Raw genomic sequence first — 51062 nt, 5'->3', positions numbered from 1 at the left:
AGTCCCAGTGTGGCTGACCATCCTCTCAGACCAGCTACCGATCATCGCCTTGGTGCGCCGTTACCACACCAACTAGCTAATCGGCCGCACGTCCCTCCAAAAGCGCCTTGCGGCTTTCGTCATCCGCTTTCAAGCGGTGACCGTATGCGGTATTAGCCAACCTTTCGGCTGGTTATTCCCCACTTCTGGACAGGTCACGTACGTGTTACTCACCCGTTCGCCACTAGGCTTCGGGCCGAAGCCCTGACCTCGTACGACTTGCATGCATAAGGCACGCCGCCAGCGTTTATCCTGAGCCAGGATCAAACTCTCCGACAATTCCTCAACACTCGCTTGCGCGAGCCCAAGTTCTTACGGAGAACCCTCACACGCGTTCTTCTTACCGCTATCCAATTGTTAAGGTGCCCGCGCCGCCCTGCGACACGGCGAGAGAGTCTATCGAGCACTTCGGCGCAGTGTCAAACGCATTGCGCGTCGCACAACGATCCCGTTCGCTCTCGTGTTGACTTGGAAAGGCGCTACGACTGATTCGCTGCGCACCGCACACGACGTGCAGTGGGGGCGTTTCGCGTCGCCCGTCCGGCGTAGGAAAGACCCGTCTTAATCGACGGGCCACCGGACATCGGGTCTCTCTCGTTACCCAGTCACTCGTTCGTCAGTCCGATACTATCGACAATCCCCCTGCGAAGTCAAGTTTCAAGCAGCCACAAACATTCGCCGCGCCGCTCCCGCAGCCATCGCATCGGCCACCAGCAGCTAACTAGCGATGTATAGCGACTTCGCGCCGAAACGTCAATCCGCACGCACCCCCAGCACTGTGTACCACAACCCCTCGCCGCACGCCGACGCCCCCCCGAACGGCGTCCACAATACGTCGCCGCCGACCGCGATCACCGGCGCCGCATCGCGCTCGCGTCGCGGCACCTTCCGGTCGATGTAGTAGTCCTGCAACTTCTTGTGCCCGCGCATACCACGCGGCTGCATGCGATCGCCCGGCCGCCGCCCCCGCACCACCGCGCCCGCCGGCAGGCGTAACGCCTCCTCGCCGTCGGCAGCTGTCACATCGATCCGCCACCCGCCCACTGTCCCTGCGAACGGCAACGCGTACTCCGCGCCGGCGTCGATGCACGCCGCCTTCAGCGCACCGACCGACAGCACGACGATGTCCGCATCGACCGTCGCGACGACGCCCCGCGGCAGCTCGAACACCGACCCCGTCGATGCGTCGTGCGCGCGTGCCAGGATCCCGTAATGACGGCGCCCGAAGTCACGCGCGTCGCCCAGCAGCCGGACAAGCGCGCGCCGATACACGTGCGGCGCCAGCCCCGATGGAACGGCGCGCATCGCCGCGCGCGACAACTGCACGCAGCCCTCGCCGTCATCCATCACGAGCGCGTCGACCACGGAGCCAATCGCCTCAACGCCGGCCCGCGCATCGTCTGACCACCGCAGGATCCCATGACGCCCGCCCGGCGCCACGGCATCGATCGCCGGCAGCAACTCGTTGCGCACGCGGTTCCGCAGAAACGCCCGGTCCGCATTCGACGCATCGTCGACGTACACGAAGCCGCGCGCGTCGCAATATGCACGCGTATCCCCGCGTGTCAGCGCAAGCAGCGGGCGCACGAGCCGCGGTCCTCCCTGCGCCGCAAACGGCCAGAGCGACGACGCCGCCATCCCCGCAAGCCCGTACAGCCCTGCGCCGCGCAACGCGTGCATCAGCACCGTCTCCACCTGGTCGTCCGACGTGTGCCCCGTCGCCACGCCCTCCGCTCCGTGCCTTCGCGCGACATCCGCCAGGAACGCGTAGCGCGCCTCACGCGCCGCTGCCTCCGACCGCGCCGGCGCCAGCCACGCTCCCGTCTCCATCCGCACGCCGTAGCGGTCGCACAGCGCCTCGACCGCCCGACGCTCCTCGCGCGACGCATCTTCGCCGCGCAGCCGATGGTCGAAATATGCCGCCACGACGCGGTCGCGCGGCACGATCTGCGTTTCGCACACCAACGCGAGCAGCGCGCACGAATCGCCGCCGCCCGAAATCGCGACCACAAGCGTCGCGTCCTCGAAGCCCAACGCCCGTTCGCGCCAATACGCGATGAACCGCTGCTCGATCAGTGCAATGTTCACGGTCACATGATAGGGTCGCGGCTACAATCGCCGCATCCGCACGATGAGCACCATCGGGAACTCAGCCTCGAGCCTGTCCCGCCCCGCGTTCGCACTACCGCTTGGCGATCGCTCCTCCATCGCATCGATGACGAAGCCGGCGTCCACGGCAGCCGTCACGTATGCCGAGATCGGGCGCTCAAAGTACGGCTGCTCGCGCGGCTGGCCAACGATCGCCTGTCCGCTACTTACGATCGATGTCAGATAGCCCGACACCTTCATGACCACCGCGCCTTGTTGCCCCTCGTCGATCGCCTCCATCGCGCGCGATTGATTGAACGCGGGATGCATGATCGACCAGACGAAGCGTCCACCCGGCCGTAGCAACGTGTGTACCGCGCGCATCAGCGGTTCGATGACCGGCATGTCCATCAATGCCATCGCGCACAGGGCGCCATCGAACGATCCGGCGTTACCCAGCGACACGATCGCCGAAGCGTCGGTTGCATCAACGACGTGATACGCAATCGAGCCGGGCGCCGGAGCGCCACGCTCCGCCGCGCGCTCTACGAGCGACGCGACGAAGTCGAATGCAACGACCGATGCCCCGAGCGCCGACAGCCGCCGTGCGTACAACCCGTTGCCGCACGCCGCGTCGAGTATGCGCTCGCCGGCTTGCGGCGCCAGCAGCCGCTCCGTAACCGGCCACAGCGCCGTCTCGACGAGCCGGTTCCCGTCGCCCATGCGATCGTCCCAGAACGCAGCGTTCGCGTCCCACGCGCCGCGCGATGCCTCGTTCTGCGCACGCACATCGTCACTCATGAAAAACGCTCGGCACAACCGGTGACCCAACAACGCTTAGGACTGACAACTGAAAACTGACAACTACGGCGACGCAGTCGCCGTCGGCACGAACAACGCCTTCCACCAGTCCTCGTCGTGTACCGCACCGGCAACCGCCGTCGCCGCGGGCGTCGCCGACGGCAACGCATCCGTGCCCGAGACGATCACCAGCGTCTCGCCCGGCCGCACTAGCCCCAGCGTCCGGCGCGCCACCTCCTCGACGTACTCGTCGGACTCCAGGTAGTCGCGCACCGCAGTCAGTTGCTCCTGCTCGGCGCCGAGATCGACGATCTCCTGGCGCAGCTCACGCTCGTCGCTGCGCAACTGGTAGTAGTGGACAACGTAGTTGCCCGTCGTGAACACCAGGTAGACAATCACAATGATCGCGGCGCCGATGACCGCGGGAAGGAGTTGCAGACGCGAGAACCCTGGCACGCTAGATGCGCCCTCCAGATGAATCCCGCCGCCCGCAGCCACCATACACGCGCGCAGATCACGTGTCTAGTTATGATCCGTAACTCAAGCGATGTTATGTCGCACCAATTCGACGCGGCCGCACCGCAGGTGGAGGACAGGCGCCCTCGCCTGTCCCGTCGATTACGCCACCGTCATCATCCCGACGCACGCCGATCACCCATCGCGACAACAAGGCCGCAACACAAGAACGCGGGCTGAAAGCCCGCGCTCTACAAACAACCTCTGTGCCTCTGTGGTTCCATCACCCCCGACTGACAGACTGATCGACTGACAGACCGCCCGCCCTAGCTCGTCCGCTCCGTCCGCGGCCGGAACGTCCGCTCCTCCGCCGGCACATCCTTGAAGAAGTCCTTGTTGATCTGCGTGTACTGCTTCCAGTCCGCCGGCACGTCCTCTTCAAAGAAGATCGCCGTCACCGGGCACACCGTCTCACAGGCCGCGCAGTCGATGCACGTGTCCGGGTCGATGTAGTACTGCTGGTCCTCGTCGCGCGTGTAGATGCAGTCGACGGGGCAGACGTCTACGCAGGACGCGTCCTTCGTGCCGATACACGGCTCGGTGATGACGTACGTCATGGCAACCCTCCGCCGCGATCCCACGGGATCGACGCGCCTACTCCGATGGCCTCCGCACGCCGGGCTTCCTCACCACGACCGCGCCCTCGCCTGCCACCCGCGCCTGGCATGCCAGCCGCGTCGGCGTCCGCAATACGCTCTCGCCGCGCTCGTACACCAGCGACCGCTGCTCCGCCCGGCCCATCGCCGTCAGCGACTCCAATCCTTCGGTGACTTCGCAGGCGCACGTCGTGCACCGCCCCTCGCCTCCGCACGTCGTCGGCCAGTAATAGCCGGCCCGCTGCGCCGCCCCCATCACCGTCTCGTCGCGATCAGCCTCGATCTCGATGTCCAGCGGGAGGATGCGGATGCGCGTCATCGCGTTGCCTCCCGCGGCACAAGGTCCGCGCGCTGCGCAGTCATGGTAATGCCGTCCGCAACGCGCTCCCGACGAATGACAACCGCAAATCGCCTTAGCTTAGCACAACCTAAATTGTGAAAAACGCGCTGCCCCGGGAACAATCCTCGTACCTCCAACGTCCCTCGACAAGATCGCATGTGATAACATCCGCCCCGGCAGGGTGCCGCGAAAGGAGCCGCCCATGAAACCTGCGTTCGTCCCCGGTATCTCCGACGAGATGACCATCACGACGACCCCCGAGATGGGCATCACGCACCTGGGACCGGACGTCCCGTCGATGTACTCGACGCCTTCGATGGTCCAGCTCATCGAAGGCACCTGCGTGCGGCTGATCAGCCGCTACGTCGAACCGGGGGAGCAGTCCGTGGGCTTCCGGGTCGATGTGAAGCACCTTGCGCCCACGGTCGTCGGCAAGCAGGTCACCTCGAAGGTGCAGCTCCGCGAAGTCAACGGGCGGCGCTGCATCTTTGATTTCGAGGTGCACAACGAGGACGGTGTGAAAATCGGCGAAGGCGTCCACGAGCGCGCCGTCATCGATGTCGGTCGCTTCGCGGCCGCTCAAAACCAGCAGTAGAGCGTATGCGTCTATGTTTGGGACATTGCGCTCTCCCGCGGTTAACCTTTGACCGCATTCGTGCGTTTCACGTCTGAACGGCATTCATCCACCCCATGCGGGCCGGTCGGCCCGCGATACATCACCAGGAGGGAACACTCAGCGACATGAAGAAGCTTGCAGTACTCGTGTTCGTGCTCGCCGGACTCTCGGCGTTCGCGGCCACCTGTGTCATTCGCAACGTCGGCGAGACCGAGATCGATGGCGACCTCGTCTACGGCGCGGAGATGCGCAACGAAACCACGCTCAACATGCTCAACCACCGCTTCCTCGTCGGCTTCATCGATGACGACGGCGAGGTCATCAACACCAAGAACGCCACCCAGTGCTCGCGCACCATGCAGGCGAACGCGTCCAACTACTACTCCGCCGACAGCGGCGTCGACCCGGATGACGTCGATGTCGTCCTCAGCCGCATGATCATCGATAGCGGCCTCAAGCTCGGCATCGCGCTCGCCAGCGACCTCGAGATCTCGAACGTCGTCGCGGTCCGCGACGGCGACGACGTCCGCGTCACGGGCACCGTCAAGAACGACGGTAACGACGACTACGAAGATGTCATCGTCTGCATCGTCATCTTCAACGACCAGGACGACGTCGTCATCGTCGTGCTGGAGGACGAGTTCGACCTCGACTCCGATGATTCGCAAAGCTTCAGCGTCACGGTCGGCGTGACCGACGACGACGACGACAGCGACCGCGTCCTCGTCGTCGCCGACGCCGTCAACGCCGATGAGAACGACCAGTTCACGAAGCCCGTATCCCAGGCCGAAGACGTCGACGCGTGCACGGCGAACACCGCCACGCCCACCGGCACTTCGACCGCCACGGCGACGGCGACGAACACCTCGACGCCGGTAACCGCGACCGCGACGAAGACGCCGAACCCGGCGGCCTGCTAAGCGGCCAGCACAATCCGTACGCGCAACGAGGGGCGGCCACACAGGCCGCCCTTCGTGTTGTATCCGCCTCTGTACTCGCTGCACCATTGCCGGCGCCGCTCGCTACAGGCGATAGCGCAGCAATGCCCCCACGCCCTCCATCTCCGCCAGCGGAGCGGCGTCTTGAACCACCTCGACCTCCGCCGCCGTGGTGGCCGCGAGCCGCACCATCTCCTTGCGCTCCGTAGGGCCCAACGTCTGCTCGTCGATCACCAGCGTGTCCACCTGCCCGTTCTCGAGCGCGCGCCCTGTCGCTGCTACGCCCGCAATACCCAGCCCGCCGCGCCGCACCTCCCCCACGAGCCGCTCGACGGCCGACATCCCCGACTCGCGCTCCGCCTGTTCCATGATCGGCGCCACTTCCGCCGCGATCTCGTTCACGTTCGCCCGGATGTCCGCCTGGAACACGCCCGTCACCTTCTCCGCGAGCCGCTTCGGCATCGCACGGTTCAGGTGCGACATCACGACTTCGTCTCCCGCGAGCACGACATGATGCGCGTCCTCGCGCGCCACCAGGTCGTCGATCGCCTGCACGATCTCTTCCGTGAAGTCTTTGCGGTGCTTGTCGATGTGCCGCTGATACCGTGCCTGCGACCAGCCGCCCGTGGCGCGCTTCCGATAGTGCACCGGATCATCGTCCGGTCCGCCCGCTTCGACGAGCGCGCCGTACTCGTACGCGTAGAGCCGCGCCGTATTCGTGTCGATCACGCCGACGACCGCGCGCTCGAACTCATCTTCCAACTTCGCCAACTGGTACAGGTCCGCCCGCGACGCCACCGTCACCTGGATCTCGAACGGCGTCCCCACCTCGACGGCCTCCCACACGCCCAGCCCGTTGCACGCGAAGATCGCCACCCCCTCCGTCGATGCCTGCATCTCCTCTTCGACGAACCTGTTGATGCTCGCCGCGTCCGCGTCGAACGAGTCGAGATCCTCACCCCGCGGCAAGAAGGTGCGGCGGATCTCCCGCAGCCGATCTTCCAACACCAGCAGGCCCTCTCGTAGTTGCGGCTTCTGTCCAGTCGCCTCCGGCCGCACGTCCAGGTAGATGCTCAGAAATGGCAGCGCGCCCGCGTCCACCTCCGCAAGCTTGTGGATCAGATCGTTCATCTACGCTTCGTCCTCATCCGGCGGCCGCGCGCCCTCGTCGGCCGGCGTTTCGTCGTCATACTCGCGCGCCTTGCGCTGCAACTTCGCTTCCTTCTCCGCGAGCTTCTGCTTCTGCTCTTCGAGCTGTCGCGGGTCATGCTGCGACTCACGTGCCCGGTCGATCGGGAGCTTCCCGCCCATGCCAACCTCCGCTATCTTCTCGACCTACGGTATCGAGACCGTGCTCACGCGACTGCAACAAGGCCGAATCGAAGGCTTGCAAATACGACGAATCGTTTGAGGGGCGGCAATCACACGAGCGGTCGATGAAGCGGATTCTTGTCCAATATCGCGGCGTTGACTTTAGATTTCAGCAACTCCCTAACGTCGCGCTCGGCTTCCAATACATGAACTAGCTCGTCCAGCTCACACAGCACGACAACGCGGTTATGAAGTGCTTCGCGACAGGTCGTAATCGCCGGATCCGTGAATCCCGAAGCTGAAATAATCAATCCGCGCGCATCGCTGCGACTGAAAACCCTCACCAGTTGCTCAGAAACATCAGCCTTGTCGACGCGATGGTTCAGCCACTTCATTTCCACCAAGTAAATCTCACCGTCGATTTCAACCACGCCATCGATTTGCTCGATTACGCCTTCGGCGTTCCACCCGCGCAGCGTGAAAGCCTCTCGCACGAGGACTCCGCTGTGTTTGAAGAGACGATTTAGGACGCCTTCAAGGTCCTTTCCGCGCTTGTGCGCATCATCTATCCGGAAGAGTGCGGCCAAATCTCGGGATGTTTCGCGGAGAGCCACAAGCCGAGCCTCGGCTTGCTCCTGTCGAATGCGCTGTTCGGCCCGACGCGCCCTTTGTTCCTGCTCCCGTTCTATATTGATTCGAGTGAATGAGTCGTGCACATTGACAACCCGTCTGACGCTGCTGACAAGTCCCATCGCTTCCAATCGGTCGGTCTCCCAGCAGGTCGAGAAGTCTTCCCATTGAGTCACGCGCTTCAAGATTTCCCGGCGCTGCCTCAGAAACACATCTCCCTTCGCGTTGAGTCGTGTGAGGATCATTCGGGCTATCTCAGCCTTCGAGATGCTGTCCTTATCCGTAGCGACTTGGGCGGCGAGATCGACGGTCAGAGAAGTCGGAGTTCCAGCTCCGCTGAAGAAGACCAAGACGTCGGACTTGGAACGGCAGAGACGCCGAATAGCGTCAACCAGGAGGTTGAGTAGGTCGGGCGGGTAGTGGAATGCAGGGTCAGCTTCGGGTGTTGTCGGGTTGTTCGTCATTTCAGTTGGTGCCAATTGTACGATCAAATGATGGGGCAGGCGCAGTCGTTCGGCGTTTGGCACTGCCTCGTGCCAAGCGAGGATTTCCCCTATAACACCCCTGTCCGGGAAGCCACGACGAACGAAAGAGGACGCCATGGTCGCCACCGCAGATATCATCGACGAAATCCGCGAGATCATCGAAGAGCGCAACCTGCTCAAGCACCCCTTCTACCAGGCCTGGCAGCAAGGCGATCTCACGCTCGACCACCTGCGCGGCTACGCCTCCCAGTACTGGCACCACGTGCTCGCCTTCCCGCAATACGTGAGCGCCGCCCACGCCATCTGTCCGAATCAGCCCGACCGCCAGGAGCTGCTCGAAAACCTCATCGAAGAAGAGCGCGGCGATGAGAACCACCCAGAACTCTGGCTTCGCTTCGGCGAAGGCGTCGGCGCCGATCGCGATGCCATCAAGACGTCGGCGCCGCTCGCCGAAACCACGAGCCTCGTCGGCACGTTTCGCGATGCCACGATGAACCGCTCCTTCGCCGAGGCCTGCGCGGCGCTCTACGTGTACGAGTCGCAGGTCCCCGAAGTCGCGAAGACGAAGATCGCTGGCCTCAAGCAGTTCTACGGCATCGAAGATGAGCGCAGCCTGCAATTCTTCGAGGTACACATCGGCGCCGACGAGATCCACGCAGAAGTCGGCGCCGGCATGGTGCGGCGGCACACGGACGATGCTGCGGAGCGCGAAGCGGTGCTGGGCACGGCGCGCGAGTGCGCCGGCGCGCTGTGGCGCTTCCTCGATGGCGTCCACCGTGAGTACGTCGCCGCCTGATGGCCCTTGACCTCACGTTCATCGGCACCGGCAACGCCTTCGCACCGACGCGCTACTGGAGTTCGTTCCTCGCGAACGACCGCTACCTGTTCGACGCCCCGCCGACGCTCCTTCCCCATCTCAAGAAGCTGGGCAAGGACGCCGGCGCGATCGAGGTCATCTTCATCAGTCACTTTCACGGCGACCACTACTTTGGCCTGCCGTTTTTGCTCCTCGAGTACGCCGAACTCGCGCCAAGGTCCACGGACCTGACGATCGTCGGGCCGCCCGGCATCGCCAAGCGCATGCAGACCGTTACGGACCTCGCGTTCTCCAACGTCTTCCGCAAGGACCGCGGCTATCACCTCGACTTCATCGAGGCAAATCACGGCAAGGGCAAAACCATCGCATCCTGCTCGTTCGAAGCGTTCGAAGTCGAGCACGTCCCCAACCTGCGCGCCTTCGGCTATCGCGTGACCACGCCCGACGGCATCATCGCCTACTCCGGCGATACCGTGATGTGCCCGCCGCTCGTGCCCCTCGCCGATGGTGCCGACGTCTTCGTCGTCGAGTGCTCATGCTGGGGTGAGAACTGCGGCCCCCACCTCAACCCCAAGAACATCCTCGAACTGCGAGAACGCATCAGCCTCGATACGAAATTCATCCTCACGCACATCGGCGGCGGCGAAACCCCGCAAGCGCTCCTCGACGCCGGCATCCTCGTCGCCGACGACCTCAAGACCATCACCGTCTGACCGAACTCGACACAGGAACATTGGGAAATCGACCGCCCGCATTCCGCGAACAACATTTTCGCGAGATCGTCGTGGAACTCGACAGCCACGACTTCGCCAACAAGACGCCAACACGGGAACGTAGGGACGTAGCTTTAGCTGCGTCCGTGCGCGTCAATGCACACAATCAAGGATCAAGCTGGGCTTCAGCCCGCGCGGCTCAGCGCCAAAGCCGCTTCGCCACGCCGAGATCCGCTCCGCCTTTACGTCGCGGCAGCGTCGCTACAGTGCTCCAACCGCTTCCCGCTTCCCGCTTCCCGCATCCCGCTTCCCGCTTCCCGCATCCCGCATCCCGCTTCCCGCCTCCCACCTCACGGCGCCACCGGCGCCGCCCGCACCGGCTTGTCGATGCAATAGAACAACGCCACGCCCTTCGACGTGAACAGCGAAAACCGGTTGTCGAAAATGAACACGTACTCCCCGCGATTCCGCGCCGGAAAGTTGAAGTCGTACGTCGCTGCCCGCGGCGATGCCAGGATCTCCTCGTTCTGCGGGTTGCGCACCCGCAGGAAAATATCGACGCGCCCCAATCCGCCGTTCGCCTCGAACGTGCCGCGCAGCAATTCACCCGTCTCAAGCATGACTGTCCGCTCCGTCTTCGACCGCGGCCCGACGTTGAACGAAACGTTCGTGCACTCCTCGGGCTTCCCGTTCGAGACTGCGCCCGCATGCGCCGGCGTGCCGATCGAACCCGGCTGGTAGTGGTTCATCGCCCACCAGCTCGCCGCCAGCCCGCCCGCAAACGCGAACATCACGAATGTCGAAATCAGGAACGTGCGCAAAGGCCGACCCCCTCCATGGAAGATCGGCCGTCATACGTGCTTCCCTTAGGGGATGCAGCGCGAACACCCCCGAAAAACGTATCCGCGGAGCTTCAGCTCCGCCCACTCCACCTTCAATCTGTCCCCATCTGCTCCATCTGCGGACAAACCGGCCCCGAGACATTCACCCGAAACCGCGGACCCGCAGCTTACGACAACACCCCGAAAAATGTAGCTGCGGAGCATCACCTCCGCCCACCCATCCTAAATCCGTCCCCATCTGCTCCATCTGCGGATAAGACCCTCGACGAGTAGGCCCAGCATCCAGCATCCAGCATCCCTACCGCCGCCGCGCCGGGACCCGCAGACTCCGCGCCGGCTCCGTCGCCTCGCGCGGCAGCGGCTCCATCTCGAGCGTCTCCAGGCTATCGACGTAGAGCGCGAACGCTACCCGCGTCAGGAGCTTCCACGCCTCCTCCGTCAAAATGCTGCGGTGCAGTTCCATGTGCCGGCGCAGCCGCCGGTACATCCCGGCGTGCATGTTCCGCACCGCCACGGCGCTCGTATCGATCGAGCCTCTGATTCCCAGCATCTCGGCGTCTTCTCGGACTGCATCAGGGGCGACGGCCGGCGTCCGCGAGGGCACATCGCGAGCGCCTTCTCGCCGCCGCATCTGCATAGTCGGTTCTCGCTGCGGTTTCTGACGGCGCATCACGTCAAGTCTCCGATCCCGCCCTCGGCGCCTGGCCTCGTCTGTCAACGCGGCCCAGAACCGCTCCGATGCCGCAGACGGCACCCCGCCTCCTCCGACGATCAGAGCATGGCAGACGGCATGTAAAGGATCCGTCACGGGCGCGCGGAAAGATCAGGTGAGATCAGTTTCGGTCACAGGGTTAGGTCGCGCCTGGAATGCCGAAGGCTCAGCCCAGCGCGAACTCGCGGATCGCCCACGCGACGCCGTCATCCAGGTTGCTCGGACCTACCACATCGACCTGCGCCTTGACGTCATTCGGCGCGTTGCCCATCGCCATGCTCACGCCCGCCACGCGCATCATCTCCAGGTCTGGCGCCGCATCACCGATGGCCATCGCCTCGCCGATCGGCACGCCGACGTGCTCGCAGACGAGATGCAGCGCGCGTCCCTTGTCCGCCGCCGCGTGGACGATGTTCACGTACGGCGGAAACGTCTCGCTGTATCCCGACGCTACGTTCAGCACACCGTCGAAGCGATCGCCAAGTTGCGCGCGCATGCCATCGACGGCATCCTGCCCGAACGCGAGAAAGCCCTCCGCCCCATCGCCCACGTGGTCGGACAGCCGATCGGTGAGCTGCATGCCGCCGGGCAGCCGCTTCGGGTCGACGTCGGCGCGCTTCGTGATCATGTACGTCACGTCGTCGACCGTCACCATCGCTTCGAAGCGTTGCGCATCCGCGATCGCTGCGATCTCCACTGCCGCATCGGCCGGAATATCAAGCTGCAGCAGCCGCGCATCATCGATAGGACTGCGGATCATGGCGCCGTTGTGGCAGATGATCGGCGACGTGACGCCGAGCAGGTCGGCCGTGCGCTTCGCCAGCAGGTACCAGCGTGACGTCGCAAACACCACGTGTACGCCCGCCGCGACGGCCTCCCGCACAGCATCGGCGTTGCCGTCGCTCACCGTATTGCCACGGGTCAGCAGCGTCCCGTCGAGGTCGAGCGCGACGAGCCGCACGCGCCTCCGCTCCGTCACGGTGCGAAGCCCAGTCCCAACTCTCGCAGGCTGACTGACTTGCCACCGGCCATGATCATGTGGTCGAAGACGTCAATGTCCATCAGCTTGCCCGCCTCGACCAGCATCTTCGTCATTGAGATATCCGCGGCCGAAGGCGTCGGGTCGCCCGACGGGTGATTGTGTACCACGATCACCGCCGATGCGTTCGCCCGGATCGGCTCCCGCAGCAACTCGGCGATGCGGATGTGCGCGGTGTGTACGCTCCCCCGATAGACGTCCTTCGTCGCGATCACGTGGTTGCGCGTGTCGAGCACGAGCACCCTGACGACTTCCTGATCGAACAGCGACATCTCCGTGCACAGCAGATCTTCAACGTCCTTCGCCGACTTGATGATCGTGCGCTCGTTCTGCTCTCGGCTCGCACGAACGCCGAGTTCGAGCGACGCCTTGATCTGAGACGCCTTCGCCTCTCCGAGCCCATGCTCCGCGCACAACTCCGCGAACGATGCCCGCACCAGTCCGTACACGCCGCCATAGCGCGCCAGCAGCCGCGACGCCTGCGCGAGCGCGCTCTCCCGGGCGTTTCCCGTGCGCAGCAAGATCGCGAGCAACTCCGCCTCCGAGAGCGCATGCGCCCCGAAGTCGCGCAGACGCTCGCGCGGCCGGTCCGTCGCCGGCAGGTCGCGGATCAGCGTGTATGGCGCGCTTCCGTTCGCATCCTCAGCCATAGCTCACAACGCTATCAGCACCCGCGCACTCAGGAAAGCCGCCAATCACCCCCCACCCGCATCGCAGGTGGAGAACAGCCGCCCCCGGCTGTTCCGTCCTCACGCACTCACGCCGCACCACCCACACCGCACGCGGAGAACAGCCGCCCCCGGCTATTCCGTCCTCACGCACTCACGCCGCACCACCCACACCGCAGGCGGAGAACAGCCGCCCCCGGCTGTTCCGTCACGACATCGAACGCTCGGCCTGGCGCGCCGTCCCCTGCCGTCATTCAGAGCAAGCGAAGCGCCGCGAAGAATCTCCTCGCGGCGACACTCTCCAACATCAAGCACGCCCCACCCGCACCGCAGGTGGAGAACAGCCGCCCCCGGCTGTTCCGTCCTCACGCACTCACGCCGCCCCACCCGCACCGCAGGTGGAGAACAGCCGCCCCCGGCTGTTCCGTCGCGACATCGAACGGACTGGCGCGCCGCCCCCTGCCGTCATTCAGAGCAAGCGAAGCGCCGAGAAGAATCTCCTCGCGGCGACACTTTCCAACCTCAAGCACGGCCCCACCCGCACCGCAGGCGGAGAACAGCCGCCCCGGCTATTCCATCACGACATCGAACGCTCGGACTGGCGGGACGTTCCCACACCCCGTCATTCAGAGCAAGCGAAGCGCCGCGAAGAATCTCTCCCGGCGACACTCTCCAACATCAGCACGACGCCGCGCCGCACGCGTAGCACGACAGCCCGGCTGCTCCATGCCAATGCGAGCCGCCAACCACCGCCACGCTATCCTCCACCCCATGCAATCCATCGTCGTCGCCCTCGACGAACCTCATCGCGAGCGGATCGAAGAGGCCGCAGGCGAGATCAAAGCCGTCAGCGGCCGCAAAGATCTCGCCGCCGCCACGCATCCCCACTTCACACTGCACGTCGCCGACCGCTACGAAGACGCCATCGACGCAGCGCTCGCCCGCATCGCCGGCTCGACGCAATCGTTCCCATTCGAAACCGGGCGCGTCGGCGTGTTTCGCGGGCCGAGGGTCGTCATCGCGCTCGAAGTGACGCGCACGGAGGCGCTCCTGAAGTTTCAAGAACACGTCGCCGAAGCCGTCGCACCGCTCGCCGCCGATGCCAGGCCCGCCTACGCGCCGGATACCTGGGCGCCGCACATCCGCATCATCTCGGGCGTCATCGAAGAACAGCACATCGACGCCATCATGGCCGTCCTCGCGCGCCGCGACTTCACCTGGCGCCCGCTCCTGTCGAACGTCTGCCTCGTTCCCGCCCCGCGTGCGCCAACATGGACGCGCTACGATCTGCGACCTTAAACCACCTAGCCCACTGCCAACTGCCTGCCCGTCACAACTCCCCCGACACCACCTGCCCCGCAAGCAACGTCGCCACCACCTCAACGTCCGCGATCTGCTCCACAGGCACGCTCGTTATGTCGCGCGACAGCACCACCAGGTCCGCATATTTCCCCACCTCGACCGAACCCACGATGTCGTCCATGAACAACTGATACGCCGCATCGATGGTCTGCGCCCGGATCGCCTCCTCGACGCTCACGCACTCCTCCGGTGCCAGCGATCGACCGCTACGGCTCCTGCGCGTCACGGCAACCTGCATGTTGCGCAGCGGCTCGATTCGCGTCACGCCGCCGTCGTTGTGAAACGACGTGCGCACCCCCGCCCGAAACGCCGACCCGGCCCGCGCCCAGTGCGCCCCGTGCTTTTCGCCGAACAGTCCGTCGACGAGCACGTCACCCCAGTACCACAGGTGGTCGATGAAGATGCTGCACGCGACGCCCAGCCGCGCGGCGCGCTCGAACTGCGCCGGTGTCATCGCGCCGCAATGCTCGAGCCGCATGCGGTGGTCTCGCCGCGGCGACCGCTCGAGCATCTCCTCCCACGCGTCGAGCACCGCCTCGATCGCCACGTCGCCCTGCGCGTGACAGGCGATCTGCCACCCGGCGCCAAAATAGGCCTCGGAGATGCGCGCGATCTCGTCACGTTGATAGTTCATGGCGCCGTGGTGCCCCGGCGCAAGCCCGAGCATGCGCGTCTGCGGCGTATCGAGGTACGGAAACGACGTCGCGATGTTGCCGATCCACGGCGAGCCGTCCGCCCACAGCTTGATGCCGATCTGGCGCACCAGGTCGTCACCCGCACCCGGCGTGCTGTCGCTCGCCATCTGCGGCGTCGATGCCTCGTACAGGCGGAGTCGCGCCGTGATTGCGCCATGATCGCGCGCGCGTTGCAGTCCATGGCGGCTCGCCGGGTTAAACGCCATGTCGCTGCACGCAATTACGCCAGCGCGATTGAGCTGCGCGCACTCCGCGGCGAGCGCCCCCGAAAGCCCGCCGCGCAGCCGCACGCCCGGCGTCATGACGCGCACGACCGCCGCCGTTTCGTACGCCACGCCCGTAAGCTCGCCGTCCACATCGCGCTCGAACGACGCGCCCTCTGGATCGGGCGTGTCCCGCGAGACGCCGGCGACCTGCGCAGCCTTCGTGTTGAAGTACGCCGAGTGCCCGGAATTGTGCAGGATGACGAGCGGCGTCTCAGGGGCCAACTCGTCGAGCCACGCCCGCGTCGGCCGCGGCAAACCCTCCTGCAACAGCGCATCCCACCCGTTGAAGTACGCCCCGTCTGCGCCGCGCTCCCCGATCGTGCGCTGGATCGTCTCGATGACTGAAGCCGCATCGGAAATGGTCACGGGCCGGATGTCGACGACGCGGCCGAGCATGATCGCTTCGGTCGTCGGATGCCCGTGCGCCTCGATGAACCCCGGCATCACGCATCCATCACCCACGTCAACAACGCGCGTCCCCGCGCCGCACAACCCCTCCACCTCGCTCCACGCCCCGACCGCCGCAATCCGCCCGTCCCTGACCGCAACGGCCTCAGCCCGCGGTCGCCGCGGATCAACCGTGATGACCCGCCCACGTATGATCAGGTCCGCAGCCGTCTCCTTCACCACACCAGGTCCAATCCCGCCTCCCGCATCCCGCATCCCGCTTCCAAACAGACCGCCGCCGTCTCCTTCACCACACCAGGTCCAATCTTGCCTCCCGCATCCCGCGTCCCGCTTCCAAACAGAGAGGCCGCCCGTCTCCGAGCGGCCCCTGACTTACAACTGTGAACTGACGACTGACTACTTCTCCAACACCTGGATCGTGCACGCCGACCCCAGCCCGATCACGTGCGCCAGTCCGACCTTCGCGCCTTCGACCTGCCGGTTGCCCGCCTCGCCGCGCAGGTGCCACACCACCTCGCACACGTTTGCGACGCCCGTCGCGCCCAGCGGGTGCCCCTTCGACAGCAAGCCGCCGCTCGCGTTCACCGGGATCTTGCCCCCGACCGTCGTCGCGCCTTCATCGATCATCCGCCCGGCTTCGCCTTCGCCGCAGATGCCGAGGTTCTCGTAGTGCAGGATCTCGGCCGTCGCGAAGCAGTCGTGCAGTTCGATCAGGTCCAGGTCCTCCGGCGTGATGCCCGCCTTCTCGTACGCTTCTTTCGCGGCGTTGCGCGTCAGCGTGTTGATGTCAGGCATCGTCAGGTCGCGCTGCGTCCACGGGTCGCTCGTCAACACCGATGCCGCAATGCGGATCGGCTTCGTCGTGAACTGCCGTGCCTTATCCATCGAACAGACGATCGCCGCCGCCGCGCCGTCGCCCGTTGGGCAACACATGTACAGCGTGTTCGGCCACGAGACGACGCGCGCGTTCAACACGTCCTCGAGCCCGACTTCCGTCTGGTACTGCGAGTACGGGTTGTGCATCGAGTGCTTGTGGTTCTTGACCGACACCTTCGCGAACTGCTCCTGCGTCGTGCCGTACTTGCGCATGTGCTCGACGCCCGCCATGCCGAAGACGGCCGGCATCAGCCCGGAGCCCAGCACTCCTTCCGTGCTGTACGCCGGGTCGCCGCCCCCGCCGCCTCCGCCGAGCAGCCCCATCTTGCCCATCTGCTCGGAGCCGACCGCCAGCGCCATGTCATACGCGCCTGATGCCACGGACATGTACGCTTCGCGGAACGCCGTCGATCCCGTCGCGCACGCGTTCGCGACGTTGATGATCGGAATACCCGTCTGGCCAATAACCTGCAAAATGCGCTGGCCAATCATCGCATTCGACTGGTACAGGTTCCCGCTCGTCATCAGTTCGATGTCTTTCATCGTCGCGCCGGCGTCCTTCAGCGCGAGCAAGATCGCCTGCGCCGCCAGCTCGGGGACCGTCTTCTCCGGGTAGCGCCCGAACTTGATCATTCCGACGCCGATAACTGCTACGTCACGCATGTCTTGTCTCCTCTTCGCCGCGGCGGAACCTCCGGCCGGGCACTGGTCCCTCGCAGCCGATCAGGCCGGGCGAAAGCTGAACGCGACGACGTCGTTGCCCTCGCGGTCCGTGCGGATCGTCTCCGTCGTCATCTGCACCGGCATGCCGAACTTCAGGTTCTGCGGGTCCGGCTCGACGCCCGCGATGTTGCAGCGCACGCTCACGCCTTCCGGCAGGTCGACGATCGCGGCCACGTATGGCGTCGGCACGCCGGGCGCCGACTGGTGCACGATCGAAAAGACGTGCAACTCGCCCTTGTCGCTGAGCTTGATGTCCTCCATCGGCTCCGTCGAGAAGCACTTGCTGCACGCCATGCGGCCGCCAAGATACGTCGCGCCGCAGTCCTTGCAGCGCGAACCTTGCAGGTACGGCTTGCCACCGTCAGCCGGGATTCTCAGGAAGGGGACGATCGGTTTCTGTGTCTTCTCTTGCGGCTTCTCCGCGGTCGGTGCTTCTGCCAAGTTATGCCTCCTCAGTCACCGCAGTTCAGACAGGGGTCTGATTATCCGCCCGCCCGTCTCGCAGCGTCAAGGCGATGCCTATCGTTCGATGCGCCACGCCGGCCGTGAGCGATATCACACAACCCATATTCCTGGAATGGAGGTCCCTAACTTCAGCGGGGCTCTACCCATCTATACGCAACGGACCCACCCCGAGAGCGCCTGTTATGACTCATAACTGTGCTTCGGATCGTGACTGTGAGCGGTTCCCAGCGTACTATGGCCCGGCCACGCGGGTCTTGCTGCTAGGAGGGGCTATGGCTGTCAACGTCAACCTTGATGCACTGATCCCTAGGGCGGACTTCGACATTCTCGGTGTTGAGAACGCATCTCAGTCGCAGCCGCCGTCAACCATGACGATCCGCGATCTTGAGCGCGGCACTGGATTCTTCTTTGCCACGCTGCGGAAGCCAGATTTTCAGCGCGAAACAGCAAGTTGGTCGCCTCAGAAAGTAACCGACTTCATCAAAACGTTCGTCACTGGCGATCTGATCCCTGCGATCATCCTTTGGCGCGCGCCTGGGCACACTTTCGTGATCGATGGCTCTCACCGACTAAGTGCACTCATCGCATGGGTCAATGAGGACTACGGTGACGGCGAGATCTCTAGAGATTTCTTCACGCACTTGATTGTCCCGACGCAAGAGAAGGTGGCGGAGCGGACGAGGCGCATGATCAAGGCCGAAGTCGGGTCCTATAAGGATCACCAGTTCGCGTTGCACAACCCGCAAAAGTCCAAGCCTGCGGTAGCCGAGCGGGCCAAGCTCCTCGGACAGATCTCCGTAGCTTTGCAATGGGTGAGCGGTAATTCCGCGAAGGCCGAAGCCTCTTTCTTCAAGATTAATCAGGAGGCCGTGCCGATCGACAAGACGGAACTTCGTCTACTCAAAGCGCGCAACCATCCCAATGCTCTGGCGGCTCGTGCGATTATTCGCGCGGGAACCGGCCACAAGTATTGGTCGGGCTTCGATGGCGGAAAGCAGCAAGAGATCGAATCTCTCGCGCGCGAGATTCACGAAAACCTTTTTACGCCCCTGCTCAGTACGCCTATCAAGACTCTTGATCTGCCGGTGGCCGGACAGAGTTACTCGTCACAGACATTGCCGCTTGTCTTCGAGTTGGTGAATGTGGCGAACGACCACAACAACGGGAACGTGTTGGGCGACGATCTCAGCGGCGTTGAGACAATCAAATTCATGAAGGGAGTGCGGAAGATCTCTGATCGGATTGCGGGAGCTCATCCCTCATCGTTGGGGTTGCATCCCGTCGTGTACTTCTACAGCGTCGAAGGTCGATTTCAACCGACATCATTCCTGGCAGTCATTAGCTTAGTAAAGTCGTTCGACAAGGAAAACCTGTTTCACACCTTCACCACGCACCGAAGGGATTTTGAGGAATTCCTGTTGAAGCACAAAGGTTGGACCATTCAGGTCGTCGGGAAGTGGGGCAGTGGGCTCAAAGGCTTCGACAAACTAAAGGATCTGTACCGACTGATCCTCGATGGAGTCATTGCGGGGAAGTCGGAAAGCAAGATCCGTGCATCTGTCCTGACCAATCCGGTGTTCGATTTCCTCGCGGCGAAACCGATCACGAAAACAGAGGTTGGTCGCGACTTTTCGAAGGAAACGAAGTCCCAGGCGTTCATCCGCAAGGCCATCGATAGTCCGGTGCGTTGCAACATTTGTGGGGCGCGGCTCCACCTCAAATCGATCAGCATCGACCACGACCTACGAAAGGACGATGGCGGAATAGGCGAGTTGGACAACGCTCAGCCGACACATCCATTTTGCAATACCGGCTACAAAGAGAAGATGGCGGCCCTGGCAGCCACACAGTCGGGCGCGTGATATGTGGAGACTGTGAGGACCCGTTCCTGAGCAAGCGAAGCGCCGGGACGGATCTCCTCACGGCGACACTCCCGCAGCTCCAACGCTCGCCGGCAGCGAATCTCCCCGTCCACCCCATCCCCATCTGCGCCATCTGCGTCCATCTGCGGATAACCCCCACGACCGACGACTGACGACCGACGACCAACCTCCCCTGCTATCATCCGTACCGCGATGTTGCTGCGCCTGTTTCCGCTCCAATCCGTGCTCTTCCCCGGCATGCGCATGCCGCTCCACATCTTCGAAGACCGCTACAAGACCATGATCCGCGACTGCATCGAAGACGACGCGCCGTTCGGCGTCTTGCTGATCCGCGTCGGCGCCGAAGTCGGTGGCGCGGCCGTCCCGTACGGCATCGGTACGACCGCACGCATCAACCAGGTGGAGTACCTCGACGACGGCCGCATGAACATCTTCGCGATGGGTGAGCGGCGCTTTCGCATCGTGCGACTCGACACATCGCGCGACTACCTCTCCGGCGAGGTCGAGTACGTCGAAGCCGCACCTGTGACCGAGGACGCGCGCGCGCTGTTGCCGCCGGCACACGACCTGTTCAACGAGTACTTCCGCACCTACCTCGCGCTCGCCGACCAGTGGACGCGCGGCGTCGCCTTGCCCGACGACCCCGGCGAAGCCGCCGACTATATCGCCGCCCGCACCGATGCCTCGGCCCAACTCAAGCAGCAGTGGCTCGAGGAACTGTCGCCGGAGACGCGCCTCCGCAGTCAGCTCGAAGCGATCACCGAAGCGCTGCCGGACATGAAACTCCGCCTCGAAGTCCGCCTCCGTCAGAAGACATCCGGCTTCGGCGTGCTCAACTAGGCAACCGAGGGCAACGTGCGAATGACACGCGTCTGGCCGACCCCTGACGACTACGACTCTGCAGCCGGGGACGCTCTCGCTGCGCTTAGCTCTAGCGGCGTCGAGGCGCGCTGCGTCGGCTCTTACGCGGCCCGCACGCACCAGCCGCCATACTCGGATCTGGACATCCTCGCTATCGCCACGCAAGGTGAAGGCGCGAAGGTTCGTGATGTCGTCGTCGAGGTCGCACGCGGCTTGCGCGAGACCGTCTGCGTCACCGTCGACCCGTTCGATCGTCAGGCGATCGTGTATTCGATCCTCGACAACGGACTCCAGATCGACTGGTTTGTCGCTGAGCGTGACGTCCGTGGGACAGAACGTCCCGTGTGGCGCGGCGATCAGCAGACTCCACACGACGCTCCCTGCCGCGCGTGGAGCCCTCTGCTGTATGCCATTGGCGTCTTGAAGCGAGATCGCACACCTGCTGGAACAGTGGAGGTGGCGCGAGAATTAGGCGAGCATCTTGTGTGGCTGAGCCTTCACGGCATCGATGTCTCGTCGTTGCCGGCGCTCGTTCCCGCCGCCGATGACGACCTACTAATCTGGATTCACGCGATCGCAGGCGTGCTTCCCGCCCACTCCCGACTGGCAGCCATCGTGGCGCGTCGCCTCGAAGAATCTCCGGCCGACACTCGGTAACCCCGTCGCGATCTACACCACACGCTCGAGTGCGTTCACGACATAGGCGCGCGAGCGCCGCAGATCGCCGAAGAGCACCGCAACCTGGTACGTCACCACAAATGCGCCGGTGTAGAATAGCCCGGGATACCGGTCCAGCGCCCAGAACGCTGGACGGCTGAACAGCTCCCGCATGCGCGGCAACATCGCCACCCACGCTATCCCAGCACCCAGCATCACGCCCGCCATGATGTCTGTCGGCCAGTGCAACCCCACGTACAGCCGCGCCATGAAGATGAAGACGCAACTGTATACGGCGACGGCGATCCCTAGCGGCCGCGAGATGAAAAACATGCTCAACGCCAACGCAGAAAAGAGCACCGCGTGGTCGCTGGGGAAGGCACTTAACCCGGAGAAGAAGGCGGGGTCTGCCGAGTACGGCAGCTCGAACGAGAACTCCTAAGCATTGAACGGACGCTCGCGGTAAGGCAGGGCGTGCGCCAGCAAGCGCCCAAAGAGGATCGCCACCACGGCCGCGCCGATCGCCGTGATGACCATCGACCGCGTTTCACGGTTCGCAGCCTTGTCGCGGAACCACGCCCACCAGAGCGCCGCCATCACCACCCCGCCCTTGACCAGCTCGACGTTCGTGAGCAGCACGACACCCTCGTCGAACGTGCGCGACTCACGGGCGAACTGGTTCAGCCACTCGATGATGCTGGTATCGAAGCCATTCACGCAGGCCACCCTCTCTGCGCCACGAGGCCAGGATTCACAGACCTAGCGCGCCGGTCAGCCGGCCTTCGTTTCGGGACCCCGGAGGCGCCGAGAGGCTGCTCCTACGCCGCCCAGCTCAACAGCCGTTCCGCCCCAGAATCAGTACATATGTTTCACGTGAAACAATCGTGGCTAGGCGGTCGCGCCGACCCGGATCTGCACCGCCGCCGGCCGCCCATCCGCGGCCAGCAACCGCATGACCGCGCCGCCGTCGTAGTACGCCGGGATGTGCAACACGCCCTCAGCGACGCGCGCGGAGATCTTGCAGCGAATCTCGAGTTCGCCCTGGTCCGTCGAGAGTGTGATCGCATCCTCATCGCCGATACCCAGCGCCGCCGCATCGGCCGGGTGAATCTCGACGAACTCTTCGCGGTGCAGTTTGTCGGCGTCCGCGGAGTGGATCGCCGCGCCCTCGAGGCTCGTGTACAGCGTGCGTGTCACCATCAGCACGTGACCGCCCGCCGTGGCCACCGTCGTATCGGCGACGGCCTGCCGTTCGGCCTTCGACGCGGCGCCGGATGCGCGTGCTTTGCTCCAGCGGTTGAAACCGGAGCGAAAGGCTTCGTAACCGGACACGCGCTCGGCGATCTCGTCGGTGACGGCGTCGGGATGCGCGTACGACCACGCGCCCGCGTCGCCGATCGCGCCCGCCAGGTCAGTCAGTGCCAGCAGCGCCGGCCGCGCATCCCCCAGCGCGTCGAGCGCCGCGTGCATGCGGCTCACGCGGTGGTCGCCGCTGGTGAAGGAGCCCGTCTTCGCGTACGCCGGCACGTCGGCGAACAGCACGTGTGCCATCTTCGCGGTGTCCGTCAGCGCGCTCTCGATCACGACCAGCAGGTCCAGCGACGACAGCGCCTGCTCGACGCGCGCGCGGTCTGGCGCGAACATCAACGGATTGTCGCCGACGATGATCATCGCCTTGAGCGTCCCGTCAATTGCAGCATCCATCATCTGCCGGAAGCTCATGCCCGCCTTCGACGCGGGCACGCGCCCCGGCGCCCTCTCCGGGTCGACGCCCATATCGCGCGCGCCGTAGACATTCGCCTCGGTCGGCAGCACGAACAACGACGCGGCCGCCTTCTCGCCGCGCAGCGCGATCGCCAGGTTTGCCGCGGCCTTCGCGCCCTCGCCCGCAGCGATCGCGTCGGCCGGCGACGGCGCGTACACGATCGATACGACCTTCGCGGGATCCTTGGCGGCCGTAAGCACGTCCGCGGCGCGCGCTTCATCGCCCGTGACGATGCTCAGCGGCGCCGCTGCGCCCGACGCACGCTTCGCGAGCGCATCGACGAGCGCCGGCTCGCCGCCGGGCGTTGACTGCAACCACGTGCCGCCGTACGGGTCGGCGAAGTCAGCCATCTCCCCCCAGATCGAAGACACCAGCAGCAACCGGCCGTCGCGCGGCGCCGCAGGATTGCCCACGATGCCGTCCTTCAGTCGCAGCGCCGCCACGTTGTGGCTCGACTCAAGATCATCGGCGATCAGGATGACGACGTCACTCTGCGAGAACTGCAGCATGTCGGAAGGCAACGCTTCCGTGCCGAACGCCGCTTCGATCGCGTTCGCGGCGGCGCGGTTCGGCGCCGCCGCCGCGAAGTCGACGTGCGGCGTGCCGATGACCTCGCGCGCCAGCTTCTGCGCCAGGTAATTCTCTTCGTTCGTGTTGAATGGTGACCCGAGCACGCCGACAGACTCTGCACCGTGCTTCGCGATCAGGTCCTTGAGCTGCGATGCCGCGTACTCGACGAGTTCGCCCCAGTGCGCCGGGAACTGCGGCGTACCGGCCGGGCCTCGCCGCACGAAGTGCTGCTGCAAGCGTTGCTTGTCGGGTATCGCGTCGTAATGGAAGCGGCCGCGCACGCAGATCTGGTCCGCGCTCACCGGGTTCACCGGATCGGGCTTGACGATCACCGCTCGTCCCGCGCGCGTGCCGATGCTGATCGTGCAGCCGACGGAGCACGAATTGCACGTCGTCGTCGTCCAATCTTCCGTCCGCGCGATCCACTTGTTGGGCTTCTCCATGAGCGTCGCCGTCGGACAGACATCGATGCAGGCGCCGCAGAAGTCGCAGTTGGACTCGTGTACGGCGCCGCCCGCACCGAACGCGATGCGCGTCGGAAAGCCGCGCCCGGCGAGCGTGATCGCGCTGGTGTGGCGGATCTCGTCGCAGGCGCGGACGCAGCGCGTGCAGAGAATGCACATCTGCGGGTCGAACTCCAGGAACGGATTCGCGCGGTCGGGATCGGGCACGGGGAACTGGTAGTACGTGCGCGGCTCGGCCGCCCACGGCTCGACGTTTTCGAAGCCCATATCGAGCAGTTCGTTCGTCGTCTGCAGTTCGCAGCGGTAATTCTTCGAACACGTGACGCAGCGGTGCGTCACGACGTCGTCACGCAGGCAGATGTCGCCGGGCATGCATTTCACGCGCCGGTGACACGTCAGACAGCGATCCGAGTGATTCGCATTGATGATCGCGAGCACTTCCTGGCGCGCGTGCTTGACGTCGGCCTGCTCCGTCTCCACGACCATGCCGTCGGCGACCCGCGTCGTACACGAAAGCTGCAGCCCGCGCGCGCCTTCGATCGCGACCAGGCACGTGCGACAACCCGCGTACGGCGGCAGGCCATCGATGTAGCAGAGGTTGGAGACCCAGACGCCCGCTTCCTTGATCACTTCGACGAGCGGCGCGCCATCCGCGGCTTCGATCTCGACGCCGTTGAGCCGGAGCTTAGCCACGCGTATTCGCCTCGACGACGCGTTCGCCCTTCGAGACAGGTCGCCGCGCCTCCAGCTCGATCAGCTCGATGACATCGTGCGGCGCGCGCTGACCGTGCGGGTACAGGTAGTCGTTGCGGCGCAGGTGCTCATGCGCCAGCTTCGTCAGGTCGTGCTTGTCCTTGAACATGCTGTCGAACTCGTAGACCGCATCTTCGAAGACGCCGCCGGACTGGATCGCCTGGTACGGACATGCTTCGACGCAGAGCCCGCAGTACATGCAAAGCCGGAAGTCGATCTCGTAGCGCAGCTTGTTGAGCGTGCCATCGGCATTGGGCTCCGTCTCGACGAGGATGCAGCCGTCGGGACAGGCCTGCGCGCACGTACTGCAGCCCGTGCAGCGCTCGTCGAACCAGAGCAGGTTCGTGCGCGCGCGCGGCGACATCGGCCTCGTCACCTCGGGAAATTCAATCGTGGCAACGGGCATGACCATGCGCTTGAGGGTCGCCGTCATGCCCTTCAGAATGCCGATTCCGTACATGCTTGCTCTCGTGACTGAAGGGAGCGCCGTCGGATCGATTGTAACAGTTTTCACTTTCGGGACAACAAGCGATGGCCAGTCGTCGGTCGTCGGTCGTCGGTGAGAGTCCGGTCGAGAGAACGGTGTGTGGATAGTCGCTGGCCGGGAACCTTGTTGCCGCGGGTTGGGCGCCAACGATTGGCCCCGACGACTGAAAACCGAACGACTGACGACCGGAAGAAGTGGTGGGCGATACTGGACTCGAACCAGTGACCTCCACGATGTCAACGTGGCGCTCTAACCAGCTGAGCTAACCGCCCACAGAGGTGCTACGCATCGTAGCGAGCGCTCCCGCCGCAAGTCAACGAACGAGGCGTTGCGCGAAGCACAGTGAGCGCGAAGAAGGGCTCCATGCGGAGCCCTTCCTGTGTCCTCAACACTCGGCGACGCTAGTCGCCGATCGTCCCCGACGGCGCGTCGCCGGCTTCCTTCGCAGCGACCTGCTGCTCGTAGAGGTCGTTGTTCAGGTAGGCGAATGCGCCCTGCGGGTTGTCGAACTCCGGCGCCACCCAGACGTGCATCATCCAGCGCAGGTCCGCAGTGAAGTTGCCGCCCTTGGCGTCGCAACTCTCGCGCGTCTCGCCTTCGCTCGCGCCCGACGTGCCGACGAGGCACAGTCCGACGTGCGCGTGCCAGAGATCGAGATCGCCTGCAAAGCCGGCGGGCTCCGCCTCGCGCGTGTTGCCGCCGACACCCGGCAGCAGCAAGAACCACACGCCGACGAGTTTCGGCGGGCCGTCATCGACCTTGCTGAAGAGCAGCCCGGTCGGCTTATCGGGCTCGAACGTGCCCTTTCGGACCATGTCGAAGTTCAGGTAGTGCATGCCCATGAAGGGCACGTCGCTCGTCGTGTTGCGATAGCCGCCGGCTTCTGCCGCCTCCGTCGTCGGGAACTTCAGCGCGACTTCGCGCACGGTCATAATCTGCTCGCGCAACGCAGGCAGATCTTCGGCGCTCACCGTGCCTTCGGGGAACAGCGGCAACAGTTCGTCGTTGCCCATGGAGTCCCACTGCGTGAAGGTCGGCTGCAGGCCCTGGTCGTGCTGCGTGTGGTCGCCATCGGCGCCCTGGCCCTCGGTGAGGGCGCCCGCGACCGTCGATGGGTCGCGCGCCCCGGCGCTGGGGTCGATGCCCTCTTCGACCAGCGCACCGGCAAGTCTCGCTTCGTCACCCGTGTCGGGTGCGGGGTCTGCCACTACCGACTCATGTCCGTCCTCGTGCCCGACCGTCACGCCCGTCGCGCCGATGTACGTCACCGACGAAATGCCTACCGCAGCGACGATCGCCCAGGCGGCCGTCACGGGCACGAATCGGCGAATCGCCAGTTGCACCGTATCGACGCCCTTCAGCGCGCTCACGCTGAAGCCCGCCAGCGCGGCGAACGACGTCAGCACCAGGCCGATGCCGGCGATCAGGTGCCCGGGATTGCCCAGGCTGAGCAGCGTTTCCTCTTCGGCGCCGTTGTTATGACGCCACGCATCGACGCCAAGCCCGACGAAGACGATCACCATGCCGATCACGGCGATGCCGAACCATGTCATCGGCTCGCTGAACACGCCGAGGTTGACGCCGCGCGCCGACCGCTCGTCGGGATGTTCGGCGCTGCCGAATCTGTCTACCGTTCCCATGCGCTGCTCCTTGTTCTTCCCTGCATCCCGCGCCCTGCTCTTACGCGGACGGCGTCAGGTATGCGCTCAGCATGTCTCCGCATGCGTCGCGATACTGTTGCGCGTCCGTCCCGTCCGAAACTACAAAGGCCTGGTACACGGCCATGCTCACCGCACCCCGCACGAGGTTCGCCATGATGCCCGGCACTCCTTCACGCACGGTGCCCGCCTGCATGCCCCTGCGAAGTGCGGTGGTCAGCGGCCGGTTCCGGTCCGTGTCCGCCTTCCGCATGCGCTTGGCGACGTCGCTCTCCGGATCCGTATTCAGTACTACAAGCCGGATGAGATCGCGGTTCTCGGCGCACGCCTGAAACACGCTCTCGACGTAGCGGCGCGTCGTCTCGGCGACCGTGCGGCCCACCGGGATATCGCGCGTCGCTTGCATGATCACTTCGTTGAAGCGCTGGTTCAGCGCCGCAAAGACGTCTTCCTTCGACGAGAAGTACAGGTAGATCGTGCCGAGCGCGATCTTCGCCTCTTCGGCGATGTCGGCGATCGTCGTGCCGCGAAATCCGCGCTCGGCGAAGACGCGTCGCGCCGCCCCGAGGATCTCCTCGCGGCGAGCGGCCTTGGCCAATTCTGCGCGTTGGGCGCGGTCAACGACGGATGCGGTCAAAAGACGATCTCCACTGAATGCGGTTCATTCTGATTCGGTGGGAAGTCGCTGTCAACGCATAAACCCCCGTCGCCCGTAAACAGGCTGCAAATTCCGTCGGAGACCGTCCGGCGATGGCTCAATCGCCACCGATGCTCCGCCGACTGCCCCCTCGCTGATAGAATCGACGCGACGGGCCCGTAGCTCAGTGGCAGAGCACCCGGCTCATAACCGGAGGCGCGCAGGTTCGAATCCTGCCGGGCCCACCACGACCGCCGCGCATCACGCTTCCGATGGAGGTGGCCTGCCGCGATGCCCGAGTTGATGCGTGCCCTGCGGCTGACCCGGCTGGACGGACCCGGCGCCCTGGAGATGGCCGATGTGCCGGTGCCCGACCGCCCGGACGCCGTGCTGATCGACGTGTACGCCGCGGGCGTCGCATTCGCCGACCTGCTGATGACGCGCGGCCAGTACCAGTTTCGGCCCGAACCGCCGTTCGTGCCGGGGTCGGACATCGCCGGCGTCGTCCGAAGGGCACCCCCGGAGAGCGGCTTCAGCAGCGGCGACCGCGTCGCGGCGTCCGGCTTCGGCGCCTGGGCGGAAGTGGCGGCGGCAGTGCCCGCATCGACATTCACCATCCCCGACGGCATGACCTTCGAGCAGGCAACGTCGCTCATCAACTACCAGACGGGCTACTTCGGGCTGGTGACCCGCGGCGAAGTGCAAGCGGGCGAACGCGTGCTGGTGCATGGCGCCGCGGGAGGCGTCGGGACGGCGGCGGTGCAGATCGCCACGGGGCTTGGCGCCGAGGTGATCGCCGTCGCCCAGGGCGACGAAAAGCGCCGCATCGCGGCCGATGCCGGCGCGCGGCACACGCTCGACGCCGACGGCGATTGGCTCACAGACACCAGGGCGCTCACGGACGGCCGCGGCGTCGAGGTCGTCTACGACCCGGTCGGCGGCGAGCGCTTCACGGACAGTCTCCGGTCGCTCTGCCACGGCGGGCGCCTCCTCGTCGTGGGATTCGCTGGCGGCGCCATCCCGCAGGTCAAGGTGAACCGGCTGCTGCTGCATAACACGTCCGTCATCGGGGTGGCGTGGCCGGAGTGGGTGCGCAATCACCCGAAGACCCCGGCCGACGTGAGCCTCGGATTGCAGCGGCTATGGGATAGCGGGCACGTCCGGCCGATCGTCGGCGAGGTGTTTCCGCTCGAGCGGGGTGCCGACGCCTTGCGCGCCATCGAAGGCCGGCGCGCGACCGGCAAGATCGTGCTCCGCATCCGGAGCTGATCCGACACCCATCCGCAAGCGAACTCTCTTCGGGCGCAGCGAGAGCTTGCCGTGGCACGGCTGCCTGGGACGTGCCCGGCTTCCGACGCCCGGTGCCTGTTTAGGTGCCCGCCCCCCTTCTTGGTGACTGCAACGGCCTCGCAATGCGCGGCTCGCCCCGCCCTGCCGATACATGAGAAGCGAGGCGCCGTATATCAAACGGGGCCGCAGCGCTATTGACCGCACTCGCGATGGCGAAGGAGACGCTCGGCGATGCTTATTCTCACCAGGAAGGTCGACCAGGGAATCGTGATCTCGGGGAATATCCTCGTCCGGGTGCTGGGCGTCGAGCGCGACCGCGTGAAGATCGGCATCAGCGCGCCCGTCGAGGTGACCGTGCTGCGCCAGGAGTTGTGGCACGGGCCCGAGGGCTCGTTCGACAAGAAGGACCACAGCACGGGCAGCGACGAAGGCGCGAAAGCCGCCTCTGCCTGAGCAGCCGCCACGACACGGCGAGCCGCCCGATTTTCGGGCGGTTCTTCGTTTTCCTACGAAAGAGGCGACTGTCCGTAATCCGCCGCGCCTGCCTGCCGAAGCGCCGGTGCGATTAGCCGTTGCGGCGTCGGACGAGCGTGAGGTCCGGCGGCATCGCGAGCGGCTGCGTCTTGCCGCCGCCGTGGATCACCTGCAACGCCGGCCGGCCCGCGCCCGCGTCCTCGGACAGCTCACGCAGCTCGCCGCCACGAGCGATCGACTCACGCGCCGCCTCCCACGCCGATGCGGCGACTGCCACCTCGCGCACATTGATCGCCGAGACGTCGCGCGACCGCACCGCGGTGACGAACGTCGAAGCGACGGCGGCATCGCGATCGAGCACCGTCGATGCGGGATATTCGCTGACCGTCTCGCTCCAGGCACGACCCGTCTGCGGGCCGCCGTGCCTGCCGGCCGCCAGGATCTGGAGCGGCGCGCGCTTGTCGTATCCGTCCATCAGGATCGTGCGGCCGTCGCAGACGACGATCATCTCTTGCCGCGGCATCGGCTCGATGAGGCTGACGTCGACGGTGGCAACGGGGCCGCCATCGAACGTCATCGCGAGCATCACGGCGTCGGCGTGGCCGGACTCATCGTCGATCCGCGGCGCGACCGCGCTGATGTGCGAAGGAGCGGCGCCCATGATCGAAAGCACGCACGCGATCTCGGCGATCGCCAGGTCGTCGACGCTGCGGCGCTCGGGGCTGACGCGCACCGCGCGCACGTAGCGCGGGCGCCACAACGCTTCTATGGATGCCGTCATCTTGCGGATGAACGCGAGTCGCTCATCATCGGCGTAGCCCGTATCGAAGTACACGACGCGCGAACGGCGACGCGCCAGTTCGTCGAGCGAGATCAGCTGCTTGGCGCTGAGCGCCGCCGGACCGAGGATCAGCGCGTGCCGGTTCGCCATCAGCGTCCGCCGGACCGCGCCCGCAAGGTCGGCGCAGGGCGCGACGAAGGCGATCGCCTCGATGTCATCGCTGGCCAGCGTTTCGAGCAGTCCTTCTTCGGATCCGCCGGCGATGCGCGTGACCTCGACGCCGGCGACGCCGCGAAGTGCGCGCGCGGCCTGTTCGGCATCGGCGCCGGCGCCGGCGATGGCGATCGTCGTGCGAGGGGCGTCCATCAGGCGGCGTCCTGCAGTTCTTGCGACAGCACCATGCGCAGACGTCGTATCGCGCGGTGGCGCAGTTGCGATGCGCGCGACTCGGAAATGCCCAGCGCTTCGCCGATGCTCTTCAGCGACTGTGACTTCATGTAGTACAGCCGCACGATCGTCCGCTCGCGGTCCGGCAGCAGTTCGACGGCCTCCGCGAGCTTCGCACGCACCATCGTCTCCTCCGCGACCGAGTCGGGGTCGATGTTCGGGTCGTCGTCGGCCATTTCCCAGAGTTTCTCGTCGCTGCCGCTGCTGCCGGCGCTTTCGGTCAGTCCCTGCAGCGACACGACGCGCACGTTGCTGGTCCGCAGCGACGCCATGAAGTCGCGCGGCGCGATGCCCATCAGTTCGGCGAGTTCGTCGCGGGTCGGCGCGCGGCCGAGCTTCACGTGCAGCGCCGACGTCGCCTTCTCGAGGTCCGAGCCGAACTTCTGCAGCGAGCGAGGCAGCGGGTGCGTCGCGCGTATCGAATCCAGGATCGAGCCGCGGATGCGCGGCAGGGCGTAGGTGGAGAACTTCGCGCCCTTGTTGGGGTCGAAGGCGTAATAGGCCTCGATGAGGCCCTGCACGCCGCAGGAGACCATGTCTTCGTACTGGAGGATGCCGCCATTGGCGCTGCCGACGGCGATCCGGTTCACCGCGTGCCGGACAAGCGGCATGTAGTCCTTGATCACTTTAGTGAGGCTCGCGTCGGAGAACTTGTCTTCTTCTTCTTCGACCGGGACGGCTGCGGGAGGCGTTGTTTGCTCGTTGCTTGCACTGGCGCGTTTGGGTGCTCGGCGAGAGATGGGTGCGTTGGGCAAGTCGTCCTCCACGTAACAAGTTGCCCGGCCTCGCCGGCGCCTGGTTCAAGGTGGTTGCAGTATTGAGGCGGCAGGCACCGCGTCACATGCGGGGCGTCCTGATTGCTCGCCGCTTCTGCCCGCATTCCGGGCCAAGGAAAACCCTGATGCCCCACTCGTGCCGCCACCCCTCGCAGCGCGCAGCGCCGCGCGCCGGCAGCGAAGCCCGCTTCGGCGCGGGTCGGGGAAACGCTGATACGGGCGCCACCGGCCTCGGGTATAATCGCCGCGTCTATGCTCTTTCCTCAGAGCCCGGGGCACTCCGTCACCGACACCGAACGCACCTTTGGCGCGGTCGACCTGCTTCAGCTTGTATTACAGGGCATGCGCCCGTCGCTCGACTTCGACGTCGCCGTCGCCGTGCTGTGCGAGGACGGCCGCCACGTCGTGCCGATCTACGCGACCGGCGTCCTGGCGCCCGCTGCCGTCGAGGGCGTACACGTCCAGGCGCTGGCGGCGTTCGTCGAACTGGCGGGCAGCGACCACGCATCGTGGCCGATGGACGACGCGACGGTGATCCCGCTCAGCGGCGACGAACGGCCGCTGACCGAACCTGAGGCCTATGAAGATGCGCCGCTCGTCGTCGCCGGCGCCGTCGCGGGGATGCTGCGCGTCAGCACGCCGCGCCCGCTCGACAAGGAGCAACGCCGGCTCTACTTCGCGATGGCAAGCGACGTCTCGAAGGCGATCGAGCGGCTCGACGCCCAGCGCTCCCAGACACGGTTAGTGCAGGAGCGCCTGCTGCAGTCGGAGAAGATGTCGAGCGTCGGGCAACTCGTGTCCGGCGTCGCGCACGAACTCAACAACCCCCTCACCGGCATCATGGGGTTCGCGCAACTCCTGCTGCTGCGCGACCTGGGCGACGTCGAGCGACGCCATGTCGAGACCATTTACTCCGAAGCCGAGCGCGCTTCGAAGATCGTCTCGAACCTCCTGACATTCGCGCGCCGCCGCAAGGCGCAGAAGGAGCTGGCGAACCTCAATACGCTCATCGAACGCGTGCTCGAACTGCGCAACTACGACCTCCGCGTCCGAAACATCGAGATCGATAGCGCGATGGATGCGGCGCTGCCCGAGACGATGCTGGATACCAACCAGGTGCAGCAGGTGCTGCTCAACATCATCATCAACGCCGAGCAGGCGATGCGCGGCGACGGCGGCGAAGGACACCTGCGCATCGGCACCAAAGCGGAGCGCGGCGTCATCGTCGCGTCGTTCGCCGACACCGGCCCCGGCATGAACGCCGAGACGCTGCGGCGGATCTTCGATCCGTTCTTCACGACGAAGGACGCCGGCGAAGGCACCGGCCTCGGCCTCACGATCAGCTACGGCATCATCGAAGACCACGGCGGACGCATCTGGGCGGAGAGCGAGATCGGCCGCGGCACGACGTTCTTCATCGAACTGCCGATGCTCAGCGGCGGCAGCGCTCCGGCGCCGGCGCCGGAAGCACCTGCTGTCCGGGTATCAGCACCGGGCGACACCGGACGGCGCGTGCTCGTCGTCGACGACGAAGAGAGCATCAAGGAACTACTGACGAACGTGCTCGAGATGGACAACCACCGCGTCGTGCTCGCGAGCAACGGCCGCGAAGCGCTCGAGCTCGTGCGGCGGGAGGCGTTCGACCTGATCATCAGCGACATCAAGATGCCCGTGATGGGCGGCGCGGAGCTGTACCAGCGCCTGCACGACGAAAGCCACCCGCTGGCGACGCGCATGATCTTCGTGACCGGCGACACCGTCGCCGCCGAGACGCGCGCGTTCCTACAGGGCGTGCAGAACCCCGTGCTGTCGAAGCCCTTCCGCCTCCGCGACGTCCGCGAAACCGTCCAGGCTGTGCTGGCGCGTTAATCGTGGAATCCTAGTCCTGGCACGCCAAGCGCGAACGCCCGCACGTTGTTCTGTTGTGCGCTTGCGACGCTTGGCGCCACGTGCGCAGTTCGTCGCCGCGAGGAGATCCTTCGCCGCGCTCCGCTTGCTCAGGGTGACGGGAGGTCTGTCGCCCTGATCCAAACGCGTGAAGATCGCTCATGCGACTCGTCGGGGCGCACAGACCGTGCGCCCGGACAGCAGCGCTCAGCGCCAAGCGTCGCACGCACCACGCACAGTGCCGCCGTACGCGAAGCGTGGAGGACAGGCGCCCTCGCCTGTCCCGTCGCGCAGCGACGAAAAATACGCACACCGTCCCAATCTGTGTCATCTGTGTCATCTGTGGTTCCTCGGTCCAGCCACCAGCCTCCACCCGTTACCCTTCATCCCATGCGCGCATGGCCTACCGCGACCACTGAACTCGCGCCAGGCGTCTTCTCCTACGTGCAGGCGAACGGCGGCCTGTGCATCGCCAACGCCGGCCTGATCGCTGGCCGCGACGCCGTCACCGCCGTCGACGCGCTCTTCGCGCCGGCGATGACGCGCGCGCTGCTCGATGAGGCGTCACGCGTCAGCGGCAAGCACATCGATCGGCTGATCAACACGCACCATCACGTCGACCACACGCTCGGCAATGCGATGTTTCCGCGCGACACCCGGATCGTCGCGCACGCGAAGGCGAAGGCCGAGATGCAGCGCGTCGGATTGGGCGCGCTGCCCATCATCGAGCGCCTGGCGCCGCACTTCGCCGGTCGGCTCGACGGCATCGAGGCGCGCCTTCCCGACGAGACGTTCGACGGCGCGGCGACAGAGCTGAGCATCGACGAACGACGCCTGCACCTGCTGCACTACGGCACCGGCCACACCCGCGGCGACGTCATCGTCTACCTGCCCGGCGAGCGCGTGCTCTTCGCCGGCGACCTCGCGTTCTTCTACGTAACGCCGCTCGCGCACGAGGGCCACATCGGCAACTGGATCAAGATCGTCGAACGCATCCTCGATGAGGTCGACGCGGACGTTATCGTCGCCGGCCACGGCCCCGTCGGCGCCAAAGACGACTGGCGCGCGATGCTCTCGTATCTGCAGCTCGTCCACGACCGCGGACGGCGTGCATTCGATGCGGGCGCGTCCGAGCAGGAGGCGATACGATCGATCGACCTCGGCGAGTACGCCGAGTGGGTCGACGCGGAGCGCATCGCGCCCAACGTCGCGCGCTGCTACCAGGAGTTTCGCGGCGAACTCGACGCGATGGCGTAGGAGGCGACAATGCCGGACATCAAGACCAGCGACATCGAGTACGGCGCCAACGGCGATCGCTGCATGGGCTACCTGGCGCAGCCCGACGACGCGGCGCCGCACCCCGGCGTGATCGTCATCCAGGAATGGTGGGGGCTCGATGCGCATATCCGCGACGTCGCCGACCGCTTCGCACGCGAGGGCTTCGTGGCGCTTGCGCCGGACCTCTACCACGGCAAGACCGCGAGCGAGCCGGACGAGGCGCGCAAGCTCGCGATGAACATGAACCGCGAGCGGGCGAGCGCGGACCTGAGGGGCGCCGTCGACTATGTGCTCGCGCTCGACGCCGTGGCGCCGAAGAAAGCCGGCTGCATCGGCTTCTGCATGGGCGGCAGCATGACGCTGATGCTCGCCGCCGAGCACCCGAAAATCGCTGCGGGCGCGCCGTTCTACGCCGGCTTCATGCCGCCGCCTGACCAGCTCGCGAAGATCGAGGCGGAGCTGTTCTGCGCGTTCGGCGCCGACGACGCAGGCATCCCGCTCGAAAAAAGTACAGGAGCTCGAATCGACGCTGCGCTCACAGGGGAAGAACGCCGTCGTCAAGGTCTACGAGGGCGCGCCGCACTCGTTCTTCAACGACACGAAGCCGAGCTACCGGCCCGCCGCGGCCGCAGATGCCTGGGAGCACGCGCTCGATCTCTTCCGCCGGACGCTGCAATGACGAACGAGTGGGACGACAAGGACGAGGAAGAAGAGGAGTTCGGACCCGGCGATCCGGACTACGATCTCTCGGAGCAACACGGCTACATGTGGGATCCCAAACGCCGCGACTGGCCCGTGCCGCTACCGGTGCTGCTCGGCGTATCGTTGCTCGTGATCGTGGCGCTCGTGCTGCCGTCGCTCTTGCTGCTGTGGCGCGCGAACTGACGCGAGGCACGCGATAGAGTCGATGACTTACCGAAGGGACAGATGATCAGCAGTACACGGGATCGTTCGAAATTGCACCGATGACAAGCTGCTGGGCGTCGTCGAGCAGCTCGTCACCTCGCTCTCACCTGTTCGGTAGCGATCCAGATCATCCGCCCCCACGACGTTCGTTACTGAACGTGAAATGCGCAACGTATCGACACGACCAGCTACGCACGCGTCAGCGGCACCGCTGGTCTGATGTTTTGATTCAGTCTGAAGACGTTCTCCGGGTCGTACTTGGCTTTGATCTCCGCGAGCGTTCGATACTTCGCTTCACCGTACGCGGAGCGCACGCGCTCCTGCCCCTCGTCACCAAGGAAGTTCACGTACACGCCGAGCTGGTGCGGCGCAAGCGCCTCGTATGCTGTTCTCGCCCAGGATGGCTCCCGCTCAGCGCGATAATCCTCGGCCGGCAGCCACACCGCGTCGATGTTCACGTTGTGAACCGCCGCCCGCTGCGAGTACGCGGTCGCCTCCTCGCGGACGCGTGCGACAGCGCCTCCCATATGGAACATGATGATGTAGCTACGCGGCGACTCGATGCGGTGCGCGTGCTCGCTCAGCAGGTCGATCGTCTGGTCGGTGAGATCTGGCAACTGACACGACTTCCAGTAGGAGTGCCAGCCGTGCGGTGCGCCGGCGTCCAGCGCCGATTGCAGCTCGACGTAGGGTCTCGCGGCGATGCCGTCGAAGAGCGGCCGGCCAAAGCGGCGCAGCGGAGCAATCGCCCGTTCGCCTGCTTCGTGCTCACCCGTCCAGCAGACGAGGATCAGGCAGACGGGCCGCCCGTGAATCGACGGTGGCAGCGGGGCCGCCGCCGGCGCCTGCCGCAGCACCACGATCGTGGCCAGCTCCTCTGGCGCGCGGTCGATGATGTCACGGTAGTGGCGCAGCAGCCCCGGCGCGTCTTCCAGCGGCCAAACGAGCGGGCCGGCGAGTACCGGCCCGCGCGGGTGAAGGCCAAACTCAAACGAGGTCACCACGCCAAAGTTGCCGCCCCCGCCGCGCAGCGCCCAGAACAGCTCAGGATGCTCTGCTTCGCTGACGGCCAGCGCCTCGCCATCGGCGGTGACCAGGCGCACTGAACGCAAGTTGTCGACGGCGAGGCCATGCGCGCGCATCAACCATCCGATACCCCCGCCTAGAGTCAGTCCCCCCACGCCCGTATGGGTCACGATGCCGCCAACGGTGGCCAGCCCTTGAGCCTGAGTCGCCGCATCGACGTCTCCCCACAGTGCACCGCCGCCAACCCACGCGCGTCGTGTGCGCACGTCGACGTACACTCCGCGCATCGCTGAGAGATCGACGACGAGCCCGTCATCGACCGTGGCTGCCCCACCAACGCCATGCCCGCCGCCGCGGATGGCGATCGCAAGATCGTTCTCGCGTGCGTGCCGGATCGCCGCCGCCACGTCGCTGTGGTCGAGGCCGCGCGCGATCGCGGCGGGCCGGCGATCGATCGCCCCGTTCCAGATGCGCCGAGCCTCGTCATAGGGCGCATCGCCCGGGGCCAGCACCAAACCGCGGAACCCTGGAATCTCCGTTGCCATCGCGTACCCCCTTTCTTCGGCCAGCGTGACACGCGACCCCCGCGTCGTGAAGGGCAAGAAATGGACTTGGCAAGCGGTGCGGACGGATGCAGACTGACGCCATGAAGAGTTATGGGCAGTACTGCCCGATCGCCCGCGCGTCGGAGGTGTTCGCCGAGCGCTGGACACCGCTCATCGTGCGCAACGTCTTCCTTGGCTGTGAAACGTTCTCCGCGATCCAGGCCGGTGCGCCGGGCATCCCGCGCTCACTCCTCCGACAGCGTTTGAGCCTGCTCGAGCAGATCGGCGTCGTTGCGCGTGTCGCGAAACCGCATGGGCGAGGCTCCCGCTACCTGCTTACCGATGCGGGGCGGGAGTTGTGGGACGTCTGCGACGCGCTTGGCCGCTGGGGCACGCGTTGGCTCGAAGCCGCACCCTTGCACCTCGATCCGTACATCGTCCTCTGGAGCTTCACACAGGGGGCGCAGACGGAGCGTTTACCGACCGGCCACGTGACGGTGCAACTCGATTTCATCGATCAGCCACTCAAGAATCGGCACTACTGGCTTGTGCTCGATCGCGGCGACATCGAGTTATGCGTCAGTGATCCTGGTTTCACGCCGGACCTCATCGTGAGCGCCGAAACGGAAGCGTTCGTGCGTTGGTACATGGGGCAGCTAAGCTGGGCCGCGGTCCTGCGTGCCGGACACGTGTCGATCGATGGCCCCCGCGGACTGGCGCGCGCGTTCCCGTCGTGGAGTGACCGCAGCCGCTACGCACCGCTAGAGGCGGCGATGGCCGCACAGCGCCGCCGGCGGGTTGGTGGAGGGGCATGAAACGCGGACTTCGCGCCGGTGAACGGCGATACCTATCGCCTCGTTCGCCGACTGCCAATGCTCATCGTCTAAGGCGCTGACTCTAGCCTCCCCGGCCGATCTGTAAGCCTCTGTGCGGGCGTCGCTATCAAGCGATCGCGCGCAGACCGAGCACCGCAACGACGACCATCGCGATGATGCCCATGGTTACCAGGATGGCGACGGTCGCGTTTTTCGATTGTTCGCTCATGGCGTTGCCCCTTGCACCGCGGTCGAGGCGGACGTTGCCTGGCTGTCCTGCGACGAGAACAACAGGTACAGGCCAGCGATGAGGAGCCATACGACGCTCAGGAGCATCCCTGAAATGAGGACAAACCACATGCCGTCGTCGAATACGCCGGATGCCTCGGCAATGAGGCTGCCGGCCACGATGCCAGCACTCATGACGGGAATACCGATGAGCCAGCGTGGCACAAGGCTCTCGCGGCCGAGCAGGATGGCGAGCACGTAGGTGCTGAGCACCATCGACATGAATGACGCGCCGGTCACGCGGTCGACAGTGAGGCCGACCGCGCGAGCGGTCACGAGGACTGATTCCTGCTCGGAGCCGGTGGAGGACACGTATTGCTCAGCGAGATCCACGAACACGATCTGCAGCGCGCCGGCGACGAGCGCGAGCACGCCCGCAGACAAAAGTCCGAACGCCGCGATGGTCGTCAGTATCTGCGAGCGCTGGTGGAGCGCCACGTACAGCCCCGCTGCGGCGCCGATCAGCCCGAACGCCGTGAACGCCCGGAAGAAGGCGTTGCCGTTATCGGCCATTGCGCTCAGGTCCGCGAGCCTCGTGAGCTCTCCCTCGAAACCTTCGCGGCCCGTGTCGTAGCCGCTGATTGACGTAGTTACCAGAAGCATCACGATCAGGGCCAGCAACAGGCCTCCCGCGATGCGTTGGAACGGGATGTTGATGTCCACCTTTGGTCCCTCCACGTTGACTCTCCACAAGAGATCCGCCGGCACGCCGCGCAACATGCGGCCCAGCATGCTCGACGCAATGCGTCTGCGGCCCTGTCCGGCATCGGACTCGTCGTGATGCTGCTCCCAGGTGTCGGATGCGATCTCGGTACGACGTGCGTCGCGCACCGACGACGCCAGGCCGAGCGTGTACGTCGCCGCCCACCAGCAAACAATCCGCGATGCTGTGAGTGCAATGCCGCTCATGATGGCGCCAGCCCGCGCTTCAGCGGCTTCGTTGGCTCCGGCGCCCGCTCGAGCGCGCCCTGGAGCGCCGTCTCCGCCTCTGCCGTCAGGGTGTAGAGTCGCCGGCGTGGGCGCTCTTCGCTCGCCGCGACCGACGGGTCCTCCCAGCGAGAGGCAAGCAGGCCCGCTTTTTCCATCCGCTCCAGCGCGCGGTACAGCGTGCCGTGCGCCGTCAGGCGCCGCGCCGCCTCCTGGTCGCGGATCTCTTTGGCGATCGCGTACCCGTAGAACTCGGACGTGCCCGTGCGCATCAGGCCGACGCCTGCCTGCAGGATCGCGATCTCGATGGAAAGGAGGATGCCTGCTTTGCGTCTCACGAGCGCGATTGTCGTATGGCGAAGCTAATCTGTCAATAGGCAGATATATGCTTATTCTTGACGGATCGGCCCAAACCAGCCCGTCTCAACCCGCCGAGAACGAAGGCGGGCAACCACCAACCAGCGACCAGCCACCAGCGACTAGCGACCAGTCACCAATCATCCCCCACCGCCAGCGACTGCTGCGCCGCCCGCAGGTCGATGCGCCCGTCGTACAGCGCGCGGCCCGTGATCACGCCTTCGATGTCGAACCGCGCGAGCGCGACGATGTCGTCGATCGATGTGATGCCACCGCCAAAGATCAGCGGCGCCGGCTCGTCGCGCTCTGTGCCCGCGAGACCGCGCAGCAGGTCGACGAGCGGCTGCACGAGGTCCGTGTTCACGTGCTCCATGGCGCCGTCGCGGTCGATGTCGGTGAAGATGAAGTGCCGCACGCCGAAGCCCGCCATCTGCCGCATGAAGTCTTCGACGGTGATGTCCGCCGTCTCGAGCCAGCCCTTGATAGCGGGCTTGCCGCCCCGCGCGTCGACGGAGATCGCGATCTTCTCCCGGTGCTTGTCCATCGCCTTCTCGATCATCGCGGGTTGTTCGACGGCTGCGGTCCCGACGACAATGCGGTCGGCGCCGGCCTCCGCCCAGCGGTGAATCGCGTCGTGCGTGCGGACGCCGCCGGCCACCTGCACCGGCACGCCCGCTTCGCTGACGATCCGCCTGACGACCGCTTCATTCAGCGGCCGTCCGTCGCGCGCGGCGTCCAGGTCGACGACGTGGAGGCGCTTCGCACCCTGCCCCGCCCAGTGCATCGCCATCGCGACAGGATCGACGCCGAAGACGGTCTCGCGGTCGTAGTCCCCCTGCACGAGCCGCACGCACTTGCCGCCGCGAATATCGATCGCCGGAATGATGTCCATGGGGGGAGGATAGCGCCTGCGGCGCTACAACAGACAACAAACAACAGAGAACAGAGCGCCGTTCACGTCATTCAGAGCGAAGCGAAGAATCCCGTCCTGAGCGAAGCGAAGAATCCCGTCGTGAAACGCACCGCTCCGCATGCGTCATTCAGAGCGAATTACCCGTCATTCAGAGCGAAGCGAAGAATCTCCTCGCGCGACAACGTCAGTCGCGCAGCCAAATGCGCCGTCGCAGCGTCATTCAGAGCGAAGCGAAGAATCGGGGAATTGTATACTTGACACAAGGCTGAACTCAGTTAACATCGTGATTGATGGACGTGTCACACCGCTTCGCTTGTTCCTCTTGCTGGTCTAGCTCGCGTTTTACTTCCTCGATCACGCGCTTAGGAAACAGCGATTCGATCGCTTCTTCGCTGGTCATTTCCTGCGGCGGCTTCTTCTTCTTGCGGGGCATGTCATGAACCTTCCTGAACTGATCGACAAGTATGGATCTGAGGATAAGTGCCGCGCATATCTCGAAGGGCTGCGCTGGCCGGATGGCATCGCGTGTCCTCGCTGTCAGTTAACGAAAATCTCCAAGATCGTGAAGCGTAACCAGTTCGACTGCGACTCATGCCGCTACCAGTTCTCTGTGCTGGTCGGTTCCGTGTTCAGTGACACGCACCTTCCGCTCGCGAAATGGATGCTTGCAACGTACATCATCTGCGAATCGAAGAAGGGCGTCAGCTCCAACCAGCTCAAGCGCATGTTGGGTGTCAGTTACAAAACCGCATGGTTCCTCTCGCATCGCATCCGCGCCGCGATGAAAGACGAGAGCGCCGAATTGCTCTCGGGCATCGTGGAAGTCGATGAGGCGTTCATCGGTGGCAAGGTGCGCGGCAAGGGCAAGGGCTACCGCAAGAACAAGAGCATCGTTGTGGGTGCCATCGCTCGCGGTGGTGACGTGCGTATCCGCACGGTGACGCGCAACAACAAGAAACAACTCGGCGAGTTCATCACGTCGGTTGTCTCGCCAGACGCAACCGCGATCCACACCGACGAGCACCCCGGCTACTGGGGCGTAGGCGACCACAACACACGCCATGAGACGGTTGAACACCGCGCCGAGGAATGGGTGCGGGGCGACGTTCACACGAACACCGTTGAGGGCGTCTGGAGCCTGCTCAAGCGGTCTGTTGTGGATTCCTATCACCAACTGTCGGCCAAGCACCTTCCCGCATACCTCGATGAAATGAGTTTTCGGTTCAACAACCGCGATAACCCCTACCTTTTCAGGGACACGTTGCTCCGGCTGCTCAATGCCGAGACGCTGCGCTATGCGGAATTGATTGAAGCCCACGCGTAAGTCGTCACCCCCGCGAATGTGTCGCCATTGCTTGGTCAACCTGATCGATGACCGAATGCGTATGTGGGAACTAAATATTGATCTGTTCCCGAAGCCACCGGCGAGACAACTGCTGCGAACGAACAGACCAACGGTGCGAGTCATTGGGGCCAGCCGCGAGAGCGTCCGCATCGCCGCACTCTCGATTAGTGGTCCGCAAGCGAAGCAGTTCATTTGGGAGAACGTAACCTTCTTCGGCCATCCGGATAACCCCGTTCTGGTCAACGTCGAAGATGAGACGGTCGTGTTTTCCAACGTTGATGTAGAGGTGCCAGAAGGGAAAACTGGTGTACGCGGAAGAAGGGCAGGGTTTGTTACCGACCGAATGCACGTCAAGAAGAAGAGTCCTTCTTGATCTTGGTGCCCTTAAGACGCAATCGGTTGCGCTTACCCTTAAACGCCGTATCCATCCCTTCAATCAGAGTGTCTTCACCATCGACGATACTATCTTCCAGGTCGAAGCCGACCGTTTCGATCCCGACCTTGTCATCATCGTGACGATGAAGCCATAAGTAGATCAGAAGGGCAGAGCAAACCAAAAGGAGGAAAACCCCAAACGAGGCCAGTGCTAGTGCAAGAGGGGTGTTCTCGTAGGGGCTCAAATCAACCCCGAGTCCGAGAAAGAGTGAGGCGATGCCAAAAAGGGCGCTGGAAACCACACCAATTGCTGATTTGGACATAGGGCGATCTTACTCCAACTTGCGTGAAGTAAATAATTTCCGAAAAATCTCCTCGCGCGACAACGTCAGTCGCGCAGCCAAATGCGTCGCCCTAGCGTCATTCAGAGCGAACCACGCGTCATTCAGAGCGAAGCGAAGAATGTCCTCGGACTGAAAACTGAAAACTTAGAACTTAAAACTCAAAAAATTCGCATACATCCGCAGCCCCATCTCACCCGACTTCTCCGGATGAAACTGCGTCGCGACGATGTTGTCGCGCGCCAGCACCGACGCGAACGTGACGCCGTAGTCCGTCTCGCCGATCACGACGTCCGGGTCCTCTGGCTGCGGGTAGTAGCTGTGCACGAAGTAAAAGTACGCGTCGTCGGGGATGCCGTCGAAGATCGGGTGCGCGGACTTCTGGCGCACGTTGTTCCAGCCCATGTGCGGCACCTTGCGGCCGTCCGCGACATCGAGCTTCTTCACACGCCCGGGGATGATCCCGAGGCACTCGTGCTCGCCGCCCTCTTCGCTTATGGAAAGTAGCGCCTGCTGCCCCATGCACACCCCGAAGAACGGCCGTCCCGAAGCGATGTACTCCCGGATCGGCTCGACCATGCGATGCTCGCGCAGGTTCCGCATCGTATCGGCCGCCGCCCCGACACCCGGGACGATCAGCGCGTCGGCGGCGTCCACCTGCTCCGGATCGTCGGTGACGGTCGGCTCGTGGCCGGCGTGCGCGACCGCCCGCGCGACGCTCCGCAGGTTCCCGGCGCCGTAGTCGACGATGACGACTCGTGGTGGCATGCCGTCAGTGTATTGGACGCGGGAAGCGAGACGCGAGACGCGGACGCGCCGTCCCGCCCGCACGCGGAAGTAGACTTTGCCTGTGAACGATCAGTCCTCGGAGGGCGGATTAGAGGCGATCGCGTCCGCCATCGAGCGGTGTTTCCCGGATCTGGCCCCCGTATCGCCGCTGCGCCCGCTGGGACGAGGCTTCCGCAGCGTGGCTTTCGAGACGGCGGGCGGCGTTGTGGTGAGAGTCGGGCAGTCGTCCGATGCAGCTGAAGACTACGCGAAGGAGTGGCGCATAGGTCAGTTCCTTTCGCGGCGATTGGGAAGCGTCGTGCCCGAGCCGGCCTGGTATGTGGGGCCCTGCACCGAGTTCCCGCACGGCGCCCTGGGATATCGGAAGTTACCGGGCGCCACGCCCCTCTGGGGCGTCGATCCGGGCAGGGCATTCGCGCGCGACCTCGGCGCGTTCATGGCGAGCTTGCACCGCCTCTCCGTCGAAGAAGCCCGCGCATCCGGGCTGCCTCACGTGGACTCGTACGCTCGCGTGTTGTGCGCCAGGGACGTCGTCATGCCCGTGCTGTCCGCGCGGCTGGACGGCGATGCGCTCGCGCGCATTGAAGCGTGGTGGGCAGCCTTCGGCGCCGACGAACGCATGCGCTCGCCCCGGCGAGCGGTGTGCCACCACGATCTCTGGCACGACAACCTCCTCCGCTCGGGATCGGGCCGGCTTTCCGGCGTCCTCGACATGGCTCACGTCGAGATCGGCGACCCTTCCCACGACTTCGCGGCACCGGTCTATTTCGGGGAGGGGTTCATGGTGAAGTTGATCGCCGCTTATCGTGCCGCCGGCGCGCCGCTCGACGTCAGTGATGAGTATCGCGCGCGACGCTTCCACCATGCGCGTGAGTTCGGCGGCCTTGCCTGGGCCATCGAGCACGATGACCAGCTAGAGGTCGATGACGCCGTCGAGAAGATCCTGCGCGGGCCGGTCCTGCGCGGCGACAGCCCGCCTCTCCGGTGAGAACTGGTCCCACTCGGCACGCCCGCCGGGGACTACGCCGAAAGCGCGCTCGGGAAACGCGTCTCGAAGTCCAAGATCGCGACCCACGTCGGCGTGACCGCGATGCGGCCCATCTCGGACACCATGCCACGCATGTTCTCGACCCAGGCGTTGCCCTGCTCTTCGCCGAAGTAGCGGCGCGCCGATAGCGCGTACTCCGGCGCGACGCCCTCGCACATCTCGACGCGCGCGGTGCCGCGAATCAGCAGCACCTTGTGCGGAAATTCGTTGTTATCGATCGTCAGCGCCACGTCGGGATTGGCGCGAAGCGCCTTGAGCTTCGGCGCCTTCGGCGGCGACGCGAGGATGAACGCGGACCCGTCCCAATGAAACCAGATCGGCACCACGCGCGGCGTGCCGTCGGTCCAGTTGTACGCCAGCCGCGCCGGAATCGTCGACGAGAGCAGCGTCTGCGCCACCGGGTCGCTAAGTAGCTTCGGGTCACCCTGACTAGCCATGTGCATCCTCCTGACGTTGCGTGCCAGCGCTCCCGGCCAGGCCGAGGGCGGCAGCAGGCTACGTTAGCACCCGAGCAGCCCCGTTGGAAGGCAAGGGACTGCGCGTCCGACTTCCCATTTCCACGCTTCCAGCATCCCGCTTCCCGCCTCCCGCCTCCCGCCTCCCGCTTCCCGCCTCCCGCTTCCCGCCTCCCGCTTCCCGCTTCCCGCTTCCCGCTTCCCGCTTCCCGCTTCCCGCCTCCCGCCTCCCGCCTCCCGCTTCCCGCTTCCCGCCTCCCGCCTCCCGCTTCCCGCTTCCCCCAACAGACCGCCCCGCCGGTCATTCTTGACCCCCTGATCAGGCCGCCCGTATGATGCGAACGTAACGCGGAAGCTTCCAAACGACAGGCTTTCGCGGTGCGAGGGAGATTACCAACCGGAAAGAGAGGCACACCCTATGGCCGCCATCCTGGGCGCCGTCATCGGCGTCATTGTGGGATTGGCGATCGGGGCTCTTCTCGGCTACGCGCTGAAGCGCAACGCCACCAGGGATCAGGAACTCGAGGCACAGCAGCAGGCCGACCGGATCCTGGCTGAAGCACAGGCAAAGGGAAAGGAAATCCTCCTCGGAGCCAAAGAGGAGGCGATTCAAGTCCGGGCTCAGGCAGAAAACGAGTCGAAGGTACGCCGTGATGAAGTACTCAAGCTTGAGCAGCGTGTTGCTAACAGGGAAGAGAACCTCGATCGCAAGCTAGATGCGCTCGAGCGGCGAGAGACATCTTTCGCCGAGCGCGAACACCAGCAGGAAGCCACCCGGCTCGAACTCGATGAGCTCCGCAAGGCGAAACTTTCCGAAGTGGAGCGCGTCGCCGCCATGACGACCGCAGAGGCGCGCGAGCAGCTTCTGCGCGAGGTCGAAGCGGAGATCCGCGAAGACGCCAACCGCCTCGTGCGGACGCTCGAAGCCGAGGCGAAGGAGGAGGCGGACTCACGCGCCCGCACGATCCTCGCCACGACGATGCAGCGGCTGATGGCCGACGTCGTCACCGAGACCACCGTCTCCGTCGTCCCGATTCCCAGCGACGACATGAAGGGCCGCATCATCGGCCGCGAGGGGCGCAACATCCGCGCGCTGGAAACGGCGACCGGCGTCGACCTGATCATCGATGACACGCCCGACGCCGTCACGCTTTCGGCGTTCGACCCCGTCCGCCGCGAGGTCGCCCGCGTGGCGCTCACGAAGCTCGTGCTGGACGGCCGTATTCACCCCACGCGCATCGAAGAGGTGGTGGACAAGGCGCGGCACGAGGTCGAGCAGAGCGTCAAGACGGCCGGCGAGCAGGCGGCGATCGAGGCTGGCTGCCCCGGCCTGCACCCGGAGATCCTGCGGACGCTCGGGAAGCTCAAGTACCGCACGTCCTACGGGCAGAATCAACTCAAGCACGCCGTCGAGTCGGCGTTCATCGGCGCCATGATCGCCGAAGAGATCGGCGCCGATGTCAACGTGGCGCGCAGGGGCGCCCTGCTCCACGACCTCGGCAAGGCCATCGACCACGAGATCGAGGGCACGCACGCCATGCTCGGCGGCGAACTGGCGAAGCGCTACAACGTCAGCCCGGCCGTCGTCCATTGCATCGAGGCGCACCACGAGGAGATCGAGGTCGAGACGGTCGAGGCCGTCGTCGTGCAGATCGCCGACGCGATCAGCGGCAGCCGGCCGGGCGCGCGCCGCGAGACGCTCGAGCTGTACATCAAGCGCCTGGAAGCGCTGGAGAGCATCGCGACGAGCTTCAAGGGCGTCGACAAGGCGTTCGCCATCCAGGCCGGACGCGAGATCCGCATCCTCGTAAAGCCGGACGAGATCGACGACCTGGATTCGATGCGGCTCGCCCGCGACGTCAGCAAGAAGATCGAAGAGTCGATGGAGTACCCGGGCCAGATCAAGGTGACCGTCGTCCGCGAGACGCGTGCGTCGGAGTACGCGCGGTAAGCATCAGCGACCCGTGTAGGATGAGACGGGGGCGCGCCGGGATGGCGCGCCCCGTCGTTAGAGCAGTTTATGCGACATCATTTCGTCACTTACCCCGAGCGGCTCCCTTCAAACCGCCCACGCAAAGCTCCCCCTCCCCGCTTGACGGAGAGGGGGCCGGGGGGTGAGGCCCCGTGAGAATCCTGGCGATCGGCGACGTAGTGGGGAAGCCCGGCCGCAGGGCCGTGGCGGCGCTCGTGCCGGCCCTGCGACGTGAGTTGCAACTCGACGTCGTCATCGCCAACGGGGAGAACGCCGCCGCCGGCCGCGGGCTGACGATCAACACCGCGAAGGATATCTTCGAAGGCGGCGTCGACGTGATCACGTCCGGCAACCACATCTGGGACCAGAAGGACATCGTCCCCTACCTGGACAGCGAGGCGCCCGTGCTGCGGCCCGCGAACTATCCGCAAGGCGTGCCGGGACGGGGCATGGTGCAGTTTCGAGGGCTGACGATCATCAACCTCATGGGGCGCACGTTCATGTACGAGATCGACGACCCCTTCCGGTGCGCCGACCGGCTGCTCGAAAGCGTCGCGCCGGACGCCCCGATCGTCGTCGACATGCACGCCGAAGCCACGAGCGAGAAGGCCGGCATGGGCTGGTACCTCGATGGGCGCGTGTCGGCTGTGTTCGGCACGCACACCCACGTCCCCACTGCCGATCCGCGATTGCTGCCGCGCGGCACCGCGTACGTGACCGACCTGGGGATGTGCGGACCGCGCGACTCGATCATCGGCGTCGACCCTGCTGGCCCGATCCAGAAGTTCCTGACGGGCATGCCCGCGCGCTTCGTCGTCGCCGAAAAGTCGCGGGCCGTACAGTTCAACTCCGTCCTGATCGACATCGATGATCAGACGGGCAAGGCGCGCTCGATCGAGCGCGTCGATAGAGAGTGGATGCAAGATGGTGAGCAGGGGTGACTTTCACACGCACAGCACCGCCTCCGACGGGCGCCTGACGCCGACGGAACTGGTCGACCTCGTCGCGGGGCAGGGCGTACGCTACCACGCGATCACCGACCACGACTCGACAGAGGGCATCGCCGAGGCGCGCCGCGCCGCGACGAAGCACGCCAAGTACACGCTGATCCCGGGCGTCGAGATGGGCACGGACATCGAGGGTGCCGAGGTGCACATGCTCGGTCTGTACCTGTTCCCGGAGGACGACGAACTGCAGGCACTGCTCTCCAAGCTGCGCGAAGGCCGCATCGCACGTGGCGAGGGCATCGTGCGCAAGCTTGCCGAACTCGGCGTCATGATCGAGTGGGAACGCGTGCAAGCGATCGCCGGCGAAGCGTCGGTCGGGCGGCCGCACGTCGCGCAGGCGATCCTCGAGAAGGGCTACGTGAAGAGCCTGCCCGAGGCGTTCGACAAGTACATCGGCCGCAACGGGCCTGCGTACGTGGAGCGCGACAAGATGACGCCCGTCGAGGCGGTGCAATGCATCGTCGAGCGCGGCGGCCTCGCCTGCATCGCACATCCCGCCGACCTGCTCGTGCTCGATGCGCTGCTCCCCGAACTGAAGGCTGCCGGCATGGCCGCCATGGAGGTCTACTACAAGGACTATGCGCCGGCCACCGTCGAACGGCTGCGCATTGCCGCCGAGACGCACGGCCTGCTGGCGCTGGGCGGCAGCGACTACCACGGCATCTTCGGCCCGACCGAGCCCCTGCCGGGCGAGCAGTGGACGCCCGTGCCGGACGCGTCGATCGAGCGGCTGCTCGAACTGGCATCGACGCTCCCGAACCACGAACTGGTGAAGTGAGTCTGTCTCGTACGAAATCGACTGCTAAGCTGAATAGGTGAGACAACAGAGGGGCTGCGGCCCCCTTCTTCGTGTCTGAGATCTCAGCTTTCGAGAGGGCCGGTGTGGACAGACTGACTCAACGACTGACGACCGAAAGACGGACGGACTGATCGACTAACGATGCAATGCGCAACCCACGCTGACATCGAAACCGAGCTTGGCTGCAGCCGCTGCGGCAAGCCGATCTGCCCGAAATGCCTCGTGTACACGCCCGTCGGCACGCGCTGCCGGGAGTGCGCGAACGTGCGCCGCATCCCCACCTACAACACGTCGACCGATGTGCTGGTGCGCGCGATCGGCGGAGCGCTGGCGGGCGGCGCCGCGCTCGGCGTCGTCTGGGGCATCTTCAATCCGCTGACCTACTTCTTCTTCGGCGTGCTGATCGGACTGGGCGTCGGCTACGGCGTCGGCGAGATCGTGTCGCTGGCGACGAACCGGCGCGCCGGACCGCCACTGCAGGCGATGGCCGTCGGCGGCGTGGCGCTCGCATATCTCGTGCGCGTCGCGTTCCTGTTCACCGTCGGCGACTGGATCTTCGACGACGTGCGCGTCGATCTGCCGGGGCTGATCGCCGTCACGCTGGCAGCGTTCATTGCCGCGGGACGGTTACGGTGAACGGTCGATGAAAAGGAATGAGCAGCGACGGGGTCGGTGGTGCTGTGGCGGGCGCCTGGACTAGCGCAGGACGATCCCCAGCACGATCAGCGTGATCACCACGATCGACGTAAGGATGAGAATGCGACGCAGTTCGTGGAGCGCGTACCGCGAGTCACGCTCGGCGAGCGCATCGACGTCAAGCTCGCGGCGGCGGACGCCCTGGCGCTGGAGGGCGCGGGCGCTGGTCGGCAACCGGGTGGATGTCGTGCCGCGCGCCGTCTGCTCGGCGGGCGCTGTTGCGGCGGCGAGTTCCGCCGGCAGCGGCGCGGCCGGGGCATCCCCTTCCACCTCCTCGTCGACGGGACGGAATGACTCCTCTTCAACGGCCGGCTCGGCGGTCGTCGATCCGGCGTCGCCGCCGAGGTAGCTGCGGTCGGTGCGCTTCTTCTTGCCGGCCTGGAGCCGGCCATCGCGGACGAGGTGTCGATTCTGCCTGGGCAAATGATTCTCCTGAAAGCCATGCGGCAAATTGCCGTTGATTATAGCCGCGGCTAATCTGCCTCACAAACGAGAAACGCAGCGTGCTCGTCGCCGATTGTGCGGCCACGGGCGTGGAAGGTGAGCGTGATGACGGTCGATCTCAAGAGCCTGCCGAGCTTCGAACAGCTTCCTGTCAAAGCCGGCGCGCCGGAGGGTTCGGCGTGGGGACTCTTCGGCGACGACGACGAACTCGGCACGTGGAATCTCGTCACGCCGGAAAAAACCGTCGAGGCGGCGGCGCTCGTGCGCACAGGCAGGACCTTCGGGCTGAACGCGCCGATCGATGCGCCCGGGCGAGGTCTGTTCTGGTTCCGCGCCGCGCCGCGTCGCACGATGTTCGACTGCAGCGGCGGCTTGCGGATCTCGTACGACGAGTACATCGACAACTTCTGTCCGCAGTCGTCGAGCCAGTGGGACGGCCACCGCCACGTCTGTCACCCGGCGATCGGGTTCTACAACGGCGTCACGCACGATGCGGTGCTCGCCCCGGGCAGCGAGGTGCTCGGCATCCAGAACCTCGCGAAGCGGGGCGCCGCCACGCGCGGCGTGCTGCTCGACCTCGGCCGCTACCTGGAGTCGCAGGGCACGCCGATCGACTTCAAGAGTTCGCAGACCTTCGACGTCGCGACGCTCGAAGCGTGCCGCAAGGCGCAGGGCGTCGAGATCGAGCCCGGCGACATGCTGATCTTCCGGACGGGATGGTTGAAGTGGCTGAACGCGCTTCCGGCGAATGAACTGAACGAACTGGCGGAGCATCTCGTCGCGCCGGGACTGCTCGCGGGGCGCGAGATGGCGGAGTACCTGTGGAACATGCACATCGCCGCGATCGGCACCGACGTCGTCGCCGTCGAGGCGTGGCCGCCGGTGATCACGCCGGAGCGCGGCTTCTTCCACATCCAGCTCATCACGCTGTTCGGCATGAACCTCGGCGAGATGTGGGAACTCGAACCGCTCGCCGCCGACTGCGCCGAGGACGGCGTCTACGAGTTCATGTTCACCACCGCGCCCATGCACATCCGGGGCGGCGTCGGCTCACCGCCGAACGCGCTTGCCATCAAGTAGGCGGGATCACGCATCGCACCGCCCGATCACCCGTCATTCAGAGCGAAGCGAACAATCTCCTGGCGGATCAGACGCGGTCGCGCGCATGAATCGCGATTCGCCCGTCATTCTGAGCGAAGCGAAGGATCCCGTCATGCAACGCACCGCCATCAAACCGCGGCGCGCCCGTCATTCAGAGCGAAGCGAAGAATCTCCTGGCGGGTCAGACGCCGTCACGCGCACGAATCGCGATTCGCCCGTCATTCTGAGCGCAGCGAAAAATCCTGTCATGCAACGCACCGCCATCAAACCGCGGCGCGCCCGTCATTCAGAGCGAAGCG

55 protein-coding genes, 2 tRNA genes and 1 rRNA gene are annotated in these 51062 nt (G+C 65.3%); 24 read left to right on the top strand and 34 right to left on the bottom strand.

Annotated features, from left to right (window positions below; translation table 11 throughout):
• The 6 genes from WEB52_14750 to WEB52_14725 form a co-directional block, all read right to left on the bottom strand.
• A 16S ribosomal RNA gene (locus tag WEB52_14750) occupies positions 1–318 on the bottom strand; the annotation flags it as partial.
• A 474-nt stretch (positions 319–792) separates the two neighbouring features.
• Positions 793–2127, bottom strand: a complete 1335-nt coding sequence (gene tilS, locus WEB52_14745) for a tRNA lysidine(34) synthetase TilS (protein ID MEX2227694.1) — start codon at positions 2125–2127, stop codon at positions 793–795.
• Between the two features lie 21 nt (positions 2128–2148).
• Complete coding sequence (locus WEB52_14740) at positions 2149–2928, bottom strand: class I SAM-dependent methyltransferase (GenBank protein ID MEX2227693.1); 780 nt, start codon at positions 2926–2928, stop codon at positions 2149–2151.
• A 63-nt stretch (positions 2929–2991) separates the two neighbouring features.
• Positions 2992–3384 (bottom strand): septum formation initiator family protein, encoded by a 393-nt coding sequence (locus tag WEB52_14735; protein MEX2227692.1) that lies wholly within the window; start codon positions 3382–3384, stop codon positions 2992–2994.
• Between the two features lie 326 nt (positions 3385–3710).
• Positions 3711–4001, bottom strand: coding sequence for a 4Fe-4S dicluster domain-containing protein (locus WEB52_14730; GenBank protein MEX2227691.1), 291 nt, complete (start codon positions 3999–4001; stop codon positions 3711–3713).
• 37 nt (positions 4002–4038) lie between these two features.
• Positions 4039–4359, bottom strand: a complete 321-nt coding sequence (locus tag WEB52_14725) for a 2Fe-2S iron-sulfur cluster-binding protein (protein ID MEX2227690.1) — start codon at positions 4357–4359, stop codon at positions 4039–4041.
• Between the two features lie 223 nt (positions 4360–4582).
• On the opposite strand from WEB52_14725, the gene WEB52_14720 reads away from it, so the two are divergent.
• Both WEB52_14720 and WEB52_14715 read left to right on the top strand, forming a co-directional pair.
• Positions 4583–4975: a hotdog domain-containing protein gene (locus WEB52_14720; protein ID MEX2227689.1), complete on the top strand. Its 393-nt coding sequence runs from the start codon at positions 4583–4585 to the stop codon at positions 4973–4975.
• A gap of 146 nt (positions 4976–5121) precedes the next feature.
• The gene (locus WEB52_14715; protein ID MEX2227688.1) at positions 5122–5916 is read left to right on the top strand and encodes an FxLYD domain-containing protein; all 795 of its coding nucleotides are present in this window, start codon (positions 5122–5124) and stop codon (positions 5914–5916) included.
• 102 nt (positions 5917–6018) lie between these two features.
• Here WEB52_14715 and WEB52_14710 read toward each other — a convergent pair whose 3' ends face one another.
• The 3 genes from WEB52_14710 to WEB52_14700 all read right to left on the bottom strand — a co-directional run bounded on the left by WEB52_14710 (position 6019) and on the right by WEB52_14700 (position 8477).
• Complete coding sequence (locus WEB52_14710) at positions 6019–7065, bottom strand: Vms1/Ankzf1 family peptidyl-tRNA hydrolase (protein ID MEX2227687.1); 1047 nt, start codon at positions 7063–7065, stop codon at positions 6019–6021.
• Positions 7066–7245, bottom strand: coding sequence for a hypothetical protein (locus tag WEB52_14705; protein MEX2227686.1), 180 nt, complete (start codon positions 7243–7245; stop codon positions 7066–7068).
• Between the two features lie 110 nt (positions 7246–7355).
• The gene (locus WEB52_14700; protein ID MEX2227685.1) at positions 7356–8477 is read right to left on the bottom strand and encodes a restriction endonuclease; all 1122 of its coding nucleotides are present in this window, start codon (positions 8475–8477) and stop codon (positions 7356–7358) included.
• Between WEB52_14700 and WEB52_14695 the strand changes: the two genes are divergently transcribed.
• Positions 8476–9156 (top strand): CADD family putative folate metabolism protein, encoded by a 681-nt coding sequence (locus WEB52_14695; protein MEX2227684.1) that lies wholly within the window; start codon positions 8476–8478, stop codon positions 9154–9156. The genes WEB52_14700 and WEB52_14695 overlap by 2 nt on opposite strands.
• A complete protein-coding gene (locus WEB52_14690; GenBank protein MEX2227683.1) occupies positions 9156–9890 on the top strand; it encodes an MBL fold metallo-hydrolase in 735 nt (244 codons plus the stop codon). Before WEB52_14695 ends, WEB52_14690 begins: the two co-directional genes overlap by 1 nt.
• A 350-nt stretch (positions 9891–10240) precedes the next feature.
• Here the strand turns inward: WEB52_14690 and WEB52_14685 are convergent, their stop codons facing one another.
• The 4 genes from WEB52_14685 to radC form a co-directional block, all read right to left on the bottom strand.
• Positions 10241–10711 carry an emp24/gp25L/p24 family protein gene (locus tag WEB52_14685; GenBank protein ID MEX2227682.1) on the bottom strand — a complete coding sequence of 157 codons (471 nt, stop codon included), beginning with the start codon at positions 10709–10711 and terminating at the stop codon, positions 10241–10243.
• 319 nt (positions 10712–11030) lie between these two features.
• Positions 11031–11282 carry a hypothetical protein gene (locus WEB52_14680; GenBank protein ID MEX2227681.1) on the bottom strand — a complete coding sequence of 84 codons (252 nt, stop codon included), beginning with the start codon at positions 11280–11282 and terminating at the stop codon, positions 11031–11033.
• A 328-nt stretch (positions 11283–11610) separates the two neighbouring features.
• On the bottom strand, positions 11611–12423 hold the full coding sequence (locus WEB52_14675; protein ID MEX2227680.1) for a Cof-type HAD-IIB family hydrolase: 813 nt from the start codon (positions 12421–12423) through the stop codon (positions 11611–11613).
• On the bottom strand, positions 12420–13133 hold the full coding sequence (gene radC, locus WEB52_14670) for a DNA repair protein RadC (GenBank protein MEX2227679.1): 714 nt from the start codon (positions 13131–13133) through the stop codon (positions 12420–12422). The genes WEB52_14675 and radC overlap by 4 nt, the downstream gene beginning before the upstream one ends.
• Before the next feature lie 789 nt (positions 13134–13922).
• On the opposite strand from radC, the gene WEB52_14665 reads away from it, so the two are divergent.
• Positions 13923–14450: a 2'-5' RNA ligase family protein gene (locus tag WEB52_14665; GenBank protein MEX2227678.1), complete on the top strand. Its 528-nt coding sequence runs from the start codon at positions 13923–13925 to the stop codon at positions 14448–14450.
• Between the two features lie 31 nt (positions 14451–14481).
• On the opposite strand, the gene WEB52_14660 is transcribed toward WEB52_14665, so the two are convergent.
• The 3 genes from WEB52_14660 to WEB52_14650 all read right to left on the bottom strand — a co-directional run bounded on the left by WEB52_14660 (position 14482) and on the right by WEB52_14650 (position 17922).
• On the bottom strand, positions 14482–16137 hold the full coding sequence (locus tag WEB52_14660) for an amidohydrolase (protein MEX2227677.1): 1656 nt from the start codon (positions 16135–16137) through the stop codon (positions 14482–14484).
• A gap of 141 nt (positions 16138–16278) precedes the next feature.
• The gene (locus WEB52_14655) at positions 16279–17421 is read right to left on the bottom strand and encodes a thiolase family protein (GenBank protein MEX2227676.1); all 1143 of its coding nucleotides are present in this window, start codon (positions 17419–17421) and stop codon (positions 16279–16281) included.
• 60 nt (positions 17422–17481) lie between these two features.
• Positions 17482–17922 carry a Zn-ribbon domain-containing OB-fold protein gene (locus WEB52_14650; GenBank protein MEX2227675.1) on the bottom strand — a complete coding sequence of 147 codons (441 nt, stop codon included), beginning with the start codon at positions 17920–17922 and terminating at the stop codon, positions 17482–17484.
• Positions 17923–18218: 296 nt separating this feature from the next.
• On the opposite strand from WEB52_14650, the gene WEB52_14645 reads away from it, so the two are divergent.
• From WEB52_14645 to WEB52_14635, 3 genes are all read left to right on the top strand, one after another.
• The gene (locus tag WEB52_14645) at positions 18219–19808 is read left to right on the top strand and encodes a DUF262 domain-containing protein (protein MEX2227674.1); all 1590 of its coding nucleotides are present in this window, start codon (positions 18219–18221) and stop codon (positions 19806–19808) included.
• Between the two features lie 213 nt (positions 19809–20021).
• Complete coding sequence (locus WEB52_14640) at positions 20022–20669, top strand: LON peptidase substrate-binding domain-containing protein (protein ID MEX2227673.1); 648 nt, start codon at positions 20022–20024, stop codon at positions 20667–20669.
• Positions 20670–20684: 15 nt separating this feature from the next.
• On the top strand, positions 20685–21347 hold the full coding sequence (locus tag WEB52_14635; protein MEX2227672.1) for a hypothetical protein: 663 nt from the start codon (positions 20685–20687) through the stop codon (positions 21345–21347).
• A 12-nt stretch (positions 21348–21359) separates the two neighbouring features.
• Here WEB52_14635 and WEB52_14630 read toward each other — a convergent pair whose 3' ends face one another.
• From WEB52_14630 to WEB52_14600, 7 genes are all read right to left on the bottom strand, one after another.
• Positions 21360–21707: a phosphatase PAP2 family protein gene (locus WEB52_14630; protein ID MEX2227671.1), complete on the bottom strand. Its 348-nt coding sequence runs from the start codon at positions 21705–21707 to the stop codon at positions 21360–21362.
• A gap of 78 nt (positions 21708–21785) precedes the next feature.
• Positions 21786–22064 (bottom strand): hypothetical protein, encoded by a 279-nt coding sequence (locus tag WEB52_14625; GenBank protein ID MEX2227670.1) that lies wholly within the window; start codon positions 22062–22064, stop codon positions 21786–21788.
• Positions 22065–22235: 171 nt separating this feature from the next.
• Positions 22236–24839: a molybdopterin-dependent oxidoreductase gene (locus WEB52_14620; GenBank protein ID MEX2227669.1), complete on the bottom strand. Its 2604-nt coding sequence runs from the start codon at positions 24837–24839 to the stop codon at positions 22236–22238.
• Complete coding sequence (locus WEB52_14615) at positions 24832–25359, bottom strand: NADH-quinone oxidoreductase subunit I (GenBank protein MEX2227668.1); 528 nt, start codon at positions 25357–25359, stop codon at positions 24832–24834. The genes WEB52_14620 and WEB52_14615 overlap by 8 nt, the downstream gene beginning before the upstream one ends.
• Positions 25360–25581: 222 nt before the next feature.
• A tRNA-Val gene (locus tag WEB52_14610) sits at positions 25582–25658 on the bottom strand.
• Positions 25659–25787: 129 nt separating this feature from the next.
• Positions 25788–27026: a hypothetical protein gene (locus WEB52_14605; protein ID MEX2227667.1), complete on the bottom strand. Its 1239-nt coding sequence runs from the start codon at positions 27024–27026 to the stop codon at positions 25788–25790.
• A 40-nt stretch (positions 27027–27066) separates the two neighbouring features.
• Positions 27067–27681, bottom strand: a complete 615-nt coding sequence (locus tag WEB52_14600) for a helix-turn-helix domain-containing protein (protein MEX2227666.1) — start codon at positions 27679–27681, stop codon at positions 27067–27069.
• Positions 27682–27854: 173 nt separating this feature from the next.
• Here WEB52_14600 and WEB52_14595 point away from each other — a divergent pair.
• The 3 genes from WEB52_14595 (at position 27855) to WEB52_14585 (ending at position 29424) form a co-directional block, all read left to right on the top strand.
• Positions 27855–27929, top strand: a tRNA-Ile gene (locus tag WEB52_14595).
• Between the two features lie 55 nt (positions 27930–27984).
• Entirely contained in the window at positions 27985–28950 is a 966-nt protein-coding gene (locus WEB52_14590) for an NADPH:quinone oxidoreductase family protein (protein ID MEX2227665.1), read from the top strand.
• A gap of 252 nt (positions 28951–29202) precedes the next feature.
• Entirely contained in the window at positions 29203–29424 is a 222-nt protein-coding gene (locus WEB52_14585) for a carbon storage regulator (protein MEX2227664.1), read from the top strand.
• A gap of 112 nt (positions 29425–29536) precedes the next feature.
• Here the strand turns inward: WEB52_14585 and WEB52_14580 are convergent, their stop codons facing one another.
• The gene (locus WEB52_14580; GenBank protein MEX2227663.1) at positions 29537–30592 is read right to left on the bottom strand and encodes a hypothetical protein; all 1056 of its coding nucleotides are present in this window, start codon (positions 30590–30592) and stop codon (positions 29537–29539) included.
• Complete coding sequence (locus WEB52_14575) at positions 30592–31428, bottom strand: sigma-70 family RNA polymerase sigma factor (protein ID MEX2227662.1); 837 nt, start codon at positions 31426–31428, stop codon at positions 30592–30594. The genes WEB52_14580 and WEB52_14575 overlap by 1 nt, the downstream gene beginning before the upstream one ends.
• Positions 31429–31701: 273 nt before the next feature.
• Here WEB52_14575 and WEB52_14570 point away from each other — a divergent pair, with 273 nt between their 5' ends.
• From WEB52_14570 to WEB52_14560, 3 genes are all read left to right on the top strand, one after another.
• Positions 31702–33318 (top strand): ATP-binding protein, encoded by a 1617-nt coding sequence (locus tag WEB52_14570; protein MEX2227661.1) that lies wholly within the window; start codon positions 31702–31704, stop codon positions 33316–33318.
• Positions 33319–33726: 408 nt separating this feature from the next.
• The gene (locus WEB52_14565; protein ID MEX2227660.1) at positions 33727–34593 is read left to right on the top strand and encodes an MBL fold metallo-hydrolase; all 867 of its coding nucleotides are present in this window, start codon (positions 33727–33729) and stop codon (positions 34591–34593) included.
• A 9-nt stretch (positions 34594–34602) separates the two neighbouring features.
• The gene (locus WEB52_14560) at positions 34603–35499 is read left to right on the top strand and encodes a dienelactone hydrolase family protein (protein MEX2227659.1); all 897 of its coding nucleotides are present in this window, start codon (positions 34603–34605) and stop codon (positions 35497–35499) included.
• Between the two features lie 209 nt (positions 35500–35708).
• Here the strand turns inward: WEB52_14560 and WEB52_14555 are convergent, their stop codons facing one another.
• Positions 35709–37091, bottom strand: a complete 1383-nt coding sequence (locus WEB52_14555; protein ID MEX2227658.1) for an FAD-binding oxidoreductase — start codon at positions 37089–37091, stop codon at positions 35709–35711.
• Positions 37092–37192: 101 nt separating this feature from the next.
• Between WEB52_14555 and WEB52_14550 the strand changes: the two genes are divergently transcribed.
• Positions 37193–37906 (top strand): winged helix-turn-helix transcriptional regulator, encoded by a 714-nt coding sequence (locus WEB52_14550; GenBank protein ID MEX2227657.1) that lies wholly within the window; start codon positions 37193–37195, stop codon positions 37904–37906.
• A 225-nt stretch (positions 37907–38131) separates the two neighbouring features.
• Here the strand turns inward: WEB52_14550 and WEB52_14545 are convergent, their stop codons facing one another.
• The 4 genes from WEB52_14545 to WEB52_14530 all read right to left on the bottom strand — a co-directional run bounded on the left by WEB52_14545 (position 38132) and on the right by WEB52_14530 (position 40824).
• On the bottom strand, positions 38132–39103 hold the full coding sequence (locus WEB52_14545; protein MEX2227656.1) for a hypothetical protein: 972 nt from the start codon (positions 39101–39103) through the stop codon (positions 38132–38134).
• Complete coding sequence (locus WEB52_14540) at positions 39100–39459, bottom strand: helix-turn-helix transcriptional regulator (GenBank protein ID MEX2227655.1); 360 nt, start codon at positions 39457–39459, stop codon at positions 39100–39102. The genes WEB52_14545 and WEB52_14540 overlap by 4 nt, the downstream gene beginning before the upstream one ends.
• 152 nt (positions 39460–39611) lie before the next feature.
• Positions 39612–40370 carry a 1-(5-phosphoribosyl)-5-[(5-phosphoribosylamino)methylideneamino]imidazole-4-carboxamide isomerase gene (gene hisA / locus WEB52_14535; protein ID MEX2227654.1) on the bottom strand — a complete coding sequence of 253 codons (759 nt, stop codon included), beginning with the start codon at positions 40368–40370 and terminating at the stop codon, positions 39612–39614.
• 292 nt (positions 40371–40662) lie between these two features.
• Entirely contained in the window at positions 40663–40824 is a 162-nt protein-coding gene (locus tag WEB52_14530; GenBank protein MEX2227653.1) for a hypothetical protein, read from the bottom strand.
• Positions 40825–40827: 3 nt separating this feature from the next.
• Between WEB52_14530 and WEB52_14525 the strand changes: the two genes are divergently transcribed.
• Both WEB52_14525 and WEB52_14520 read left to right on the top strand, forming a co-directional pair.
• The gene (locus WEB52_14525; GenBank protein MEX2227652.1) at positions 40828–41715 is read left to right on the top strand and encodes an IS1595 family transposase; all 888 of its coding nucleotides are present in this window, start codon (positions 40828–40830) and stop codon (positions 41713–41715) included.
• 31 nt (positions 41716–41746) lie between these two features.
• The gene (locus tag WEB52_14520) at positions 41747–42109 is read left to right on the top strand and encodes a hypothetical protein (GenBank protein ID MEX2227651.1); all 363 of its coding nucleotides are present in this window, start codon (positions 41747–41749) and stop codon (positions 42107–42109) included.
• Here the strand turns inward: WEB52_14520 and WEB52_14515 are convergent.
• Positions 42087–42434 (bottom strand): hypothetical protein, encoded by a 348-nt coding sequence (locus WEB52_14515; GenBank protein MEX2227650.1) that lies wholly within the window; start codon positions 42432–42434, stop codon positions 42087–42089. The two genes, WEB52_14520 and WEB52_14515, sit on opposite strands and share 23 nt — an antisense overlap.
• A gap of 165 nt (positions 42435–42599) precedes the next feature.
• Positions 42600–43220: an imidazole glycerol phosphate synthase subunit HisH gene (gene hisH / locus WEB52_14510; GenBank protein MEX2227649.1), complete on the bottom strand. Its 621-nt coding sequence runs from the start codon at positions 43218–43220 to the stop codon at positions 42600–42602.
• An 82-nt stretch (positions 43221–43302) separates the two neighbouring features.
• Here hisH and WEB52_14505 point away from each other — a divergent pair, with 82 nt between their 5' ends.
• Positions 43303–44229, top strand: a complete 927-nt coding sequence (locus tag WEB52_14505; protein ID MEX2227648.1) for a phosphotransferase — start codon at positions 43303–43305, stop codon at positions 44227–44229.
• 32 nt (positions 44230–44261) lie between these two features.
• On the opposite strand, the gene WEB52_14500 is transcribed toward WEB52_14505, so the two are convergent.
• Complete coding sequence (locus WEB52_14500; protein MEX2227647.1) at positions 44262–44726, bottom strand: pyridoxamine 5'-phosphate oxidase family protein; 465 nt, start codon at positions 44724–44726, stop codon at positions 44262–44264.
• 436 nt (positions 44727–45162) lie between these two features.
• Here WEB52_14500 and rny point away from each other — a divergent pair, with 436 nt between their 5' ends.
• The 4 genes from rny (at position 45163) to WEB52_14480 (ending at position 49158) form a co-directional block, all read left to right on the top strand.
• Positions 45163–46695: a ribonuclease Y gene (gene rny / locus WEB52_14495; protein ID MEX2227646.1), complete on the top strand. Its 1533-nt coding sequence runs from the start codon at positions 45163–45165 to the stop codon at positions 46693–46695.
• 173 nt (positions 46696–46868) lie between these two features.
• Complete coding sequence (locus tag WEB52_14490; protein ID MEX2227645.1) at positions 46869–47657, top strand: TIGR00282 family metallophosphoesterase; 789 nt, start codon at positions 46869–46871, stop codon at positions 47655–47657.
• Positions 47641–48501, top strand: coding sequence for a PHP domain-containing protein (locus tag WEB52_14485; protein ID MEX2227644.1), 861 nt, complete (start codon positions 47641–47643; stop codon positions 48499–48501). The genes WEB52_14490 and WEB52_14485 overlap by 17 nt, the downstream gene beginning before the upstream one ends.
• A 162-nt stretch (positions 48502–48663) precedes the next feature.
• Positions 48664–49158 (top strand): hypothetical protein, encoded by a 495-nt coding sequence (locus WEB52_14480; protein ID MEX2227643.1) that lies wholly within the window; start codon positions 48664–48666, stop codon positions 49156–49158.
• Positions 49159–49218: 60 nt separating this feature from the next.
• Here WEB52_14480 and WEB52_14475 read toward each other — a convergent pair whose 3' ends face one another.
• Positions 49219–49641: a hypothetical protein gene (locus WEB52_14475; GenBank protein ID MEX2227642.1), complete on the bottom strand. Its 423-nt coding sequence runs from the start codon at positions 49639–49641 to the stop codon at positions 49219–49221.
• A 126-nt stretch (positions 49642–49767) separates the two neighbouring features.
• Between WEB52_14475 and WEB52_14470 the strand changes: the two genes are divergently transcribed.
• Together WEB52_14470 and WEB52_14465 are read left to right on the top strand one after the other, a co-directional pair.
• Complete coding sequence (locus tag WEB52_14470; protein ID MEX2227641.1) at positions 49768–50742, top strand: cyclase family protein; 975 nt, start codon at positions 49768–49770, stop codon at positions 50740–50742.
• Between the two features lie 133 nt (positions 50743–50875).
• A partial coding sequence (locus tag WEB52_14465) for a hypothetical protein (GenBank protein MEX2227640.1) occupies positions 50876–51062 on the top strand: 187 nt, incomplete at its 3' end.

The organism is Dehalococcoidia bacterium (assembly GCA_040902535.1).
Classification (GTDB): Bacteria; Chloroflexota; Dehalococcoidia; order DSTF01; family JACRBR01; genus JBBDXD01.
The sequence above is the reverse complement of the archived record's forward strand: the minus strand, read 5'-3'. Positions and strand labels throughout refer to the sequence as shown.

What these genes read in the sequence shown, in the direction of transcription:
- WEB52_14500 (MEX2227647.1), bottom strand. Translation starts at nt 44,726, where the DNA reads ATGGCTAGTCAGGGTGACCCGAAGCTACTTAGCGACCCGGTGGCGCAG.
- WEB52_14470 (MEX2227641.1), top strand. Translation starts at nt 49,768, where the DNA reads ATGACGGTCGATCTCAAGAGCCTGCCGAGCTTCGAACAGCTTCCTGTC.
- WEB52_14515 (MEX2227650.1), bottom strand. Translation starts at nt 42,434, where the DNA reads ATGTCCAAATCAGCAATTGGTGTGGTTTCCAGCGCCCTTTTTGGCATC.
- WEB52_14585 (MEX2227664.1), top strand. Translation starts at nt 29,203, where the DNA reads ATGCTTATTCTCACCAGGAAGGTCGACCAGGGAATCGTGATCTCGGGG.
- WEB52_14660 (MEX2227677.1), bottom strand. Translation starts at nt 16,137, where the DNA reads ATGCGGGATGCGGGAGGCGGGATTGGACCTGGTGTGGTGAAGGAGACG.
- WEB52_14695 (MEX2227684.1), top strand. Translation starts at nt 8,476, where the DNA reads ATGGTCGCCACCGCAGATATCATCGACGAAATCCGCGAGATCATCGAA.
- WEB52_14580 (MEX2227663.1), bottom strand. Translation starts at nt 30,592, where the DNA reads ATGGACGCCCCTCGCACGACGATCGCCATCGCCGGCGCCGGCGCCGAT.
- WEB52_14710 (MEX2227687.1), bottom strand. Translation starts at nt 7,065, where the DNA reads ATGAACGATCTGATCCACAAGCTTGCGGAGGTGGACGCGGGCGCGCTG.
- WEB52_14530 (MEX2227653.1), bottom strand. Translation starts at nt 40,824, where the DNA reads ATGCCCCGCAAGAAGAAGAAGCCGCCGCAGGAAATGACCAGCGAAGAA.
- hisH (MEX2227649.1), bottom strand. Translation starts at nt 43,220, where the DNA reads ATGCCACCACGAGTCGTCATCGTCGACTACGGCGCCGGGAACCTGCGG.
- WEB52_14700 (MEX2227685.1), bottom strand. Translation starts at nt 8,477, where the DNA reads ATGGCGTCCTCTTTCGTTCGTCGTGGCTTCCCGGACAGGGGTGTTATA.
- WEB52_14590 (MEX2227665.1), top strand. Translation starts at nt 27,985, where the DNA reads ATGCGTGCCCTGCGGCTGACCCGGCTGGACGGACCCGGCGCCCTGGAG.
- WEB52_14705 (MEX2227686.1), bottom strand. Translation starts at nt 7,245, where the DNA reads ATGGGCGGGAAGCTCCCGATCGACCGGGCACGTGAGTCGCAGCATGAC.
- WEB52_14485 (MEX2227644.1), top strand. Translation starts at nt 47,641, where the DNA reads ATGGTGAGCAGGGGTGACTTTCACACGCACAGCACCGCCTCCGACGGG.
- WEB52_14555 (MEX2227658.1), bottom strand. Translation starts at nt 37,091, where the DNA reads ATGGCAACGGAGATTCCAGGGTTCCGCGGTTTGGTGCTGGCCCCGGGC.
- WEB52_14570 (MEX2227661.1), top strand. Translation starts at nt 31,702, where the DNA reads ATGCTCTTTCCTCAGAGCCCGGGGCACTCCGTCACCGACACCGAACGC.
- WEB52_14480 (MEX2227643.1), top strand. Translation starts at nt 48,664, where the DNA reads ATGCAATGCGCAACCCACGCTGACATCGAAACCGAGCTTGGCTGCAGC.
- WEB52_14615 (MEX2227668.1), bottom strand. Translation starts at nt 25,359, where the DNA reads ATGTACGGAATCGGCATTCTGAAGGGCATGACGGCGACCCTCAAGCGC.
- WEB52_14525 (MEX2227652.1), top strand. Translation starts at nt 40,828, where the DNA reads ATGAACCTTCCTGAACTGATCGACAAGTATGGATCTGAGGATAAGTGC.
- WEB52_14545 (MEX2227656.1), bottom strand. Translation starts at nt 39,103, where the DNA reads ATGAGCGGCATTGCACTCACAGCATCGCGGATTGTTTGCTGGTGGGCG.
- WEB52_14550 (MEX2227657.1), top strand. Translation starts at nt 37,193, where the DNA reads ATGAAGAGTTATGGGCAGTACTGCCCGATCGCCCGCGCGTCGGAGGTG.
- WEB52_14730 (MEX2227691.1), bottom strand. Translation starts at nt 4,001, where the DNA reads ATGACGTACGTCATCACCGAGCCGTGTATCGGCACGAAGGACGCGTCC.
- WEB52_14740 (MEX2227693.1), bottom strand. Translation starts at nt 2,928, where the DNA reads ATGAGTGACGATGTGCGTGCGCAGAACGAGGCATCGCGCGGCGCGTGG.
- WEB52_14640 (MEX2227673.1), top strand. Translation starts at nt 20,022, where the DNA reads ATGTTGCTGCGCCTGTTTCCGCTCCAATCCGTGCTCTTCCCCGGCATG.
- hisA (MEX2227654.1), bottom strand. Translation starts at nt 40,370, where the DNA reads ATGGACATCATTCCGGCGATCGATATTCGCGGCGGCAAGTGCGTGCGG.
- WEB52_14720 (MEX2227689.1), top strand. Translation starts at nt 4,583, where the DNA reads ATGAAACCTGCGTTCGTCCCCGGTATCTCCGACGAGATGACCATCACG.
- WEB52_14655 (MEX2227676.1), bottom strand. Translation starts at nt 17,421, where the DNA reads ATGCGTGACGTAGCAGTTATCGGCGTCGGAATGATCAAGTTCGGGCGC.
- WEB52_14680 (MEX2227681.1), bottom strand. Translation starts at nt 11,282, where the DNA reads ATGCTGGGAATCAGAGGCTCGATCGATACGAGCGCCGTGGCGGTGCGG.
- WEB52_14605 (MEX2227667.1), bottom strand. Translation starts at nt 27,026, where the DNA reads ATGGGAACGGTAGACAGATTCGGCAGCGCCGAACATCCCGACGAGCGG.
- WEB52_14725 (MEX2227690.1), bottom strand. Translation starts at nt 4,359, where the DNA reads ATGACGCGCATCCGCATCCTCCCGCTGGACATCGAGATCGAGGCTGAT.
- WEB52_14690 (MEX2227683.1), top strand. Translation starts at nt 9,156, where the DNA reads ATGGCCCTTGACCTCACGTTCATCGGCACCGGCAACGCCTTCGCACCG.
- radC (MEX2227679.1), bottom strand. Translation starts at nt 13,133, where the DNA reads ATGGCTGAGGATGCGAACGGAAGCGCGCCATACACGCTGATCCGCGAC.
- WEB52_14665 (MEX2227678.1), top strand. Translation starts at nt 13,923, where the DNA reads ATGCAATCCATCGTCGTCGCCCTCGACGAACCTCATCGCGAGCGGATC.
- WEB52_14715 (MEX2227688.1), top strand. Translation starts at nt 5,122, where the DNA reads ATGAAGAAGCTTGCAGTACTCGTGTTCGTGCTCGCCGGACTCTCGGCG.
- WEB52_14645 (MEX2227674.1), top strand. Translation starts at nt 18,219, where the DNA reads ATGGCTGTCAACGTCAACCTTGATGCACTGATCCCTAGGGCGGACTTC.
- rny (MEX2227646.1), top strand. Translation starts at nt 45,163, where the DNA reads ATGGCCGCCATCCTGGGCGCCGTCATCGGCGTCATTGTGGGATTGGCG.
- WEB52_14565 (MEX2227660.1), top strand. Translation starts at nt 33,727, where the DNA reads ATGCGCGCATGGCCTACCGCGACCACTGAACTCGCGCCAGGCGTCTTC.
- WEB52_14560 (MEX2227659.1), top strand. Translation starts at nt 34,603, where the DNA reads ATGCCGGACATCAAGACCAGCGACATCGAGTACGGCGCCAACGGCGAT.